The organism is Kitasatospora sp. NPDC088346 (assembly GCF_044740765.1).
Lineage (GTDB): Bacteria > Actinomycetota > Actinomycetes > Streptomycetales > Streptomycetaceae > Kitasatospora.
Window position 1 is genome coordinate 1 of sequence record NZ_JBIURH010000044.1, and the last position, 57,671, is coordinate 57,671.

The window sequence follows — 57,671 nt, forward strand, 5'->3', positions numbered from 1 at the left end:
CACCGACCCACCCGAACGTGGCGCCGGTCACCCCGAAACCCCTGTGAGCCCCCGCACACCGTCGACCCAGCGTCACCACCACCCGACCGTCCGCCGAACGACCGGACCACCCGCCCGGCCCGGGCTGTGGCCGCCGCCACACGGGCGTTCGGATCGCCCGGTCGGGCGCTTCCACCGTGCGGACCCGGCTGCCATGGTGGTGGCTTCCGGACCGGGCGAGGGCAGGAGACCGAAGGTGACCACCACGACCACCACGATCACCGCCGTACCGACGGTCGACCAGGCGGTGTCCCGGATGGCGGAGCTGCGGGCCGCGCTGCCCGCGGCGGACGGCGTCGCGGTCTTCAACGCGATGTACCTGACGGTCACCCGGCTGGTCCGGGACCGGTTGGGGGACGGCTGGTTCGAGGACCCGGCGGCGATGGCGGTGCTGGACGGTGTCTTCGCCGCGCGCTACCTGGCGGCCGTGGACGCGGCCGCCGCAGGGGTCCGGCCGGCCGCGTGCTGGCGGCCGCTGTTCGAGTTGCGCGGGCACCCGGGCATCCATCCGCTCCAGTTCGCGCTGGCGGGGATGAACGCGCACATCGAGCACGACCTGCCGCTGGCCGTCCTGGACACCTGTCGGCTGCTCGGCCGGGAACCGGCGCAGCTGTCCGCCGACTACGAGCGGATCAACACCCTGCTGGCCCAGGTGGAGACGCAGGTGCGGGAGGGGCTGCTGCCCCCGTCCGCGGAGCTGCCGGCGGCCGGTCCGCTGCTGCACGTGGTGGGGGTGTGGAGCATCGACCGGGCCCGGGACGCGGCCTGGGCGAGCGTGCTGGGGCTGTGGGAGCTGCGGGAGGCCCCGGCCGTCCTGCGGGCCGTGTCGTCGGCGCTGTCGGGGTCGGTCGGGATGGTCGGCCGGGCCCTGCTGACCCCGCTGGACCGGGGCCGTACGACGGATCCCGGCTGTCCGGCCTCGCCGAACTGAGGTCTCACCGGGTCGAGGTCTCACCGAACCGAGGCCAGGCCGACGTCTCGCCGGGCGAGACCGTGGCCACGACGCGGGCCGGCCCTCCGCCGTGGCGGAGGGCCGGCCCGTGGTGCGGCGACGGTGGGGCGGTTACGCCCAGCTGGAGTGCAGCGGCTTGCCCTCGGCGTAGCCGGCCGCGCTCTGCACGCCGACGACGGCCTTCTCGTGGAACTCCTCCAGGCTGTTGGCGCCCGCGTAGGTGCAGGAGCTGCGGACGCCCGCGACGATCGAGTCGATCAGGTCCTCGACGCCCGGGCGGGCCGGGTCGAGGAACATCCGGGAGGTGGAGATGCCCTCCTCGAAGAGGCTCTTGCGGGCCCGGTCGTACGCCGACTCCTCGGAGGTCCGGTTGCGCACCGCGCGGGCGGAGGCCATGCCGAAGCTCTCCTTGTACTGGCGGCCGTCGGCGGTGGTCTGGAGGTCCCCGGGCGACTCGTAGGTACCGGCGAACCAGGACCCGATCATCACGTTGGAGGCGCCGGCGGCGAGCGCCATCGCGACGTCGCGCGGGTGGCGGACGCCGCCGTCGGCCCAGACGTGCTTGCCGAGCCGGCGGGCCTCGGCGGCGCACTCCAGGACGGCGGAGAACTGCGGGCGGCCGACGCCGGTCATCATCCGGGTGGTGCACATGGCGCCGGGGCCGACGCCGACCTTGAGGATGTCCGCGCCGGCCTCGACCAGGTCGCGCACGCCGACGGCGGAGACCACGTTGCCGGCCACGATCGGGATCTGCGGGTCCAGGCCGCGGACGGCGCGCAGCGCGCTGATCATCGACTCCTGGTGGCCGTGCGCGGTGTCCACCACGAGCACGTCGGCGCCGGCCTCGATCAGGGCCTTGGCCTTGCTGGCCACGTCGCCGTTGATGCCGACGGTGGCGGCGATCCGCAGCTTGCCGTCCGCGTCGGTGGCGGGGGTGTAGAGGGTGGCGCGCAGGGCGTTCTTGCGGGTCAGGATGCCGACCAGGCGGCCGCCGGCGTCGACGACGGGGGCGAGCTTGAGGTGTGCGCCGTTGAGCTTCTCGAACGCCGCGCGGGGCTCGATGCCCTCCTGGAGCAGCAGCGGGTCGCGGGACATCACCTCGGAGAGGCTGGTGAAGCGGTCGACGCCCTGGCAGTCGGAGTCGGTGACCACGCCGACGGGCCGGCCGTCCTCGACCACCACGAGCGCGTTGTGTGCGCGCTTGGGCAGCAGCGACAGGGCGTCCGCGACGGTGTCGCCGGGGCTGAGGGTGAGCGCGGTGTCGTGGACGAGGTGGCGCTGCTTCACCCAGCCGATGACGTCGGCGATGACGTCGGTCGGGATGTCCTGCGGGATGGCGACCAGGCCGCCGCGGCGGGCCACGGTCTCGGCCATCCGGCGGCCGGCGATGGCGGTCATGTTGGCCACCACCAGCGGGACGGTGGTGCCGGTGCCGTCGTTGGAGGACAGGTCCACGGCCTGCCGGGAGCCCACGGCGGAGCGGCTGGGGACCATGAAGACGTCGTCGTACGTGAGGTCGTACGCGGGCTTGAGGTCGTTCAGGAAGCGCATGAATGGGGGCTCTCTGGCTGGGGAAACGTACACCTCGGGCGCGGTTGCGGCTCGGCCGCTGGGCGCTCTCGGGCGCCCCGCACCCAACGTTCAATACTCACTGATACCCGGGCCCAAAGCCAGTTCACGCACAATCCTTGAAGATCGACACAACCCGTGCCGCCTCCCCGGACATGATCTTCGGAGGATCCTCCAAACGGAGCTCAGTCGGCGGTCACCCGGAGGTTGGCCAGCACGGTCCGGCCGTCGTCGGAGGTGGCGACGATCCGGCCGGTGCGGTGCCACAGGGTGAGGCCGCCGCCGTGCTGCCGGACGCCGGCCCCCGCCGGGTCGGCCGCCGGGACGAGCACCGAGCACCGGGGGGTCGGGTCGGCGCCCACCCCGGCGTCCAGCCGGACCGAACCGGCCGCCCCCGGGACGGCCAGGACGTGGCAGTCGCCGTCGGTCAGCACCGTCGGATCCGGCACCTCGCCGAGCGCCCGCCGGGCGGTCGGCTGCTCGCCGGACCACTCGATCGAGGTGCCGGCCTCCACCGTCGCGGGGAGGACCGTGATCACCGGCCCGGAGCCGAGCAGCCCGGCGGGCGGGCGGTCCGCGTCCAGTTGGTGCCGGGACCGCAGGTCCCAGCCGGGCAGGTCCCAGCGCCAGCGCTCCAACCGGGTGCCGGCCGCCACCAGGACGGTGCAGCCGGACGCCGTCCGGGCGATCCGGCCGACCGGCCGCTCGTCCGGGCCGAGTTCGCGGTGGACCACGGTCGGCCGGTCGGCCAGGGTGTCCAGGACGGCGATCCCGTCCTCGTCCTCGACGATCAGCAGCCGGCCGTCGAAGGACCCGGCGACCTGCCGGACCCGCAGCGCCGTCCAGCGCCGCACAGCCCGGGTGGCCAGGTCGAGCCGGGAGATCTCGCAGACCTCGCCGTAGCGGGCCACCAGCAGGACGACCCCGCCGTGGTCGGCCGGCACCAGCCGGTCCGCGGGGACGTCCCAGCGGGCCCTGGTCCGGCCGTCCGGCGCGAGCAGGCGAACGCCGGCCTGGCCGCAGGCGACCAGGACCGACCCGGAGCCGAGCAGCACCGCGTCCCGGACCGGCAGCGTGCCGGGCCGGTCGGCCGCGGTGACCTCCAACGGTCCGGCCGCGGTCGGCCGGGGCGCCCGCGGGGCCGGCAGGTCGGCGGCGGCCGACGGGTCGGCGCGCCGGAGCAGGCCCGCGTGCAGGCCGCGCCCGGTGCGCTCGTCGACCGACGGGCCGAGGCCGCCGTCCCGGACGGCGGCGCGGGCCGCGGCGGTGGCCAGCCGGCGGTCGGTGGCGGGGTCCGCACACGGGAGGGCCGCGAGGGCGGCGGTCAGCTGCTGCCGCTCGGCCCGGTGCCGGGCGTCGGCGCCGGCCAGCACGGTCAGCGCCAGGTCGGTGGTGGCCGGCCCGGCCCCGAGGGCCAGCAGGCGGGCCAGCGCCCGGGCGCGGGTCGGCCCGGCGAGGGCCACCGCGGACCGCAGGTCCCGCGCGACGGCGCCGCGCAGTGATTCCTCGGGCCAGGCGGCCTCGGCAGCTCCGAGCGGGTCGCCGGCCTCCCGGCAGGACTGCGCCCAGGCCTCGCGCAGTTCGCGGGCGGCCGCCCGGTCCTGCTGGGCCAGCCGGTCGACCGCGTCCGCGAAGACGCCCCGGGCGCGGGCGATCCGCAGCGCCCGGGACCGGTCGCCCGCCAGCCACCAGAGCCTCACCTGGAGGCCCGCCTCCAGGTCGCGGCCCTCGGCGAGTTCCGCCGCCTGCGCGGTGCGGCCGTGCCGTTCGAGCAGCGCCACGGCCTCCGCGGCGGCGTGCAGCAGATCGGCCAGGACGAAGGCGGCCTCCTCGGCCCGCCCCTCGCGTTCGAGCGCCTCCGCGGCCCGCCGGTAGAGCGCGCTCAGGTGCTGGTGCACGCCGGGGGCGGAGAGCGGCGAGGCCGCCGCCCCGCCCGGCCGGGCCGACGGGGTCGGGCGCAGGGCCCCGGTGCGGCGCTCCGGCAGGCCGAGGCCGAGCCGGACGCCCTCGGCGGCGGAGCCCCGCGTCAGTTGGACGGCGTCGCGCAGCGCGTCCTCCCAGCGGCGCTGCTCGAAGGCCCGGGTCAGTTCGTCCAGGTACCGGGCGTGGCGGCCGCGGACCAGCGCGGCGAGCGGGCTGCTCATCGTCAACCGGGCGAGCAGCCCGCCCAGTCGGGGGCGCCGGCTACGGGCGGGCCGGGGCCGGGCGGGGGCGGGCCGGGCGGGGGCGCCGGCGGTTCCCGGCGGGGGGCCGGAGGGCGCGGCGGCACCGTCCGTGGTGCGGGGGCCCGAGACGGCGGCCAGGACGCACGCGAGCACCACGAGCAGGACGGCGGGCAGGCCGATCGTCCCGACCGCCCCAGGGCGCAGCACCGTCAGGACGGACAGCACGGCCAGCAGGGCCGCGATCGCGAGCAGGCAGCCCGTGGTGGCGGCGCCACCACGGCGGCCCCGGCGGGCTTCGGCGCGCGTACGGGGTCCGTCGGTGGCGGCGGGCTCGATCTGCCGGCGGGCCCGTTCGGAGGGCGGGCCGATCCCGGCCGCCGCGCGCAGGTCGGGTGCCGCCGCGGCGGGCCGGCCGTCGGCCACCGGTTCGGGCCGGACGGGCGCGGTCAGCGGGGCCAGCCGGCGCACCGTCAGGCCGGTGAGGTCCAGCCAGTCGGCCGGGGTCAGGGCGGGCAGGGCGGCGATCCGGTGGCGGTGCAGCGTCCCGCCGCGCGGCAGGACGAGTTCGCCGTCCCCGGCCCGGGCGTCCTCGGCGCCGACCGCGACCAGCGCGCCGCCGACCGCGCGCACCGGGAGGCCCGGTGCCCGTTCGGGGCGCGTCTCCACGGCGTCCGGCAGGTGCAACAGCCAGCATCCGTCGGGGAGTTCGGCGATGCGGGCGCCGTCCTGCCAGAGTTCGAGGACCCGCTCGACGGCCTGGTCCCGGCCGATCACCGGGAGGTCCAGGACGAAGCCGGCGGCGGTGACGCCGGTACGGAAGACCCCGGCGGTGGTGGGGCTCATCGCTCGCTCCTGAGCACACGGTGGATCCGCCCGGTGAAGGCGTCGCCCACGAGGATCCGGCCCGGCTGCGGCTCGGCGGCGATCAGCGGCAGGGTGGGATGGACGGCGGGGGCCGGGCCCTCGCCGGAGAAGCGGTTGAGGGTCCGGACGCCGTTCACCGTCAGGCTGCGCACCAGCGCGTCGGAGCGGGTGCGGGTGATCAGCGCCGTCGTGGCGCCGTCGTCCACCATGCCGAGCAGCTCGGCCTCGGCCCGGAAGCCGATCCGGACCCGGGGGCGGTGGAGCGGCTGGACCTCCCACTGCCGGCCGTCCTGCGACCAGGCGACGGCGCCGTTGCCGTGCAACCGGTGCGCGGCGGCGGCCGCCTCGGGCGGCAACCGGCCGCCGAACAGGCGCAGTTCGCGGGCCCAGACGAAGGCCGGGCCGCCGGGTGCGGTGGCGCCGGGAGGGGCGACCGGGCCGTCGTCGACGGCCGTACCGTCCCGGGCGATCCGCCACCAGCGGCCGGCCAGCGGGGCGAGCAGGGCGTCGCCGTCGAGCAGCAGCGGCAGGACGGGCGATCGGCGGAGCTCGGCGAGCAGCGCGTCGTCGAGGCCGATCAGGCCGCGGTCGGCCGGTGTGCGCTCCCCGCCCGGCAGCGGGCGGCCGATCACGCAGGTGGCCAGCCGGTCGCCCCGGACGACCAGGGTGACCAGCCGGCGCCCGATCCGGGCCGCCGCGACGACCGCGCCCGGCAGGTCGTGGCGTCGCTCGCGGGCGGTCTCCCGCCCGGAGCTGCCGGAGACGTCGACGGCGTACAGGCGACGCTCCCCGGCGCCCCGGACCAGCAGCGTCCGGCCGGGGCCGGTGAAGGCGGGCAGGCCGAGCCCGTCGGCGACCGGCGGCGGCTCGGCGCCGGGCACCGCCCGGTGGAACTCCGCGCCGCGCAGCGCACGGACGGCGATCGCCGGTGCGGGCAGCGGGAGTTCGGCGGTGCCGCCACCGAGCGAGAGGGTGACGTGGGTGGCGCCGTGGGCGTCCCACCGGGTGGTCTCGCTGGTCAGCACCCGGCGGCGGGCGGTCAGTTCGCCGGCCAGCGCGGGCGAGGCGAGCAGCCAGGCCCGGTCGGCCGCGTCCAGCTCGGCCTCCGCCGTCCGCACGGTGTCCGGGCCGGGGTCGGTGGCGCTGCGGGCGGCCAGCCAGCGCGGCAGCAGGTCCGGGAGGTCGCCGGTGAGCCACTGTCCGGCCGGTGAGCCGAGGATCCGGACGGCCAGCTCCGCGCCCCGGGCGGCGGCCCGGCGGTGCAGGACGATCAGGGCGGCGAGCTGCACCAGACGCCCGGCGCCCGCCTGGGCGGGGCCGGTGTCGGCCAGGACGACCACCCGTCCGCGCGCCGCCGGCGTGCGGAACTCGGGTGCAGTGTAGAGGAGTTCACCGTCCGCCAGGCGGCGGAGGAACTCCTCGGGGAACTCCTCGGCAAGCAGCCACTCGGAGGGCGTCAGTTGGTCGGGCCGTCCGGTGCGGGCGAGGCCGCCGTAGCCGTCCAGGTCGCCTTCGGCGGCGGTGAACGGCTCGCGTTCGCCGATCAGGGCGTCGATCCGGCGGACCATCGGACCGAGCGCGGCGGCGAGGACCGGGGTGAGCGCGGACAGACTGTCGGACCAGGGCGCGAGGGCGGCGGGGAGCAGGGGCGCGGCGGGCAGGCGGTCGGCGGTGGACGGGCCTGCGCTGGACGAGCCGGCGGTGGACGGGCCTGCGCTGGACGGGCCGGCGGGTGCGTCCTGTCCGTACGGCGTCGGAGAGTTCACGACGGCTCGCCGCCGTTCGCGAGCCGGGCGAGCGCGGCCGGATCGGGCGGGCCCGCGGGCAGGTCCGCCACCAGGGCGAGGCCGGGCACCAGGACCAGCAGCAGGCCGTCCCCGGGGGCGAGCGCCTGCCGCCACAGGGCCGGCGACGGCGAGGGGCGGAAGGTGGTCGGGACCAGCACGCCGCCGTCCCGGCCGAGGTAGCGGACGCCGTCGGTCCACGGCAGGTCGGCACCGGCGCCGAGCACCACCAGTGACCGGTCGTCGGCGACGGCACGCAACGCGGCGCCGCCGGCCAGCCGTTCGGCGGTGGCGCGGGCGAGGTCCGGCACCGCGGGGCCGACGGCGAGCACGGCGTCGGCGGGCAGCGGGGGTTCCCGGCGGTGCCACCGCAGCGCGGCGGCCGGCGGCGCGGTCATGCGGGCCGGACCGCGGCGACGAGTCCCGCGCGCATGGCGGCCAGCGGCGCGGGCAGGTCGGCGGGGTCGAAGCCGGCGTCGATCTCGCGCAGCGTGGCCTCCAACCGGAGGCGGTCGTCGCGGGCCCCGGGCGTGGTGCCGAGTTCGGCGAGCAGGGCGGCGGCGGTCCGGGCGAGCCGCTCGGCGCGGGCCTGCGCGCCCCGGGACAGCTCCTCCGCGGCGTGCACCAGGCTGGTGTTGGCCGACTTCCCGACCAGGTCGGCCAGGGTGTCGCGGGCCAGTGCCTGGGTGTCGGCGGTGGGGGCGATCAGCGGCAGGACCCACAGGTCGCGGGCGCTCGCCGCGGTACGGCCGTCGAGCACGGCGGCCGCGGCGACCAGGCGCTGGGAACGGACGGCTCGGCGGTCGCTGACCGGCACGCCGGCGCCGCGCAGCCGGCGCAGGGCGGCGGCCAGCAGCGGCGTGACGTCCGCGAGGTCGCAGGCACGGGCGGCGGCGGCCAGCCGGTCGAGGGCGCCCAGCAGGTCCGCGGGGGCCGGCGGGGCGGACGCGGGGCGGCGGCCGGCCTCCAGCAGTTCCTCCAGGCGGGCGTCCGGGACGGGTTCGACGAACAGGCGGGCGAGGAAGCGGTCGGCGAAGGCGGCCAGCGCGGGGTCCTCGGGGAGGTGGTTGGCGGCGCCGACGCAGACCCGCAGCGGGCTGGGCAGCCGTCCCGCCGCGCCGGAAGACCCGCTCGTTCAGCAGGCCCAGCAGGGTGTTGAGGACGGCGGTCGAGCCGAGGAACACCTCGTCCAGGAAGGCGATCTCGGCCTCGGGCAGCATGCCTCCGGTCCGGTACTCGACCCGGCCGTCGCGCAGCCGGTGCAGGTCGACCGGGCCGAAGAGCTCGTTGGGCTCGGTGAACCGGCCCAGCAGGTACTCGAAGTAGCGTCCGCCCAGCCGGCCGGCGACCGAGCGGACCGCCGCCGACTTGGCCGTCCCGGGCGGGCCGACCACCAGCAGGTGTTCACCGGCGACCGCGCACAGGGTGACGACCTCGGCCAGCACCTCGCGGTCCACCATGCCTTCACCGGCGGCGGCCGCGGCCGCGCCGATGGTCTTCGCGTCGGCCGCCAGGGCCGTGCTGAGCTCCGTCACGGCACCGGAGTCTAGATCGCGGTTCACGGCCGCGACCAGCGAGTTTGGGCCGGGCCCGGACGCCCGCGACCGGGAACGCCCGCGGGCCGCGCGACGGGAGGTCGCGCGGCCCGGGAGGGGACGACGGGGGATCCCGGGTGTGGCTCCCGGGATCGTACGGGGTCTAGTAACCGCGCCAGCACGAGCCGTAGCAGCGCGCCTGGGCGACCTGGTCCATGCTGCCGTACACGTGGTTGCAGTAGCGGGCGCTGGCGATCAGGTTGTCGACCGGGTTGGTGATCTCGGTGTGGCCGGCCAGCGCGTACGCCTTGAAGGTCGGCTTGATCATCTGGGTCAGGCCGATCGACGGGATGCCGGCCTTGGCGTTGGAGTCCCAGCCGTTGACGGCCTTCGGGTTGCCCGAGGACTCGGACATCGCGGTGGCCCGCATCGCCTTGGCGGACGGGACGCGGTCACCGTGCGCGGCCAGCACGTCACGGGCCTCCTGGATCCAGCCGTCCAGGTTGTTGGCGTAGCCCGGCTGGGCCGGGGCGGGGGCCGGCGCAGGGGCCGGGGCGGGGGCCGGGGCCGGCGCGGGGGCCGGGGCCGGGGCCGGGGCGGGGGCGGGCGCCTCGGCGGGGGCCGGGGCGGGGGCCGCCTCGGCGGGAGCGACAGGGGCCGCGGCGGGAGCCTCGGCAGCGGGGGCCGCGGCGGCCGGCGCGGCAGCGGCGGCGGGCCGGGCGGCGGGCTCGTCGGCGAACGCCTGGCTCGCCGGAACAGCAAGGCCGACGACCACGGCACCGGTCAGGCCGGCCGCGATGAAGCAGTCCGGCAGGCGGGGGTGGTCCATACGGATCTTCGAGATTCGGAGTCGGCCCTGGCTGATCGCACGCACGCTGAAGCACCTCTTGGATAGCGGGGGTCGCACCACGTCCCGGGACAGCCGGGAGCCCGTGACGAGCACGGCGGCACCGCCCACCTGGCGGCCGAGGTACGGCGGCGGGAACGGACCCGCCGACTGCGCAGCGGGGCCTCGTACGGCCCTGCCACCGACCCGCTCTACGCCAAGGTCGACTGCGCTGGTCGCGCCCTGCGGACCTGTCCGGCCCGGGGCGCTCCCTCGATGTTGCGCGACCCCCACCCCCGGGGCAACCGCCCCGAGGGGGGTCCGGAGCGGCCGGACGCGGCGGGTCCGGCCGGGTCAACCAGGCTGCGCCGTCGGCGCGGTGACGACCCGTCGGGCCACGTGCGGGCCACCGGGGGCGGCTCCCCCGTGGGGAAGCTCACAGATTGAGCAGAAAGTGCCCCACAATGACTGAAATGTCCGAATCGAGAGGCACCCTCCGTCCGACCCAACACCCCACGGGGAGTACCGGGTTGACGCCCGCAAGGCCGCCCCCGGCAGCCCGCCGTCCGAAACCCCGTCACATCCCCCGGACGTGACCCCCGTCTCGCCCCGGGGCGCCCGCCCGTGACCCCGGTCACCGCCGGCCGCGGCCACCGACCCGCCGCGACCACCGCCCCGCCGCGGCCCGGGCTCAGCGGATGGCGGCCACCAGCGAGTCCCCCACCGAGCGCCAGATCACACCCGCCTCCCGGAAGCCCGCCTCCACCAGGCGCGCGCAGTGCCAGCCGGCGGGCCGTGACTGCGGATCCTCGTGCGAGCCGTGCACGAGGGCGCGCGCGGCCACCTGCTCGGCCAGCGCGGGGTCGGCTGCGGCCGCGGCCCACCACCGGGCCCAGTCCAGGACGCCCTGCGCCCGCTCGCGCTGCTGCCGGAGGCGTTGGAAGGCCTCGTCGGCGGTGTTGAGCAGGGGGGTGCCGGGCTCGGGGGTGTGGTCGGCATTGAGGAAGACACCGCCGGGGCGCAGCAGCCCGGCCACGTCCCGGTAGATCCGGGTGAGGTCGTCGGCGGGCAGCCAGTGCAGTGCGGTCGCGGTGAGCACGGCGTCGTACGGGCCGGGCGGGAGCCGGTCGGGCCAGTCCCGGTCGCGGAGGTCGGCGGCCACCAGGGTGAGGCGGGGTTCGGCAGCGAAGTGGCCGCGGGCGATGGTGAGGAGCACCGGGTCGATGTCGACGCCGACGCTGACGGCCCCGGGCAGGCGGGCCAGCAGGCGTTCGCTGATGCTGCCGGTGCCGCAGGCGAGGTCGAGCACCCGGGGGCCACGGCCGGCGTGCGCCTCGACCGTGTCGAGCATCACCCGGAAGCGCTCCTCGCGGTCGGGCAGGTACCACTCCTGTTGCCGGTCCCAGCTGCGCTGCCAGTCGTCCCAGTGCTTGCCGTCCATGGGGACACCCCTCCGAGGCAATAGCTGCATGGCCACTGCGGCCATTACCGATCATAGGAGCGCCCAGGTAATCCCCGCAAGGCCATTCCAACCATTACCGACGAGCGGTTTTTCGCCCCCTCCGCGGCCGCTCCCGTAGAGTTCGCCCGGAGCATCGGCGAAGCGGACAGGAACAACAGCGGTCATGACGGCGGGCGCGGACACCCAGAACGCAGAAGAGATCGAGTACGGCCCGGGCATCGCGCCGGAGCGGCTGGAGCTCTGCCTCAGCGTGCTCGCCGAGCTCGACGAGCTGGACGTCGACCACCCGGACGCGATCACCGTCCGCAAGGCCGTCGGCGGCGTCTTCCGGACGCTCAAGCAGCGCCGCCGCCAGGAGATGCGGGCCCGCAAGACCGCCAACGACCGCGAGGTCACCTCCCGCACCGCCACCGGCGCCCCCGGCCGGATCGACGACGAGACGGCGGGCGTCTTCGGCCTCAGCACCGAGACCACCACCGAGATCGCCGGGATACTCGAACGCCCGCGCTCCTGCTACACCTGCAAGCAGCGGTACGTCGAGGTGGACGCCTTCTACCACCAGCTCTGCCGCAACTGCGCCGCACTCAACCACGGCCGCCGCAACGCCCGGGCCGACCTGACCGGCAAGCGCGCGCTGCTCACCGGCGGCCGGGCCAAGATCGGCATGTACATCGCGCTGCTGCTGCTGCGCGACGGCGCGCACACCACCATCACCACGCGGTTCCCCAACGACGCGATCCGCCGCTTCATGGCGATGCCGGACAGCCCGGAGTGGATCCACCGCCTCAAGATCATCGGCATCGACCTGCGCGACCCGGCGCAGGTCATGGCGCTCGCCGACGAGGTCGCCGCCGACGGCCCGCTGGACATCCTGATCAACAACGCCGCGCAGACCGTCCGGCGCTCCCCCGAGGCCTACCGCGAGCTGCTGGCCGCCGAGTCCGCGCCGCTGCCGGCCGGCGAGCTGCCCCCGGCCACCGTGATCGGCCGGTTCGGCAGCGGCGGCGTCGACCTGCCCGCGCTGCCCGGCCAGGCCACCACCGGCAGCGAGCGGATCGCGGCCGAGGAGGTCACCGCCCTCGCCCTGGTCACCGGCTCCGCGACGCCCGAGCGGATCGCGGCCGGCACCGCCATCGACGCCGGCGGGCTCGTCCCCGACCTCGCGCCGACCAACAGCTGGGTCCAGACCGTCAGCGAGGTCGGCCCGGTCGAGCTGCTCGAAGTCCAACTCTGCAACTCCACCGCGCCGTTCATCCTGATCAGCCGGCTCCGCCCGGCCATGGCCGCCTCCACCGCCCGCCGCAAGTACGTGGTGAACGTGTCCGCGATGGAGGGCGTCTTCAACCGCGGCTACAAGGGCGCCGGCCACCCCCACACCAACATGGCCAAGGCCGCGCTGAACATGCTCACCCGCACCAGCGCCGAGGAGATGCTGCAGAGCGACGGCATCCTGATGACCAGTGTGGACACCGGCTGGATCACCGACGAGCGCCCGCACCCCGACAAGATGCGGCTCGCCGAGGAGGGCTTCCACGCCCCGCTCGACCTGGTCGACGGCGCCGCCCGGGTCTACGACCCCATCGTCCGCGGCGAGTTGGGCGAGGACCTGTACGGCTGCTTCCTCAAGGACTACTCCAAGGCCCCCTGGTAGGAGACGGCTTCCGATGGCGGCAGCACCGATGCTCGGGGCCGGCGTGATCGTCCCCACCACCGACGGCCGGGTCCTGCTCGGCCGTCGGACCACCGCCGGCGAGGCACCGACCTGGAGCCTGCCCGGCGGCAAGGTCGACCAGCCCGGCGAGTCCTTCGAGCAGGCCGCCGCACGGGAGTTGGCGGAGGAGACCGGCATCCTGCTGCCCGCCTCGTCGATGCGGGTGCTGGCCGTCCTGCTGGACCACCGGGACGGCCGGGCCCGGCTCACCGCCGCCGTCCTCGCCCCGCCCAGCGACGCGCCGGCCCTGGTCACCGAACCGCACGCGTGCGCCGGCTGGGAACGCTTCCCGGTGGACGCGCTGCCCGCGCCGATGTTCTACCCCTCCGCCCTGGTCCTGGCCAGCTGGCTGCCCGCGCTCGCCGACCCCGCCGGCACGGCCTTCCGCTACCCCCTGGGGCCCACCCCCGGGTGAGCGCCGGGCCCGCCCGAACGACCGGCCGCGCCGGGGAGATCCGAGCCGGGCCGCACCGGGCCGATCCGGGCGACAGCGGGCGGCGGAACCGGCAGGATGGCCCGGTGACCACGGTGACCATCAGTGACGAAGACCGCCGGATCCTCGGGCTGTGGGCCGCCGCCCGCGCCGAGCGAGTGCTGCCGCTGTTCGAGACGGAGGCCCCCGACGACCCCCGCCCCCGCGAGGCGCTGGCGGCCCTGCGGCTCTTCACCACGACCGGACGGCGGACCGCGCAGCTGCGCTCCGCGGCCTGGGCCGCCCACCGGGCCGCCCGCGAGGTCGGGGATCCCGCCGCCGCGGCCGCCGCCCGCGCCGCCTGCTACGCGGCGGCGGCGCCCTTCATCCACGCACTGGCCTCGCCCCACCAGGCGAAGCACATCCACGACCCGGCCGTCCACGCGGCGTTGGCCCGGGAGCTCTCGGCGGGCGACGACCACGGCGTCGGCGACGAGGAGCTCGGCCGGGCGATCGCCGACGCGCCCCCGGCGGTCCGCGCCCTGCTCCGGCAACTACCGGAGCGCCGGCCCGGTCGCAGCCGCTCGGACGTGCTCCGCCACCGGCTGGACACGGCTCTGCGCGGCTGACCGTACGGCGCGGCCCGGCGGACACCACCCCCGGCCGTCAGCCGTGCCGTTCGGCGATCGCCTGCCACACCCTGTCGCGCAGCAGCGGAACCTCGGTGAAGCGCACCCCGGTGGCGTCCCGCAGGGCGTTGGCGAAGGCGGGGGCGACCGGGTTGAAGGGGCTCTCGCTCATCGACTTGGCGCCGAGCGGGCCGATGGCGTCGGAGGTCTCCATGAAGTGCACCTCGGTGCGCGGCACGTCGGCGTAGGCGGGCAGCCGGTAGCGGCGGAAGGCCGCCGTGGTGACCTGACCGGCGTCGTCGACCAGGACCTGTTCGAACAGGGTCGCGCCGAGCGCCTGGGCGACCCCGCCCTCGACCTGGCCGCGGCACTGCAGCGGGTTCATCACCCGGCCGGCGTCGGCCGCGTGGACGCTGCGCAGGATCCGCATCTCCCCGGTGTCCGGGTCGACGGCGATCCGGAACCACTGGGCGTTGAAGGCCACCGAGCGCGGCGAGCCGCCCCAGTGCCCGTCACCGGACAGGACGACACCCCGGCCGCGGGCCGCCTCGAAGAGCTCCTTGAGGGCGACCACCCGGCCGGCGCACTCCACCGCGTCCGCCGCCAGCCGGCACCGGCCGGGCGGCGTACGGGCGTACTCGGCGGCGAAGGACAGGAGTTGTTCGGCGAGGGCCTCGGCGGCCCTCAACACGGCCTTGCCCGCGACGACCGTGCCGGCCGAGCCGAAGGCACCCGTGTCGTGCCGGACGACGTCGGTGTCGGACTGCCGGACGGCGATCCGGTCGACGGTGGTGCCCAGGGCCCCGGCCGCGATCTGCCGGTGCACGGTGGTGGTGCCGTTGCCGAACTCGGCGGTGCCGACGGCGATGTCGTAGCCGCCGTCCTCCAGCAGCTTGACGGTGGCGTCGGCGAAATGCCCGCCGGGCGGGCCGGTGGCGATCATCGACATGGCGGTGCCCTGCCCGACCAGCCAGCCCGGCGGGGCGTCCTCGGCGCTGCGGTCCCCGGCGAGTGCCTCGCGGACCACCTGGAGGCACTGGTCGAGGCCGTAGCTGGCGATGTGCAGGTCCTCCTCCTCGCCGCCGGGGCTGATCATGGGCTCGCCGGGGCCGATGATGTTGCGCTCGCGCAGCACCAGCGGGTCGATGCCGAGCCGGCGGGCCAGCTCGTCCATCGCCGACTCCACCGCGAAGGTCACCTGTCCGAGCCCGTAGCCGCGGAACGCCCCGGCCGGCACGCAGTTGGTGTAGACGGAGTAGGCGTCGACCTTCTTGTGCGGCGCCCGGTACACCGCCATCGACTCGCCGACGCTGTGGAACATCACCGCGGGGCCGTGGTTGCCGTACGCGCCGGTGTTGGCGACGACCCGCAGCTGGAGCGCGGTGAGGGTGCCGTCACGGCGCGCCCCCGCCTTGATCCGGATGGTGAACGGGTGCCGGGTGGTGGCGCCGTAGAACTGCTCGGGCCGGGTGAACTCCAGCTTCACCGGGCGCTTCAGCCGCAGCGCGGCGAGCACCACGACGTCCTCGACGAGCATCTCCTGCTTGCCGCCGAACCGGCCGCCGACCCGGCCCGCCACCACCCGGACGTACTCGGGCGGCAGGTCGTACAGCGCGCACAGCGCACGGCGGGTCAGGAACGGGACCTGGGTGCTGGAGCGGACCACGATCCGCTCCCGGGCCACACCGTCCTCACCGGGCCGGTCCTCGAACCAGGCCACCGCGCCGTGCGTCTCCAGGCTCGCGTGCTGCACCCGCTGGGTGCGGAAGGTCTCCTCGTAGACGACGTCGGCCCCGGCGAAACCCTCCTCGACGCTGCCGATCTCGCCGTGCACCTCGCCGCAGACGTTGTGCTCCGGGCGCGCGATCCGCGACTCGGGGCCCTTGCGGTGGATCACCGGCGCACCGGGCGCCATCGCGAGCTCCGGGTCGACGACGAACGGCAGCACCTCGTACTCGACCACGATCCGGCGGCAGCCCTCCTCCGCCGCCCCCTCGCTGTCCGCGACCACGGCCGCGACCCGCTGACCGGCGAACCGGACGACGACGTCCAGCACCCGGGTGTCGTCCGGGTCCTCGGTGGGATGTTCGTGCCGGGCCGAGGAGAACAGCCGCTCCGGGGCGTCGTGGTGGGTCAGGACCAGGTGCACTCCGGGCACCCGCAGCGCGGCCGAGGTGTCGATGGAGACGATCCTGGCGTGCGGGTGCGGGGATCGCAGCAGCTTCATGTGCAGCAGCCCCGGCACCTCGACGTCGAAGGTGTAGCGGGCGGTCCCGGTGACCACCTGCGGCCCGGCCGGCGCACCCGGGCTGCGGCCGACCGCCTGCCCGGCGCAGGGCTCCTCGACGTGCTTGACGCCGCGGACGGCGTCCTCGATCGCCCGGTAGCCGGTGCAGCGGCACAGGTTGCCCTTCAGCGACCGCGGCAGGTCGGTCAGCTGTCGGCGTCCAGGGCCGAGGCGGTCATCAGGAGGCCGGCCGTGCAGAACCCGCACTGGAAGCCCTGGGCGTCGAGGAACCGCTGCTGGACGGGGTGGAGTTCGCCGCCGCGCCCGGCCAGCCCCTCGACGGTGGTCACCGAGCGGCCCTCGGCCCGCACCGCCGGGTAGAGGCAGCTGTGCACAGGCTCGCCGTCGACCTGGACGGTGCACGCGCCGCAGTCCCCCGCGTCGCAGCCCTTCTTGACGCCGAACCAGCCGCGCTCGCGCAGGTAGGTGCGCAGGCACTGGCCCGCGCGGGGCTCCTGGTCGAAGTCCTGGTCGTTCACCCGGATCGAGTAGCTCATCGGCCGTCCTCCTCGGTCAGTTCCCGGCGGATCTCCTCGGCGTAGCGGAACGTCATGTGCCGTCGCCAGGCCGGCAGTCCGTGGATGTCGTCGACGTACTCGCCGGGCTCGATCCCGTACTCGACCGCCTCGCGCACCGCCGCCGCGTTCGGCGGCACCGGGAAGGCCAGCCGGATCGGCCGCACGGTGGAGGCCGAAACGGTGATCACCACGGTCCCGTCGACCGGGTCGAGGGTGCCGATCACGAGCACGCCCGAACGCCCCAGTCCGTACAGCGACGCCTGCCGGAAGGCCGTCCTGGCCCGCAGGGAGCGGGCGGGCAGGGTCACCGAGCGCAGCAGCTCACCGGGGTGCAGCACGTTGCGGCCGGCACCGGTGACGAACCGCTCCACGGGGACCTCGCGCAGCGCGCCGGTCTGCGCCCGCAGCAGGCAGACCCCGTCGAGCCCGGCGGCCAGCGAGATCATCGGCCCGGCCGGCAGCGAGTTGCACAGGTTGCCGCCGAAGGTGGCCATGTTCCAGATCTTCCACGAGGCCAGGAACGCCCGGCAGCACTGCTCGAAGAGCGGCGCGGCCGTCCAGTGTTGCGGCTTCGGGAAGCGCGACAGCGCGGCGACGGTGCAGGTCGCGGCGATCTCCAGGTCACCGGCGGCGGTCACCTCCAGCGGCTCCCAGCCCGTCCGGCTCAGGTCGATCAGCCGGCGCAGGTGCGGCTGCGGCTCGGAGAACAGGTAGGTCCCGCCCCCGAGCCAGGCGTCGCCCGGCCGCCAGGTGTCGCGACGGCGACCGTCGCGCACCTCCAGCACCGTGTTCAGATCCACGTCGATCCACCGTCCTCGCCCGCTCGATACGGCGATTGAAGCAACGCCCGACCTGCGGGGACGAGTGGTGCCGCGCACCGCGGGCCCGGGTGCGGACTGGACGATCGACCAGGAGGACCGGCGGCGTGCGCCGGGCCCCTCGGTTCAGGCCCGGGGCCGGCCGCTCGGCAGCCAGCGGGGTGCGGTGGCGGCCAGGACGAGCGCGAGGAGGGACGCCGTGGCCAGCCAGGCCGCGCCCACCCCGGCCAGCCCGTGGCGCGGCATCAGCACCAGGACGAGGGCCAGGAGCAGTGCGGCGAAGGCCAGTTGAAGACCGGTCAGGAAGGTCAGCGCCTGGCGGACGCGGGCGACGTGGACGGCCACACCGAACAGCACGTTGGGCACGGCGGACAGCGCCATCAGCCGCAGGACGGTGGTGCCGTGCTCGGCGTAGTCGGCACCGAACAGGCGCAGGATCCACGGCGCCGCGACGACCGTGACCGCCGCGGCGGGGGTGATGAGGGCGGCGGTGTGCCACAGCATCCGGCGGGCGTGCTCGGCGAGCCGCTCGGGTTCGGCCGCGCCCTCCACGGTGAGGGACTGCCCCATGCTGTACGCGGCCTGGTACAGGGTGTCGGTGACCAGGTACGCGAGCGAGTAGTAGGCGGTCTGCTCGGCGCCGAGCCGGGCGAGGACCAGCAGCGGCAGGGACTTGGAGACGGCGACCTGGCCGAGCTGTCCGACGTAGTCCGCGGCCGCGTACCGGGCCATCGCCCGCGGCCGCCCGCGGTCCGGGGCACCGCCGCCACTGTGGCGGGCGGCGGGCAGGGCACGGGCGAACAGCACGGCGTTCGCGAGCGCGACCGCGAGCGCCAGGCCGGCCGCCCAGGACAGCAGGATGCCGGCGGCGACCGCCAGCGCCGCGCACAGGGCCAGGCCGAGCGCCTTCGCCACGGCGAACACGAGGTTCTCGGCCAGCACCCAGCCCGGCCGGCGCAGCCCCGTCAGCGCACCGTCCTGGAGGACGAAGACCGCGTACCCCGCCGTCGCGACGACGAACAGCACCGCCGACAACGGCTCGCGCAGGTCGGTGAGCCCGGGCGAGATCCGGTCGGCGAGCAGCACGAACCCGACCGCCACGGCGGCGCTGGTCCCGGCCGCGACGCCGTAGCAGCGCATCACCAGCCACCGGCCGCGCACACCCGCGGTCGGCAGGAACCGCACCAGGACGTCACCCAGGTTCAGCGATCCGAGGGTGGCCAGCAGCATCGCCGCGGACAGCAACGCGTAGCTGCGGCCGACCGCGGCGGCGGTGAACCACCTGGCCGCCAGCAGCCAGAACAGGGCGCCCAGCCCGGCGGCCAGCACCGCGCTCGCCGCCAGGATCCGCCCGTTGCGCAGCAGCACGGACCCGCCCGGCACCCGGCCGGCGGCCTGCAGCCGCTCCCGCAACTGGACGAGCGGCCCGCCGCCGCCCGTCACGCGGAGCCCCGGTTCCCGGCCGACGGCCGGACCGGGCACACGGTGCGGCACTGGAGGCCGGAGGCAGCGGGGCACGGGAGCGCAGGCATGCAATGAACCGTGCCAGACCCACCGCCCGGCATCCCGGAGCACACGCGGACACGGCGGTGGGACGCTCTACGGCCCCGGACCGGGCAGGCCTAGCCGTCCAGGAACGGCAGGGTGGCGCGGCCGGTCCCCAACGCGGCGTCGAGGGCGAGGAGTACCCCGGCCGAGCCGGTGCCGAGGTCGTTGGAGCGGCGCAGCGAGTACTCGCCGAGGAACTCGGTGTGGGGCCCGGTGCGGACGGCGTGCCAGTCGAAGGCCGCCACGTGCCGGTGCAGGGCTTCGGTGTCGTCCGCGGTGCCGCGGTGCAGCTGCCGCAGGGCCAGGACGACGCCGGCCCGGCCGGTGAACAGCCCGGCTCGCGGGTGGAACTCCGTGGTCAGGGCGGTGCGGCTGCGTTCCAGGGCGCGGGTGAGGCGGGGGTCGGGGGTGGCCAGCCGAGGCAGCAGCCGGGCGGCGACCAGGGCCGGGCCCGCGCTGCCGATCCCCAGGTACGGCACCGGGCGCCGTGCTCCGGACGGCTCGCCGACACCGGCACCGACACCGGCTTCGGTGAGGCCGAGGTCGGCGAAGTCCTGGCGCAGGGCGTCGGCGGCGGCCGGCAGCAGGGTGCGGTCGCCGGTCTCCTCGGCGAGGCGCAGCAGGAAGAGCGCCGTGCCCGAGCGTCCGTGCAGCAGTCCGGGCCGTGGTGCTCCGGTGGGGCCGCCGGCCCGCTGGTCGGCGAGGGCCCGGGCGTGGGCGAGCAGGTCCTGGTCGCCGGTGCACCGGGCGAGGTGCAGCAGGGTCAGCCCGATGCCGGCGCGTCCGGCGTACAGGCTGTGGTCGAGCCGTTCCGGCTCGGCGGTGACCACGCGTTCGAGGATGTCGCGGGCCCGGTCGGTGCGGCCGAGCCGGTGCAGGGCGAAGGCGATGCCGGTGAGGCCGTCGTAGAAGCCGGGGCGTGGGTCCACCAGGGCGTCCACGGCGTCGTCCAGCCAGCGGATGTGCTCGTCGGGGACGTCGGCTCCGGTTTCGGCCAGGGCCCACAGCACCCCGGCCGCACCGTGGGCGAAGGTCGCTCCGCCGCCCGGGGCGGTGAACTGCTCGACGTCCCCGGGGAACAGGCGGTCGGTGCGGTCGGGGGTGGCGCTGGCCAGGATGCCGCCGGCGACGGCCGCCCGCAGGGCGGGCCAGGTCGCCGCCGAGGGGGTCGGCGGCTGCAGGCGGGCCGGGCGGCTGCGGCCGGGCGCCACCGGTCGGTTCTCCGGCTCGGTGGCGAGGTCACGGCGCACCTGCCGCTCGAAGTCGGCGGGGACGGGGAAGCGGGCCGCGACGAGGGTGAGCAGCTGGTCCAGCTTCTGCGGTGCGTGGTCGAGCACGGCGGTGATCGGGGCGAACAGGGCCATCCGCAGGCAGCCCAGGGCGTAGCGGTCCAGCGCCGTGCCGCGGTAGTGGTTGGGGGCGCGGAAGCCGGGGACGCCGATGACCTGGGGTGCGGCGGCCGTGACCGGGGTGGCGGTCTCCAGGTCGATGAAGGCGACGGTGCCGTCGGGCCGGACGAGGACGTTCCCGGGGTGCAGGTCGCCGAAGACGACGCCGCGCTCGTGCATGGCGTCGATGGTCCGCTCGGTCTGCCGGAGGATGTCGAGCGCCCAGTCGGTGTACCGGCGTGCGCTCCGGTCGTCGAGGGTGCCGGTCACCCAGGGGTTGGCGGTGCCGCCGCCGCGGCTCAGTGCCGTCCCGTCGACGAGTTCCCGCGTGAGGTAGTAGTGCTCGTGGCCCTTGCGGTAGTCGATGAGCTCCGGGACGGCCGGGATGCCGGCCAGCATCCGCAGGGCCCAGCGCTCCTGTTCCAGGCGGGCGACCGCGTCCCTGCCCCGGCCGTCCAGGCCGGCCAGCGGCCGGGCCTCCTTGACCAGGACGGTGCGGCCGGTCGCCCGTTCCGTCGCCTCGTAGACGCCGCCGCCGTTGGAGAAGTGCAGGGCTCTGCGGACGATGAAGGGCAGGGCGCGGCCGGTGCCGGCGCTGCGGGCGGCGACGGCCTCGTCGAGGCATTCCGGGAGGGTCACCCAGGCGGGCGGGTGGAAGCCGGGGCCGCGCCGGTCGGGCACGGGGCGGCCGTCCGGGTCCTCGATGCAGGGGATCCGGCGGCCGTGCGCGTCGGTGACGGTGCGCAGGACGAAACCGCCGTAGCGCACGTACAGCGGGCCGTTGCGCCAGCGCAGGTCGCTGAGGATGTAAGGCCCCGGCTCGCCGTCGAGCAGGTCGCCGAGTTCGGTGAGGACGGTGCCGAACTGCCGTTCGTCGAGCGGGTAGACGGTGACGAACTTGCCGCTGCTGCCACGGTCGCCGTACTTGCTGTTGCGGTCGGTGAGGACGTGCGGGCTGCGGATGAACTTGTACGGGATCCGCCGGGCCTCGCAGTAGGCGCGGACGGTCGCCAGGAGCGGCTCGGCCCGGTCCGGCACCGTCGAGACGTGGATCTTCCACCCCTGGGACGGGAGCCGGCAGTCGCGGGGGGCGTGGAAGGACCAGTGCGGGTTGAGTTGCCGGGTCCAGCCGTCGGGAAGCGGCTCGCGGGCGGCCGGGTAGTCGGCCGCCGTCCGGTCCTGCGACGGGAGGTCGTAGTACGGGCTGTCCGGTTGGCAGTGCTGGACGTAGGGCAGGAACACCGTGTGCTTCCAGGGTCGGGCCGGGTGGCCGGGGCGGGGGGCGGCTCAGCGAAGGCAGGGAGCCAGGTAGGTGTCGTACAGCCAGCGGGCCAGCGGGCGTCGTCCGAGCGTGAGCCGGGCGTTGCCGGTCCGCTCGGCCGGCGGCCGGGTGGTGGTGAGCGGGTAGCCGGCGGCGGGCAGCGTCAGGCTGGTGCCGGTCATGGGGACGAACGCGGAGAGCGGCGCCGTGGTGGCGGTGGCGCGGCCGGATCCGATGACGGCCTCGCCCGTCGTGGTGCGTCCCACCAGCCCGGCCCGGTAGAGCTGGACGGCCGTTCCCGGGTGGACGGCGGACGGGTCGACCGAGGACGGCAGGAGCAGTTCCACCCGGCCGCCGTCGCGCACGGTGTAGCCGCCGGCGACGGTGCACGGGACACGGACGAACAGCAGGGCGCAGACCGCGGCGGCGGTGAGCGCGGTGGCCGACAGGGCGATCCGCCACCGGGGGGCGCCGGCCGTACGGGCCTCGGCGGCCGTACGCACCGCACCGCGGAGCAGGAGCCAGGTCAGGTAGCCCGCCGCGCACACCATCAGGACCGCCCCGGGCGTGCCGGTCCGCTGGAGCAACGCGGTGAAGTTGCCCAGCGCGGGGACCACGATGAACAACGGGGCGGCCATGCAGGCGAGGCCGAACGGGACGGCCCAGCGCAGCCGTGGCAGCTCCGGGCGGTAGCGGCCGCCGTAGAGCAGCCGGGCGATCCGGTGGCGGGCGTCGGCCATCGCCAGGTCGCGCAGGTGCGGGACGTCCAGGTGGCTCATCAGCGCCAGGTAGCCGTCCAGCCGGACCACCGGCAGCAGGTTGAGCGTCCCGGCGAAGTAGCCCGCGGCGGCGAACAGCAGCAGCCCGTCCTGCCAGCGGCCCGGCGGCGGTGCGAGCGCGGCCAGCGCCGCGGAGCCGGCGATCACCCACTGGGTGGCGATGCCGGCCAGGGCGACCCGCACGCGCTGCTCGTTGCGGGACAGCCGCCAGCCGTCGGAGACGTCGCAGAAGAAGGCCGGCGAGAGGTAGAACAGCATCACGCCCATCCGGCTCGGCCGGCCGCCGTAGTAGGCGAGGACGGCCGCGTGGGCGAGCTCGTGCAGTGCGCTGGCGAGGAGCATGGCGCCCAGCACGCCGGCGTACACGCTCGGCGGCAGCGGCCGTCCGAGCACCCCGGCCAGTTCGGGGCCGAGCGCCGCCAGCGCCGCGAGACCCCCGGCGGCGAGGAGCGCGCCGACGGCGCCCCAGCGCTTCAGCCCGAGCAGGGCCATCGCGGGAAGGACGCCCGACAGCAGCCGCCGCGGGTGGACAACGGTCAGCTGGACGGTCAGCGGCGGTACGACCTTGAGCCGGGGAGCACGCCGGGGCGCGCCGCGGCCGGTGTCGGCACCGCCGTGGAACACCTTGGCCACGACCAGTCTGCGCACGGCGGTGTCCACCGCCGCGGCGGACCAGCGGGGGCCGAGGAGGGCCGCCAGTTCGCGGTGCCCCCGGGTGCCGTCGGCGGCCCCCGCCAGCTTCGCCAGGTCGGCCCCCACCCGCAGGTACTGCTCGCCGCGTCGGATGATCCAGGGTGCGTCCGCACTGATCGGCGGATGGACGACGACGTCGTCGGCGAGGCGGGGACGGCTGATGTGCTCGCCGTCCGTTCCGCTCCCCTCCTGCGGGGCAGGGGCCGTGTGGCTGGTCAAGGTCTCTCCCTCACGTCGCTCCGGCCCGGGTCGCGACCGGGGACGGGCCGTGACCGGGAAGGAGAGCGGGTGCCGGGCCGCGGGGACGGGTCCACCGCGTCCCGGCACCGCCGGGTGTCATGCCGTCAGGTCGCGACGATGACGCTGCCGATGCTGACGGTGGCAACGCTCCAGACGGCGTTGCTCCAGTTGAACGGGGCGTCCATGCCCTCCAGCTCCTGCATGTCGAGCTCCAGGTCCTGCATGCCCAACTCCAGCTCCAGCGAGCCGTTGATGTTCTCCTGCACTGTGTTCACCTCCTCTCCCACGGTCGGGACGGTCGGGGTCGTCCGGTCCACGTCCGCACGCGGCGGTGGACCGGAAGTTCGTGGTGGAGCGGCCGCGACGGCCGCTCAGTGCGCCCCGGGCCCGGGTGCACGGACGGCGTCCCCCAGCACGGCGCGGACGTCACCGAGTGTCAGACCGCCCAGGGCGGGCAGTCCCGCCCCCCAGGCGCGGACCGTGCGCCGCGCGACGGCGTCCAGCTCCGCCGGGTCCGCCACCGGACGGTGCTCGACGCCCCAGTGCTCCAGCAGGGCGGCGATGCCGGCCGGCGGATCGGCGGGCAGCGGCCGGGGGGCGGCCGAACGCAGCCCCTCCCACAGCCGGGCGAGCCGTTCGGCCGAGCCGAGTCGCCGGTCACCGGCGGCCGTTCGCCGGAACAGCGGCGGGAGCAGCGCCGCGACGGCCGTCATCTTGCGGACGCCGAGGGCGGTGGACAGCTCGTTGGCGAGGTACCAGCCGCGCAGGGCGAACGGATCGCGGTCCAGTTGCAGCCAGTCGCTGTGGGTGAGGGCGCTGAGCCGGGCGAGCGCGCCGCGGACCTGGTCGTCCGGGCCGTCGGCGGCGGCCCGGTAGCCCAGGACGAGCAGTTGGGCGGCGACCGTCAGGGCGAGGGCGTCCTCGACCGGGGAGTCCCGGAGGTCGCCCGCGTAGACGCCGGCCACCCGGAACAGTGCCTCCAGGGCGCCTTCGACGACCAGTTCGGCGGGCAGCCCGGCGGTGGCCAGGGGGTCCAGCAGGGCGAGTTCCGGTGACAGCGAGCGGCCCGCCACCAGCCGCTTGCCCTGCGCGGTGTGCAGGCAGGCGACCCGGCTGACCTCCGCACCGGTGCCGATGGTGGTGGGGACGGCGAGCAGCGGCAGGGCCCGGGCGGCCTCCCCGGGCAGCAGGACCAGCCCGCTGCGCTGCGGGGCGGTCAGCCGGGGCAGCACTCCCGGGTCACCGGCCAGTGCGGTCGCCAGCTTCGCCTGGTCCAGCACGCTCCCCCCGCCGACGGCGGCGACCAGCCGGGCGGGGCCCTGCCGGAGGCGGTCGGCGAGTTCGACCACGCGGTCCAGGGCTCCCGGCCCGTCCAGGGGGATCACCTCGTGGACGGGCAGGGCCCCGGCGACCACCGAGGCGATCGCGCTCCCGGCGAGCCGGGCGTCCACGAGCAGCACGGTGGGAGTCCCGGACGCCTGCCGGGCCGCCCAGCCGGTGAACTCCGCCGTGCCGTGCAGCACGCGGGTGGGCTGCTGCCATCCGCCGGTCACCGGCCACCTCCCGCCGGTGTCCCGGAGGCGGCGAAGAACGCCCCGGCGCCGCGGACGACGCAGTCCAGCAGTTCGTCCAGGTCCTCGTCGGTGTAGGTGAGCGCGGGGATGAGCTGGATGCCCTGGGGGCCGGGGTGGACGATCGCGCCGGCCTCCCGGACGGCCGCGACCAGGCCGGCGACGTCCTCCGCCGACAGCGGTCCGCCGTCGGGGGCGCGGAAGCCGAGGTAGCGGAAGCAGCCGACGCCCTCGGTCACGTCCAGCCGGGGCAGCCGGTCGCGGAGGGACGCCAACTCCGTGTCCAGGCGGGCGGACAGGCGGTGGCTGAGGGCCTCCGCGTCCAGTCGCCGCATCTCCTCCAGCGTGGCCAGGATCGCCGCGCAGGTCGTCGGCGTGCCGGCCTGGGTCTCGGCGTGCACGAACACCGCGTCGGCGTCGCCGAAGGTCGCGTCGACCCCGTGGGCGACCAGGACCGCGGCGGCGGCGCAGGTGCCGTTGGTCAGCGCCTTGGAGAGGATCAGCAGGTCCGGTCGCCGGGGCCACCGGGTGGAGGCGAAGTAGGGGCCGGTGCGGGCGAAGCCGGTGGCGACCTCGTCGGCGACCAGCAGGAAGCCGTGCTGCTCGCGCAGGCGCAGCAGCGCCGCGAGGAACTCCTCGTCGAGGGGCACCGCTCCGTTGCCCAGCACCGGTTCGACGACCACGGCGGCGATCTGGGCGCCCTGGCGGGCGAACAGCGCGTCCAGCTCGTCGACCGCGTTGGGGGTGACGTGGCGGACCAGCCGCTGGTCCACCCCGTACATCTGCTGCCCCATGTCCCCGCCGGAGAGCGCGAAGCCGCCGAAGGTGAGGCCGTGGTAGCTCGTCCGGAGCCCGACGACCAGGGTGCGCCGCGGTTCGCCGCGCAGGGCGTGCAGCTGGCGGGCGAGCTTCATCGCCAGGTCGTTGGCCGCGCCGCCGGAGGTGGAGAACAGCACCCGGCCGTAGTGGTCGCGGCCGCACAGGTCGACCAGTGCCTCGGCGGCCCGGCGGGCGTAGCCGTTCTCGTAGCGGAACACGCCCAGGTAGGACGCGTCGCGGGCGGCCCGGGCGACGGCATCGGCAACGGCCTCGTTGCCGTACCCGAGGGCGGTGTTCCACAGGCCGCTGGATCCGCAGAGCAGTTCGCGGCCGTCCGCGAGGCGCACGCGCACCCCGCGGGCGGAGACCGCGCACAGGTCGTCACGGCCGTGCCGGCTCGGGGCGACCAGGGCGGGCCACAGGGCGCTCATGCGGCGACCTCCGCGACGAGCAGGACGTCGTGGTGGCGGCCGCCGGTCGGCGGAAGGGGCCGACGGTCCGTCAGGATCATTCCGGCATGGGCCAGTTCGGTCTCCAGCTGCGCCACCGGGAGGACCCCGATCCGGGTGGTGCACACCGTGATCGCCGGTGCCGCCGCCTCCAGGGGCTGCGGGAAGACCGTGACCGTGCGCACGTCGGCGCCCTCCGTCCAGTGTTCGTACAGGCGGTAGCGGGTGCCGTCGGAACCGTCGACGTCCATCACCTGCTCGGTGGTGGAGCTGCCGAAGTCCGCGACGTCCACCGCGGTGAGCAGGAACCTCCCGCCGGGGGCGAGGTGGCGGCGGACGCAGCGGTAGAGGCCGGCCCGGCCGGGCGCGTCCAGCAGCGAGACGGAGGTGGCGCCGAGCACGACCGCGCCGAACGTGCGGTCCAGGTCGAAGTCGCTCATGTCACCGGGAACGACCGTGCAGCGGTCGCGCCGTGCGGCGGGTACCGCCCGCAGGCGCTCCGTCAGGATCCGGATCATGCCCGGTGCCAGTTCGAGGGCGGTCAGCTCGCGCCCCAGGGTGAGCAGCGGCATCGTCAACCGGCCTGATCCGGCGGCCAGTTCGAGGATCGGGCCGACGGTGGGACGCAGCGCACCGACCAGCTCGCGCACTTCGAGCGGCGAGCTGCCGGCGATCGCGTGGTAGACCGGCGCGCCCTCCTCGTCGTACAGGTCGTGGAGGACGGCGCGGTCGCCGAGTTCGGCCAGCAGCGCGCCGGCCCGGCCGGGAACGGTGACCCGCTGGTCCGTGCTCACAGGACGACCCCCGCCCGCTCGAAGAACTGCCGCACCTTCAGGAGCCCGGCCGGCGGGGCGTGCTCGGCGGCCGCCTCGACGGATCCGCGGCAGAGCAGCAGTTCGGCGAGTTCGCCCGCGGCGTGGTTGAGTTCGAACAGCCGGGATCCCTCGGCGGTGTAGAGGTAGGCGGACTCGTCGGTCCACAGCACCAGGTGCCGGCCCGGCGTCCGGAGCGGTTCGGTGCGCTGGTTCTCCGGCCGCAGGCGTCCGCCGAAGCCGGAGACGCGCGCCCTCGGGATGCCGCGGGACCGCAGTTCGCGCAGCGCGTCCACGGCCGTCAGGTACTCGGCCAGCCACGGCCGGCCCGCCAGCTCCGCGGTGCGCCGCGCCTCGGGGACGGCGGTGGCGAGCGCGACGGCACAGGGGTGCCCGCCGGCGGCGTTGGCCCGCTGCCAGGCGGCCTCCAGGTCCTCCGGGCGGTCGCCCAGCCTCCCGAGCGCCGAACCGTACGGCGAGACCGACACCTCTCCGTCGGCCCGGACGTGCAGCCGGTGCCGCGGACCGGCTCCGTCCAGCGGCCCGCCGAGCCCCGGGAGATCCGCGACCAGCAGGGCGGGATTCGCCAGGAAATCGACGAATTCGCCCTTCTCACGAGCGGTGTCGGCGTCCCGGAGCCACACCTCGAAATCGGTTTCGTCGGCCAGGCGGACCAGCGTCGGCCCGATCACCGAAACGTACTCGCTGATGCTGTAATTCTGCACCTGGAGATAGAAGTCGTCCCCGAGGGAAGCCTCGGCGTCGCACGTGTGGAAGGACCCGCCGTAGCCGACGACATGGTCACCGGCGTCCATTCGGTCGCCCGGGGCGAAGATCCGGTGGTCGTGCTCTCCGGACTCCGTGCCGAGCATTTCCCGCACGTCCCCGACGTGCCGGGAATCCTCCAGGACAATGACCTGGCGCGGGCCCCGGACACCGGTGGCCCAGGCCATCAGATCGCGCATCTCACCGCTCATCGCGTCTCCTCCGTGCCACTCAGCGCAGTGACGATCGTCTTGATCTGGCGCATGGCCGCCTGCGGCCCTCCGATATTCGCGACACCGGTCACGTTGATGACCACTTCGTCCACGCCGGAATTCCAGAAGTCCCTGATCTGCTCCACGAGCCGGTCGGCGTCACCGGCCAGGAAGGCTCCGCCCGCGATCAGCGAGCGCGCGTTCTCCCGGGGGTCGTCGCCGCCGACGTCGATCCCGGCGCGCCGCAGCATGTCGGCGTAGTGCGGCGCCCGCATGTGCGGACCGCTGCCGGCCACCGCGACGGCCTCGGCGGTGTGATCGGGCAGCGGCAGCGCCATCGGCACCATCGCGACCACCCGGGGCACGGGGCGTCCCTCCGCCCCGGCGCCTTCGCGCAGGGCGGGGATCACCGTCTCCCGCAGGTAGGACGCGGGCGTCAGCCAGGTGATGGCGGCGTCCGCCACCCGGCCCGCCAGGCGTGCCATGCCCGGCCGCAGCACCCCCAGCCCGACCTGCACCTCCGGCGCGGGCGAGGGCGGAAGAGCGCCTTCGCAGTGGTAGTACGCGCCGTGGAAGTCGAACGTCCGGCCCCGCAGCAGTCCGCGGACGAGCGTGACGTACTCCTCGGCCGCCGTGAGCGGGCTGGCGTACGGCTCGCCGCGCATGGCGCGCTGCAGTGCGGGCCGGCCGGGACCGAAGCCCGCCAGCACCGGGTGCCCGGTGGCGAGCGCCAGCGAGCGGGCCTGCAGGGCCGCCTCGTAGGGGTGGCGCAGCGGCATGAGGCTGACCCCCAGCCCGGTCGGCACGCCGAATCCCGTACCCGCCGCGTGGGCGAACCCCTGGTGGGACTCGACCGCCAGCGACTGCCCCTGCCACAGGCGTGCGGCCCTGGTCCAGTGCACCAGCGCCGCGTACGGGGTCAGCTGTTCGGGCCGTCGCGGCACAAAGGGAACGAGGATCGAGAAGGATGGCACTGAATCACTCCGGGCATGACTGAATTACTCCGGGCAGGAAGAAACCGTCGGGCCGGTTCCGGGGGAACCGGTGATGACGGACGGCAGGGCGGCAATGCGAGGAATCCGTGCGGAATCGACCGACGGGCTTTTCAGCCGGTGTCGGTTCCGGGATTCGTCGGAGAAAGGATGCGCCGGGGCGGGAAGGACGGCCCACTGCCCTGCTGAATGAACGGCGAGGTATTCGTCATCCGCCTCGGCGGACGACCACCGGCCCGAAGTGTGCGGCAGTGCCGAATTCTGGTACGAGCTGCATCGGATAACCCCCGTGAACAGATGCATGCAAAACGATGATCACGACGTTAGCACACGCCTGCGATCATGATGGAACGTCGCCCGCCGACCTTGGCCCCATCTCTGGGATTCCTCCCCGAATCCGCCACATCGAGGCGGCGCCGACGGCTGCCGGCCGGGCACCCGGAGCGGAGGGCGAACGACAGTGGCAAGGAGAGAGCTCTCCTTGCCACTCTCAACGTATAGCGCCACGGGGGCCTTGCCGCAAGGCCCCCGTGACGGCGCAGAATCGTCGGCCTGCGCCACCCTCTGCGCGCCGCCCGACACCGTCGGGGGGCGGCGACCACAGTTGGGAGGCGCCGGTGGTCGGATCGGCCACCGCGGCGCGACGGGCAGGGCTGCCCCGGAGGTATCGCAGTGATCGAGCAGTACGTGTGGGATCTTCACGAGGTCGACGAGACGCAGGTCGCGGTCGTCGGCGGCAAGGGCGCGCAGCTGGGCGGGCTGAGGCGGATCGAGGGCGTCCGCGTGCCCGACGGCTTCTGCGTGACGACGCACGCGTTCCGGCGGATCGTGGCGCTGGCGCCGTCGCTCGACGCCCTGATCGACCGGCTGTCGCGCGTGGACCCGGACGACCGGGCGGCGACCGGCACGATCAGCGGCGAGATCCGCCGGACCATCGAAGCGGTCGCCGTCCCGGACGATCTCGCGGCGGCGATCACCGGCGCGCTCGCCCGGCTCGGCGAGCGGGCCGCCTGCGCCGTCCGGTCCAGCGCGACGGCGGAGGACCTGCCGACGGCCTCCTTCGCCGGCCAGCAGGACAGCTACCTGAACGTCGTCGGACCGGCGGCGGTCCTGCGGCACGTCAGCCGGTGCTGGGCCTCCCTGTTCACCGAGCGGGCCGTGACCTACCGCCGGCGCAACGGCATCGACCACCGCACGGTCCGGATGGCCGTGGTGGTGCAGCGGATGGTCCTCCCGGACGCGTCCGGCGTGCTGTTCACGGCCGACCCCGTCACGGGGGACCGGACGGTCGCCACCGTGGACGCCGGCCTCGGCCTCGGCGAGGCCCTGGTCTCCGGCCTGGTGAACCCGGACGTCCACACCGTGCGCCACGGCGAGGTCGTGGCCCGGACGATCGCCGCCAAGCAGCGGGCCGTGCGGGCCCGGCCGGGTGGCGGTGTGCACGAGGTGGACGTCGAACCGTGGCGGCAGGGGCAGCCGGCGCTGACGGAGGAGCAGGTCCTGCGGCTGGTAAGGATCGGGCGGCGGATCGAGGCGCACTTCGGCCGCCCGCAGGACATCGAATGGTGCCTGGTCGACGACGACTTCCGGATCGTCCAGAGCCGGCCGATCACGGCGCTGTTCCCCGTCCCCGAGGCCGGCGACGGGGAGAACCACGTCTACGTCTCGGTCGGCCACGGGCAGATGATGACCGACCCGATGCGGCCGCTCGGGCTGTCCATGTGGCAACTGACGGCCATGGTGCCGATGCACGAGGCCGGCGGGCGGCTGTTCGTCGACGTCACCCGGCGCCTGGCCTCGCCCGCGGGCCGGGCCGGCCTCCTGGACGTGATGGGGAGGAACGACCCGCTGATCAGGGACGCCCTGGAGACCGTCCTCGACCGCGACGGCTTCGTCCCGGCGCTCCCGGACGCGGGCCCCGCCGGGGCCGGGGACACCTCCGGCCCGGACGACACCGATCCGGCCGTCGTCGCCGAACTGGTCGAGCGCAGCCGGGCGTCGGTCGCCGCCCTGGAGCGTGACATCCGGACGAAGGCCGGCCCGGCGCTGTTCGACTTCCTGCTGGAGGCCTTCGAGGAGCACCGGCGGGTCCTCGGCGACCCGCTGAACCTCCGGGCGATCATGGCGGGGATGGAGGCCACCTGGTGGCTGAACGACCGGCTGGAGGAGTGGCTGGGCGAGAGGAACGCGGCCGACACGCTGACGCTGTCCGCCCCCGGCAACATCACGTCGGAGATGGGACTGGCGCTGCTCGACGTCGCGGACGTGATCCGCCCGCGGCCGGAGGTGGTGGCGTTCCTCCAGGGTGTCGAGGACGAGGGGTTCCTGGACGAGCTGGCGGAGCTCCCGGGCGGGACCGAGGCCCGCGACGCCCTGGAGGCCTACCTCGACCGGTACGGCATGCGCTGCGTCGGCGAGATCGACATCACCAGGCCGCGGTGGCGCGAGCGCCCCGACACGCTGGTGCCCGTGATCCTCGACAACGTCAGGAACTTCGGGCCGGGCGCCGCCGAACGGCGCTTCGAGCAGGGGCGGGAGAGGGCGTGGCAGAAGGAACAGGACGTGCTGTCGCGCCTGCGGGCCCTGCCGGACGGCGAGCGCAAGGCCGGCGAGACCAAGCGGATGATCGACCGGGTCAGGGCCTTCATCGGGTACCGGGAGTACCCGAAGTACGGCATCGTCAGCCGCTACTTCGTCTACCGGCGCGCCCTGCTGGAGGAGGCCGGGCGCCTGGTGCGGGCCGGTGTGATCCCCGAGCGGGAGGACGTCTTCTACCTCACCTTCCAGGAACTCCACGACGTGGTGCGCACGCACCGGGTGGACGAGGGGCTCGTCCGGCGGCGCAAGGACGCGTTCCGCTCGTACCACGCGCTCACCCCGCCGCGGGTGCTCACCTCGGACGGCGAGGCGGTCACCGGGTCGTACCGGCGCACGGACGTGCCGGCCGGCGCCCTGGCCGGTCTGCCGGTCTCCGCGGGGACCGTCGAGGGACGGGCCCGGGTCGTGCTCGACCTGGCGGAGGCCGATCTCGAAGCCGGCGACATCCTGGTCACGCGGTTCACGGACCCCAGCTGGTCGCCGCTGTTCGTCGCGGTCGCGGGCCTGGTGACGGAGGTGGGCGGCCTGATGACCCACGGAGCGGTGATCGCCCGGGAGTACGGCCTGCCGGCCGTCGTCGGCGTGGAACAGGCCACCCGGCTGATCCGGGACGGACAGCGGATCCGCGTGCACGGAACGGACGGGTACGTCGAGATCCTGGACTGACCGGCCGCACCGGGCGGCCCCGCCCAGGGCCGTCGCCCGCGGCCACCGCCGACATCGCGCCCGATGGTGTGCGACCGAATCCGTGCCCCACGACGTGAGGAGAGGTGATGGCACGTCAGGTGGACGCACGGAGCGAGGCTGATGGTGAGGACTGCGAGGCGCACGGCCGCCCTGCTGGCGGGTGGACTGTTCCTGTCGGGGGCGGTCGCCCCCGAGGCCGGTAGCACCGGGAACCGACCGGACGCCGCGGGGGCGACCGCCGCGCCCCCGGCGGCGCTCCCGTTCCCGGTTGCGCTCCCCGGGCCCACCGAGCCGCCGTGGGACGGCAAGGTGACCGTGCTGGGCGACGGCTCGACCTCCTACACCGGACCGCAACCGGGACCGAAGCCCGCCGAGCGGCTGAAGCCCGGCGAGAAGCCGCCGCAGTTCGTGGTGTTCTCCTGGGACGGCGCGCTGGAGAACGACGACCACCTGTTCTCCCGCTTCCGGAAGGCCGCCGAGCAGAACAACGCCCGGATGACCTTCTTCCTCAGCGGGATCTACCTGGTCCCGGCCGCCAAGCGCGGGCTCTACCGGCCGCCGCAGCACGCACCCGGCGCCGCCGCGATCGACTTCCCCACCGGACCCCACGTCCGGGAGACCCTGGAACAGCTGCGCCTGGCCTGGCTGGCCGGCAACGAGATCGGCACCCACTTCAACGGCCACTTCTGCGGGGACAAGGGCGGCGACCACTGGTCGACCGAGGAGTGGCGCAGCGAGATCGACCAGGCCTACTCGTTCGTGGAGAACTGGCGGACCAACACCGGCTTCAAGGACGTCGCCCCGCTGCCGTTCGACTACCGCAAGGAGCTGGTCGGCGGCCGGGCGCCGTGCCTGGAGGGGCAGAAGACCCTCCTACCGGCCGAGCAGGCGCTCGGCTGGCGCTACGACGCCAGCTCGCCCGGCGAATTCCAGGTCTGGCCGACCAAGCTGAACGGGGTGTGGAACTTCCCGCTCCAGATGATGCCGTACCCGCAGAGCGACAAGCAGGTCATGTCGATGGACTACAACTTCCTGCAACGGCAGTCCGGCGACAGCACCAACGGCAACTCCGCCAAGTACGAGACCTGGAGGAAGCAGACCAGGGAGGCGTACCTGAACGGTTTCGAGCGGGTCTACAACGGCAGCCGGGCACCGCTGTTCGTCGGGAACCACTTCGAGACCTGGAACGGAGGCATCTACATGCAGGCCGTCGAGGACGTGATGAAGGACGTCTGCCGGCGGGACGGCGTGCGCTGCGTCTCCTTCCGCGAGGTGGCGGACTGGATGGACGCCCAGGATCCGCAGGTGCTCGCCCGGCTGCGCCAGCTGGACCCGGCGCAGGTCCCGGACTGGCCCGCCCTCGTCCGGTAGCCGGTCGCCGGCCGGCCGGCCGCCGGTCAGCCGGTCGGCGCCGCCCGCTGGTAGCCGCTCCACACCGCGAGCGGCAGGCCGGTGGCGGACATCGCCGGCGCCCCGCCGCCGAGCCCGTCCAGGGGTTGCAGCACGAGCGTCTTCGGGTCCATCCGGAACACCACGACCGCCGTCGAGGTGGTGCCGTTGGTGCCGACGAACCAGCCGGCCGTGTTGCCCTGGGCCGCGCCCGCCGTGCCGGCGGCGGCCGGCGCGACGGCCTTCGCGCCGACCGCGCTGCCGCCCCGGACGGAGTCCGTCAGCGCGTCGGTGACCTCCGCGGCGACCTGCGGGCTGACCGCGGTCACGGCCGCCGGCAGCCGCAGGGGCAGCGCCGCGCCGCCCCGGGTGACCTTCAGCACCGAGTACGGGTCGGTGTGCCGGCCGCCGGCCGCGAAGGTGCTGTAGGCGCCGGCCAGTCGGATCGTGCTCGGCGTGGAGTTGCCGAGCGAGAAGGCCGGGACCAGCGGACCGGTGCTGACCGGCAGCAGCCCGAGGTCGAGCGCGGTCTGCCGGACCCTGTCCAGGCCGACATCCATGCCGAGCTGCATGATCGGGGAGTTCACCGCCTGGGCCACCGCGGTGCGCAGGGTGATCTTCCCCCATGACCTGCCGTCCGTGTTGCGGGCCTTGACGATCTTCCCGTCGCGTCCCCAGTACGGCCCCTCCGGCGTCATCACGTTCAGACCGTCGTCGCCGTCGTACAGGGTGCCGGGCCGCACCGGTGTCCGGTCCCCGTCGCGCCGGCGCTGGACGCCCTGCCCGAGCCCGGCGGCGTAGACCAGCGGGCCGAACACCGAACCGGCGGGCACGTTGGAGGTGTTGGCGTTGTTGAAGCCCGCCTTGAGGTAGTCGGGTCCGCCGTACAGGGCGAGGATCCGCCCGTCCGCGGCGACCGAGGAGGCGCCCACCCGGACGTCGCGGTCCTCGGCCCGGGCGGCGGGGTCCAGACCCGCGCTCGCCTGGACGACCGCCCGGGCCAGGGCGTCCGTCCGCGGCTTCTCGAAGGTGGTGTAGATCTGGTGGCCGCCCAGGTCGAACTGGGCCGGTGAGATGTCGGTGTGGCTCTCCACGTAGGAGCGGGCCACCTCGACCAGGTACCCCACCTGCCCGGCCAGCCCGGCCTGCGGCTCGGGGGTCTTCGGCTCGGGGAAGACGGTGTAGCCGGCCCGCTGCGCCGCGGTCAGCGCCCCGGTCTCCACCATCCGGTCCAGGATCCAGGACCAGCGCTCCACGGCCCGGTCGCGGGCGGCCGGACCGCCCGCCGGGTCGTACAGGCCGGCGCCCTTGAGCAGGGCCGCGAGCAGCGCGCCCTCGCTGGGGTCGAGCTCGGAGACGTCCTTGCCGTAGTAGGCGTGCGCGGCGCGCTGGATGCCGTAACTGCCACGGCCGAACCAGCTGGTGTTGAGGTAGCCGGCCAGGATCTCGTCCTTGCCGAGGTGCCGGTCGAGCTTGACGGCCAGCAGGATCTCGGTGAACTTCCGTGACAGCGTGCGGTCCTGGTTGAGATAGGCGTTCTTGACGTACTGCTGGGTGATGGTCGAGCCGCCCTGGGTGTCACCGCCGGAGACCGTCCGGTAGGCCGCCCGGGCGATGCCGCTGGGCGACACCCCGTGGTCGGTGTAGAAGGTGGCGTTCTCGGCGGCCAGCACGGCGGCCCGGACCTGCTCGGGCACCCTCTCCAGCGGGACGTCCTGGCGGTTGGTCAGGCCGGTGCGGGCCATCTCGGTGCCGTCCGCCCAGTAGTAGACGTTGTTCTGCTGGGTCGCGAAGGCGTTCAGGTCCTCGGGTATCCGGGTGCGCGCGTACGCGATGCCGATCACGGCCACCAGCCCGAGTGCCCCCGCCGCGGCCAGGACGAGCCACTGCCGCCAGGACGGCAGCCAGCGCCGGACGCCCCGCCGGCCGGAGCGCGGGTAGTCCCACGACAGCCGGACGGCCGGGCGGCGGCGACCCGGTCCTGCGGAGGCGGCCAGGGCGCGCGGGCGTGACGTCATCGCGGAGGACTCCATTCGTGGGCTGACTACCCGTCACGGAGGGGACGCTCCGGACCCGGCGGGAGGTCGCGGGACTACTGGTATCCACACAGACCGTTCGCCGGTCGTTCACCACTCCCACCCGTGGCGCGGCCCTCCCGCGCTCCCCCGGGCCCACCCGGGTCGGGCCATCCGACCAGGTCGGGCATACCGTAGGGCGGTATGCCGTTGTGTCGACGTCCTCGTCGTCGCCCACCGTCGACCCCATCGGCCACACTGGACCCCAGGACCCGCAGGAAGCGGGCCCGGGCACGTACGGGAGCAGGGAAGAGATGGCGGACGGCAGGGATCCCAGGCGTCCCCACGGCGAACTCGTCGCGGACGTGCTGGCCGTGCTCTGGGCGGCCCGGGAGCCCCTCACCCCCGGACAGGTCAACGACGCCCTCGGCGGCGCCCTGGCCAGGACCACCGTGACGACCATCCTCACCCGGCTCCACGAGAAGGGGACCCTGGACCGCCGCCGCGTCGGCCGCGGGTTCGCCTACTCCCCCGTGCACGACGCCGCCGGCCTCGCCGCCAACCGGATGCACCGCGAGCTGCACAGCGACCCGCGCCGCGAACTCGTCCTGGAACGCTTCGTCTCCTCGCTCTCCGAGGACGACGAGGACGTGCTGCGCCGCCTGCTGCGGACGGCGGAGGGCGAGGACACCCGATGAGCCTCCCGCTGACCCCGCTGGTGATGGTGCTGGTCGCGCTCGCCCTGCTCTGCCCCTGGGCCGCCGTCCCCGCGGCCCGGCGGCTCGCCGAGCTGCTGCCGCCGCGGGCCGCCGCGCTCACCCTCGCCGGTGCGGCCGGGGCGCTGGCCGGCGGCACCGTGCTCGCCCTGGGCGTCCTGGTCGGCGGCGGGCTGCTGCACCACCCGGCGCTGGCCGCCGACGGCCGGATGTCGCTGCCCTGGGTGGTGTCGACCTCCCCGGCCGCCGTGCCCGTCGCCGCGGGCGCCGGCCTCGCACTGCTGGTGGTCGCCGGCTGCGCGGCGCGCCTGTGGCACCGGCAGCGGGCGCTGCTCGCCCGCACCTGGCGGAGCGTCGAGCCGCACCCCGTCGGCGGGGACCTGACCGTCCTCCCGGAGGGGCCCGCCGACGCGTTCGCACTCCCCGGCCACGCCGGGCGGGCCGGCCGGGTCGTGGTGACCGCGGCCATGCTCCGGGCCCTCGACCGGGGCGAGCGGGACGTCCTGCTCGCCCACGAACGCGCCCACCTGGCCGGCCGCCACCACCTGCTCGCCCGGACCGCCCAGCTCGCCGCCGCCACCCACCCCGCCCTGCGCGGGCTGCGCCCGGCGCTCTCCTTCCACCTGGAGCGCTGGGCGGACGAGGACGCCGCCGCCACGGTCGGCAGCCGCCGGCTGGCCGCGACCGCCGTCGCCCGGGCGGCCCTGGCCGCCGCCGGCCCGGGCCGGCCGCCGAGCCTGCTGCTGGCGGTGGACACCGGCCCGGTGCCGCGCCGGGTCGACGCGCTGCTCGGCCCGGTCCCCCGGGCGCCGCGCCGCCGCACCGGGTGGCTGCTGGCCGGCGGTCTGCTGGCGGTCGTCGTCCTCTCGCTGACGCTCAGCCTCGGGTCCGCGTACGGGCTCCACGAGTACGTCGAGCAGGCCCAGGAGGTCAGCCGGATCCGCTGACCGGACCGGCCCCGGCCGCCTCGGTGCGCCGGGCCGGGCGGAGCGGACCGGGCGGCCCGGGCGGGCCGGCGACACGGGCCAGCAGCGGCAGGCACAGACCGAGCCAGGCCGCCGCGAGGAGCCACCCGCCGACCACGTCGAGCGGCCAGTGCACCCCCAGGTAGACCCGGGTGAGCCCGACGCCCACCGCTGCCGCGCCGAGCACCGCGAGGACCGGCACCGCCCGGGGCCGCCGCACGGCACGCAGCACCGCCCAGCCGAGCAGCCCCGCGGCGACCGCCGCCGTGAAGGCGTGGCCGGACGGGTAGGCGTGGCCGCTCGGGGAGGCCGCGACCCAGTCCGCCACCGGCGGGCGGGGCCGGCCGAACGCCCTCATCAGCCCGTTGCGGAGCGCCTGCCCGAGCGCCAGCGCGAGCACCGGGCCGAGCGCCGTGAGCAGGCGGTTGCGCGCCGCCGGGGAGTGCCGCAGGGCCAGCGGGCCGGCGGCGGCGGCCGCCAGGTAGGGCGGGACCCCGGTGCCCAGGTCGGTCAACAGGCCGGCCGCGGTGACCGCGGCCGACGGGCGGTGACCGACCGACCAGGAGTGCAGCCACCGCTCGGCGGCCGTCGGCGTCCAGCCGTGCACGGCCAGCAGCACCGTCAGCGCGGCGAACAGCAGCAGTGGGATCCCGGCCGCCAGGACGACGGTGCGGGCGGTGTTCCTGGGCTCGTCCGGGGCCGGCCCCGGCTGCCCGGTCACCCGCCGACCAGCGGGCGCAGCCGGCCGGCCCGCAGGTGCTCGACGGCGGGCCCGGCGAGCCGGGCCAGCCGGGCCGGCGCCAGGCCGAGCAGGGTGCCGACCAGCGCTCCGGCGAGGACGTCGTGCGGGTAGTGGACGCCGACGAAGACCCGGGAGACGCCCATCGCCGCCGCGGCCACGCCGGCGACGGCCGCGAGGCCCCGGTCGACCTGCCACAGCGCGGCCGCGGCGGCGAAGGCGATCACGGTGTGGTTGCTCGGCATCGACCAGTCGCCGGCCCCCGGACAGGCCTCCAGGGTGGCCCCGGCCGGCAGCACCCGGCAGGGCCGGGGTTCGCGCAGGACGGACTTCAGGGCCGTGTCGGCGGCGAAGACCGCCACCACCACGACGGGCGCGGCGAGCGCGGCGGCCATCACCGCGGACGGTCCCCGGCGGGCCCGCCACCAGGCGGCGGCCATCAGCAGGGCGAACAGCGCGAGCCCGTACGCGGACCAGTCGGCGACCAGCCGGCCGACGGGCGCGGGGGTGCGGTGGGCGAGGTCGGTGACGTCCAGGTAGAGCGAGCCGTCGATGCCCGACCCGTCGAGGGCGAGCCCGGTGCGGCTCACCGGTGGTCCGCCCGCGCGGCGCGGCGCGAGCGCAGCACCTCCAGCGCGAGCGGGAGCAGGGAGAGCGCGACGACGGCGGCGACCATCGGCAGCAGGTAGCGGTCGACGTTCGGGACGGAGGAGCCGAGGGCGTACCCGGCCATCACCAGGCCGACCGTCCACACCAGGCCGCCGACGGTCTGCCAGACGGTGAAGGTCCGGGTCGGCACGCCGAGGGCGCCGGCCAGCGGGTTCAGCACGGTGCGCACGACGGGGATGAACCGGGCCAGCACCACGGCCTTGGCGTGGCCGTAGCGGTTCAGCAGTTCCTCGCCACGGCGGGCGCCGTCGTGGAGCCGCCTGTTGCGCGAGCGCTCCAGCAGGGCTCGGCCGCCGCGACGGCCGATCAGGAATCCGGTCTGGGCGCCCAGCAGGGCGCCCGCCACCGAGGCGAGCAGCACCTGCGGGAGCGAGAGGTGGACGGTGCCGTCGACGCCGGGCACGCACAGCAGGCCGGCGGTGAAGAGCAGGGAGTCGCCCGGGAGGAAGAAGCCGATCAGCAGACCGGTCTCGGCGAAGAGCACGACCGCGATGCCGAGCGCCCCGAACGCTCCGAGCAGGGAGCTCGCGTCGAGAAGGTTCACGGCCAGCAGACCTGGTGGCTGGGGCATCGGTGGAAGCCTCTCTCCGGGGGCACGGTCGCGGGTCGCGCGGGTCGCACCCGACGTCCGTCTACAAAACTGTAGACAGTCTATGTCGCCATGGACGCCACCAGGGTCCGGTGGTTCCCCGCACGGCCGCCGGCGCCGGCTCTCAGCCCGGGCCGGCGGCCCGGGTCAGCCCCAGGTCGTAGGCGAAGATCACGGCCTGCACCCGGTCCCGGGCGCCGATCTTGGCCAGCACCCGCCCGACATGGGTCTTCACGGTGGACTCGGCGAGCACCAGCCGCTGCGCGATCTCGCCGTTGGTCCAGCCCTGGGCGATGGCGACGAGGATCTCGCGCTCCCGCTCGGTCAGCGCCCGCAGCCGCGGGTCGTCGGCCGGCTGCTGCCCCGGCGCGAGGACCGGCAGGTGGTGCGCGTACGCGTCCAGCAGCCTGCGGGTCAGGCCGGGGGCGATCACGGCGTCGCCGGAGGCGACCGCCCGGATGCCGGCCAGCAGCTCCTCCGGGAGCGCGTCCTTCAACAGGAAACCGCTGGCACCGGCCCGCAGGGCGGCGTGCGCGTACTCGTCCATGTCGAAGGTCGTCAGCACCAGGATACGGCAGCGACCGCCCGCGGCGACGATCCGCCGGGTCGCCTCGATGCCGTCCATACCGGGCATCCGGACGTCCATCAGGACGACGTCGGGGCGCAGTTCGGCGGCCCGGCGCACCGCGTCGGCGCCGTGCGCGGCCTCGCCGACCACGTCGGTCTCGGGCGAGCTCTCCAGCAGCATCCGGAAGCCGAACCGCTGGAGCGGCTGGTCGTCGACGATGAGCACCGTGGTCACGGGGTGGGGCCTCCGAGGTCGGCGGGCGGGGTGAGGGTGAGCAGCGCCTCGACGGTCCAGCCGCCGCCCGGCGCGGGGCCCGCGGTGACGGTACCGCCGTACAGCGCGGCGCGCTCCCGCATCCCGGCCAGGCCGTTGCCGGCGGGGTCGGCCGCGCGGACGGCCCCGGGGGCGCCGTCGGGCGGGCCGGTGTCCTGGACCAGGATGCCGACCCGCTCCCCGTCCATCGTGATCCGCAGCCGGGCCCTGGTCCGGCTGCCCGCGTGCTTGAGGGCGTTGGTCAGCCCCTCCTGGGCGATCCGGTAGACCGCGAGTTGGGCGCCGAGGTCGAGACTGTCGAGGTCGCCGGCGGTGCGGTAGGTGACCTGCGGCCCGGCGGCCCGGATCCGCTCGCACAGGTCGGCCAGGTCGGCGACGCCCGGCTGCGGCCGCAGCTCGGGCCCGGCGTGGTCCTCGCGCAGGACGCCGAGCATCCGGCGCATCTCACCGAGCGCCTCCCGGCCGGTGCCCGCGATCAGCCGCAGCGCCTCCCGGCCGCGGCCGGGATTGGTCTGGGCCGCGTACGCGCCGCCGTCGGCGAGGCCGATGATGACGGACAGGTTGTGCCCGATGATGTCGTGCATCTCGCGGGCCACCCGGGCCCGTTCGGCCGCGGCGGCCAGGGCGGTGCGCTGGTCCCGTTCGATCTCCAGGCGCACCGCCCGTTCCTGAAGGGCCGCGACGTGGGCCCGGCGGATCCGCAGCACCAGGCCGAGCGCCACCGACGCGGTCGCGGTGCTGCCCAGGAAGAACAGCGCGTCCCCGAAGGCCACCACGGTCGAGACCCGCAGCGCGACCAGGCCGAACGCGAGGGCCGTCACCGCGCAGGCCCAGGGCAGGTGCCGCAGCCGGCCGTGCAGCGCCAGGCTGTAGAGCGCGATCAGCAGCGCGACGTCGGCGCGCAGCCAGACCAGCGTGATCCACTGGGCCACGAAGACCGCCGCGATCACCCCGAAGGCCCGGGACGGCGCCCGGCGGCGCCACCACAGCGGCACCACCAGCGCGGCCTGGAAGGCCAGCATGCCGGCCTCCGGCAGCCGGGTGGTCCTGGGCCGCAGGCCGCGCGGGCCGCCACCGTGCACCAGGTCCGGCAGGCAGAACATCACGAAGACCGCGAGCACCACGGCGGTGTCCATCAGCCACGGGCGCTCCCGGTCGAGCCGGCGCAGGCGCTGTCCGGACGCCACCAGCCGGGCGACCAGCGGATGCCCCCAGAGCACCTCCATCCCCAGGGGTGGCGGCTGGGCTTGGGCCGCCGCGGTCGCGGTGTGCTGGGTCGTCACGGTCGTCACCCGTCCATGGTGGACGAGGACCGGCGGCCGACCGGCCGACCCGCCCGGTCCGAGGGCCGCCGGTCCCCGCGGGAGGCCGGAGGTCGGGCACCGCTCACGCGTCGGTGCGCAGCAGCCGCCAGGCCGCCCCGGCCAGGGCCAGCGCCGTCCAGGCGAGGAAGACCAGCATCCCGCCCAGCGGCGACAGGGTGCTCGCGGTGTGGTGCAGGGCGAACATCGACTCGCCCGCGGTGCCGGGCAGGTACGGGCCGATGTGGTCCTGCCACGAGGACGGCAGCAGGCTGACCAGGCCGGGGATCAGCATCAGCGAGGCGACCAGCACCGAGATGCCGCCCGCCACCGAGCGCAGCAGGGCGCCCAGGGCCGCGCCGATCACGCCGACCAGGGCCAGGTAGAACCCGGCACCGAGCAGGCTGCGCAGCACGCCCGGGTCGGTCAGGGTGAGCGCGGCGGGGGTGTCCGCGACGATGCGGCTGCCGACCAGGAACGCGGTGAACACGCCGGCCGTCCCGACCAGCAGGGCCACCAGCCCGTAGACCGCGGCCTTGGACCACAGCACCGGCAGGCGCCGGGGCACGGCCGCCAGCGTCGAGCGGATCATCCCGGTCGAGTACTCGCCGGCGGTGACCAGCACGCCGAGGACGCCCAGCGCCAACTGGCCGAAGTTCGTCCCGAAGAGGGACAGCTGGACGGCCGTGGCGCTGGCGAAGTCCCGGTCCATGTGGCCGCCCGAGGTCAGCCGGGACTTGTACTGCGCGGAGGCGATCAGGCCGAACGCCACCACGAACAGCAGCGCCAGGCCGAGCGTGATCCAGGTGGAGCGCAGCGACCAGAGCTTGGCCCACTCCGCGCGCAGGACGCGGCGCCCGGTCACCCGGTAGACCGGGCGCGCGGGCGGGACGGCGGACGGCTCGGCGGTGTGGATCGGGGCGATGGTGCTCATGCCGCCCTCCCGGGGGTCTCGGTGCCGGTGGTGCCGTGGTACTCGACGGCGTCCCTGGTCAGGTCCATGAACGCCTCCTCCAGGGACACGGCCCTGGCGGTCAGTTCGAACAGCGCGATGCCGTGCTCGGCGGCGGTCAGCCCGATCGTCCGGGCCGGCACGCCGGTCACCTGGAGCTCCTCGGAGCCGGCCCGACCGGTGATCTCCACCCCCGGGCCGGCGAGGAGCTCGCGCAGCCGGGCCGGGTCCGCACTGGCCACCCGGACGGTGTCGCCGCCGGCCCGGCGGACCAGTTCCTCGACCGTGGTGTCGGCCAGCAGCCGGCCGCGGCCGACGACGATCAGGTGGTCCGCGACCAGCGCCATCTCGCTCATCAGGTGCGAGGAGACGAAGACCGTACGGCCCTCGGCGGCGAGGCCGGTGAGCAGGTTGCGGATCCACCGCACGCCCTCGGGGTCGAGACCGTTCACCGGCTCGTCGAGCATGATCGTGGCCGGGTCGCCGAGCAGCGCGGCCGCGATCCCGAGCCGCTGGCCCATGCCGAGCGAGAACGCCCCGGCCCGCTTCTTCGCCACGCTCTGCAGCCCGGTCAGCCCGATCACCTCCTCGACCCGGCGGCGCGGGATGCCGTGGGTGAGCGCCTGGGCGTTCAGGTGGTCGAAGGCGGACCGTCCCGGATGGATCGACCGGGCCTCCAGCAGGGCGCCCACCTCCTGGAGCGGGGCGGAGTGCTCGGCGTAGCGGCGGCCGTTGACCGTGACGGATCCGCCGGTCGGGGCGTCCAGGCCGACGATCATCCGCATGGTGGTGGACTTCCCGGCACCGTTGGGGCCCAGGAAGCCGGTCACCGAGCCCGGGCGGACGGTGAAGTCCAGCCGGTCCACCGCCGTCTTCTCCCCGTACCGTTTCGTCAGCTGCTGCGCCTCGATCATCGACTCGTCCCTCGTCCCTCGTGCCCGGGCTCCGGCCGATCCGGCCGCCTCACCAGCAACGCTAAGCACCGAACCGCCACGGACCGTGGTACTCAGGGCGCGATGCTCCGCCGACCGGTGGTACCCGGGTACTACGCCGTCCGGCGACGACGGGACGCGGAGGGGGGCGGGGACGGCGACGGCCCCGGGTGAGCCGCCCTGGCCCGGAACCACCTCGTCTACACTGCCGTAGACGGCTGAGGGCGGTCGCCGCCCGCCCGGCGGGCCCGAGGAGCGGATGGAAGCCAGATGTACGACGGCCGGAAGGGATCATCGAGTCCCCTTCAGCAGACGGTCCATCTGCTGTCGACGGCCGGCCGGGCCGCCGAACGCGGGCTCACCGAACGGCTCGCCCGGCGCGGGATGTCGCGGGCGCACCTGTCGGTGCTGTCGGCCCTCGCCGAGCACGGCCCGCACGCCAGGCCCGACCTCGCCGCCACCCTCGGCCCCGACGCGGCGCAGGCGTCCGGGGTGGTCGACGACCTGCTGTCCGCGCGCCTGGTGGAGTCCTTCCACGTCCAGATCGGCGGCCGCCACGAGGTGGTGACCCTCACCCCCGCCGGGCGGGAGGCGCTGGATCGGCTGCACGCCGACGCCGCCGCCGTCCAGGACGGCCTGCTGGCGCCGCTGACCCGGGGTGAACGGGCCCAGCTGAACGCCCTGCTGCACCGGGTGTGCGCGCTGGCCGCCCGCACCGGGCCGGCCCCGTCCGTCCCGGCGCAGGGCCCCGGCCCGGGCCGGGGGCCGGACGGCCGTCCAGGCGAGCTCGACGAGGCTGTCCGCGTGCGCGCCGACCAGCGCGATGACCGGACCCCGGTCGGCCCGCAGGGCCATGACGCCGGCGGCGGTGTCGACGTCGAGGGCTGAGGTGACCTCGTCGCAGAGCAGCACGTCGGGCTCGGCAGCCAGGGCACGGGCCACCGAGACGCGCTGGCGCCGCCCGTCGCCACCATCCCCGGCGCAGTCCTCATGCTCCTCGCCGGCCGGGCCGCCACCCTCCTCGCCCTGTACGCCTCCGCCCGCCGCGGCCCGCAGCTCGCACCACTGCGCCGCCTGGGCACCCCGATCGCCGCCGCCCTCGCCGCCCACACCGCCGCCAACCGGCTCGTCCACGTCGTCTTCCAGGTGGCCGTCGGCCTGGCGCACCTGGCGGTGCCCCGGCTCGTCCTGCGGCCCTGCTTCGCCCCGGACGGCGTCGGCCTTCCGCGCGGCCTCGACGACACCGGGGGCGAATTCCGGATCACCCTCGTCGGGCACTGGCTCGTCGGCCTGCCCACCTGCCGGCCACCACCGCCGTCCTGCGGGATCCGGTGTCCCTACCGGCCCGGCGCCGCGCCGCGCGGCTCGATCCGGAAGTCGAAGGCGGCCGTCCCGGGGTCGACCGCCGACACCCCGCCGTCGACGGTGAGGGTCGCCCCGTTGACGAAGCTCGCCGCGGGCGAGAGCAGCCAGCCCACCACCTCGGCCACCTCCTCCGGGTCGCCGGCACGCCCGGCGGGGACGAGCCGGGTCGCCTCCCGGTACGCCGCGTCGCTGCCGTCCAGCCCTGCCTCGTCCGCGAACCGGGCCATCCGCCGGTCGGCCATCTCGGTCCGCACCCAGCCCGGGCACACCACGTTGGCCCGCAGCCCACGGTGGCCGTAGTCGACCGCCAGGGAGCGGCAGAGCTGCAACAGGCCGGCCTTGGAGGTCGCGTACGCGGCGTTGCCGGCGCCGTTGCGCAGCGCGGACACCGAGGCGACCGCGACCACCGAGCCGCCGGTCTCCAACAGGTGCGGCAGCGCCGCCCGTTGGAGCAGGAAGGGGCCGGTGAGGTTGGTCCGGATCACGGCGTCCCAGTCCTCGACGGACAGGTCCCCGACGGCGCCGCTGCGCCCGGTGCCGGCGTTCAGGACCAGCCCGTCGAGCCGTCCGTACGCCGACACCGCCGCGTCCACCAGGCCGCGGACGGCCTCCGGATCCGCGGTGTCCGAGGGGTGGGCCAGGGCGCCGGTCTCCGCCGCGACGCGGTGCAGCGGCTCGGGCCGCCGGCCGGAGACGACCACCCGGTGCCCTGCGGCGCACAGCAGCCGGGCGGTGGCCGCCCCGATGCCCGTCCCGCCGCCGGTGACGATGACAACTCGCTGATCAGCCATGGGGCTTTGGTCTCCAGAGCAGTCGTACACGGACCGTTCGATCATAACCACCGCCCTGACGGCCCGTCGCCGGACCCCGCCGGGCCGGCGACGGGCGCACGGGCACGGTTCCCGGGGCCCCCGTCCCCGGTTCACGTCCGCCGCGGCGGTGCCGATAGGTTCTGACCGGTCATCCGACGGGCGAGGGAGAGGGACTTTCCATGGCGGGGCAGCTGATCGGCGGACGCTACGAGCTGGTGGAGCGTCTGGGCTCCGGCGGGACGGGAACCGCCTGGGCGGCCCACGACCGGCGGGCCGACCGCGCCGTGACGCTCACGGTCGTCGCCGAGTCCGCGCTCGCCGCTGCGGATGCCGAGCGGTTCGAGGCCGAGGCCGGTGCCGCGGCCGCGCTGGCGGACCATCCCCGGCTCGCCGCCGTCCACGGGTTCGGCCGCGACGGCGGCGAGCTGTACGTGGTGACGGAGCCGGTGGCCGGGCGCACCCTGGACGAGGTCCTGGCCGCCGAGGGGGTGCCGGGAGCCGCCCGGGCCGTGGACTGGGCCCGGCAGATCTGCACCGGTCTGGCGGCGGCGCACGAGGGCGGCGTGGTCCACCACCACCTCACCCCGGCCGATGTGGTCCTCACCGAGGACGGGACGGTGCGGATCCTCGGTCTCGGTACCGCCAGCCTCCGGCCCGCCGGCGGGTCCGAGCCGACCGGCGGCGCCGACACCGGGCTGGGCCGCGTCCCCTGGATGTCGCCCGAGCAGGTGCGCGGCGACCAGGAGGCCGACCACCGCGGCGACCTGTACGCGGTCGGCTGCATCCTCTACCAACTGCTCACCGGCGCAACGCCGTTCGGGCACCGCGAGGTGACCGTGCAGTTCGGCGCGCACCTGCGGGAGGAGCCGGCCGCACCGAGCCTGCGCCGGGCGGGCGTCCCCGCCGGGCTGGACGACCTCGTACTGCACCTGCTGGCGAAGGCACCGCAGGAGCGGCCGGAGAGCGCCGCCGAGGTCGCGGCCCTGCTGGACGGGGTGGCGCGGCAGATCGCCGCGGGGCCCACCGCCCCGGCCGCCGCCGTGCCGCGCCCGGACGGCTTCCCCGCGGCGGCGTCCGCCGTTCCCGCACCGGCCCCCGTCGCCGCGGCAGTCACCGCCGCGCCCCTCGCGCCGCTGTCCGCCCGCACACCGTCGGGCGAGCCCATGGACACCCCGTTCGGCAACTTCGAGCCGGAGCCCTGGTGGCGCCGGCCCTCGGGCCGCCGGGCCGGCCTGGCCGCCGCCGGCAGCGCGCTCGCCCTGGCCCTGATCTCGGGGCTGGTCTGGGCGGTCGGCAGTCAGGGTGCCGGGGCCGACGGCGGCCGGCCGGCCGGCAGGGTGGACGCCGGCGGCCGGGTCATCGGCCCGGACGAGGCCGGCGCCATCCCGTTCGGCGCGGCCTCCGAGCAGGCGGCCGCCTCCGCCGCCGCCTCCGCCACGGCGTCCGCCACGGACCCGGCCGCCTCCGGGACGCCGACCGCCGCCACCTCGGCCGCCGGCACGCCCGGTACGCCCGGTGCGCCCGGTTCCGCCGCGACCGGCAAGGCCGGGACCGCGCCGGGCACCACTCCCGGCGCCACCCCGGGCGCCACCTCACCCGCCCCCGGCGGCCCGACGAGCGCCCCGGCCCCCAACCCGCCCGCCTCCCCCGCGACGGGCGCGGCGGCGTACGGCTGCAGCGGCGGGCTGATCGACAGCTACCCGGTCAGGACCGGCACCGGGGTCGTGTTCGGCTACTACTACCTCTACTTCGACGGCTCCACCGGCAACAACTGCGCGGCCACCATCAAGACCGCCAACAGCGGCTACGGCACGGCCTCCGCGGTCAAGGCCAGCATCAGCCGCTGCGCCAACACCGCGGCCTCCGACAGCTGTTCGCCGGTGGCGGGCACCACCGCCAACGACGAGGGCAGCTTCGCCAAGTTCGCCGGGCCGGTGAAGGTGAACGCGGCGGCGAAGTGCATCACCGGGTTCGGCAGCATCACCTGGAACGGCGTCACGGCCACCACCGCCGGCTCCCTCGGCAACCGGGCCGTGCACTGCGGCTGACCCGCCGAAGACCTGACCGCCGGAGACCTGACCCGCCGAACACCCGACCGACCGTCACCCGGGGTGCCCCGTAAAACCGGTACCCCGGACGGGGCGCCGTCCCTAGACTCGTCGTCGATCGCGCGCCGCGACCGTCAGGGTCGGCGCGCTCCGTGACGAGCGAGGGGAGAACGGCCGTGCGCAACCGCACCGCTGTCGTCGTCCCCCCGTCGCGCTACGAGGTGATCCTGGTGTCTTCGGACGCCCGGTGCGGGCTGCGCGGCCCGCACCGGACGTCCGCGACGACGACGTCCTGACTCCCTCCGGCCGGTGGCGACCCACCCGGCCGGAGGGCTCACCACGGCCCGCCCACGGGCCCGTTCGTCCGGACCATCGCGCCGTTCCCTTCCCGGATCACTCCGAAAGGCCCCCGGCCGTGCGTACCGACCGCCACCCGCAGTCCACCAGTCCTCTCACCGCCGTCCGCAACCTGGGCATCCTCGCCCACGTCGACGCCGGCAAGACCACCGTCACCGAACGGATCCTCTACCTGACCGGCAGCACCCACCGGCGCGGTGAGGTCCACGAGGGCACCACCGTCACCGACTTCGACCCCCAGGAGCGCGACCGCGGGATCACCATCTTCGCCGCGGCCGTCAGCTGCGACTGGGCCGGTCACCGGGTCAACCTGATCGACACCCCGGGCCATGTCGACTTCTCCGACGAGGTGGAGCGCTCGCTGCGGGTGCTCGACGGCGCGATCGCCGTGTTCGACGCCGTCGCCGGGGTCGAGCCGCAGAGCGAGTCGGTGTGGCGGCAGGCCGACCGGCACGGCGTCCCGCGGATCGCCTTCGTCAACAAGCTGGACCGGGCCGGCGCCGACCTCGACGCGGCCGTCGCCTCCATCCGGGAACGGCTGCACACCGTCCCGCTGGTGGTGCAGCTGCCGATCGGCGCCGAGGACGGCTTCACCGGTGTGGTGGACCTGCTGCGGATGCGGTCGCTGGTGTGGGCCGACGGGCACGAGGCCGGCGTGGAGGGCGAGGTGCCGGACGACCTGCGCGAGGAGGCGCGGCGGCGCCGGCGCCTGCTGGAGGAAGCCGTGGCCGAGCTCCACCCGGCCGCCCTGGAGGAGTTCTGCCGGCGGTCCGAGCTCTCCACGCCGACCCTGGCCGCCGCCCTGCGCGAGCTCACACTGACCGGTGAGGCGGTGGTGGTGCTCTGCGGTTCGGCGTACCGCAACCGCGGCATCGAGCCGCTGCTGGACGCCGCCGTGGCGTACCTGCCGGCGCCGCCGGACGTCCCGGCGGTCCGCGGCACACCGGTCGGCCCCGGCGGTGGCCACGGCGGCGTCGCTACCGGTGCCGGTGCCGGTGCCGTGCAGGAGCGGGCCGCCGACCCGGCGGCGCCCCTCGCGGCGCTGGTGTTCAAGGTCAGCTCGACCACCACCGGCCGGCTCAGCTACCTGCGGCTCTACTCGGGAACGATGCGCAAGGGAGACACCGTCATGGACGCGGGTGCACGGCGCACCGAGCGGATCGCCCGGATCCTGCGGGTGCAGGCCGACCGGCACGCGGAGGTGGAGCAGGCGGTGGCCGGCGACATCGTCGCGGTGGTCGGGCCGAAGGCCGCCCGGGCCGGGGCGACCCTGTGCGCGCCCTCGGCGCCACTGGTCCTCGAACCGCCCGCCGCGGCCGAGCCGGTGGTCTCGGTGGCGGTCGAGGCCCGGCGGAGCACCGACACCGAACGGCTGGTGTCGGCGCTGGCCCGCCTGGTCGAGGAGGACCCGTCGCTGACCGTGCGCACCGACCGGGAGACCGGTCAGACGCTCCTGTCGGGCATGGGCGAACTGCACCTGGAGGTCGCGGTGGAGAAGATCCGGCGCGCCCTCGGGCTGGAGGTCACCGTCGGCCGGCCGCAGGTGGCCTACCGCGAGACGGTCGCCCGCGGGGTGTCCGGTCTGGTCTACCGGCACGTCAAACAGGACGGCGGCGCGGGCCAGTTCGCCCATGTCGTGCTGGACACGGAACCGCTGGACGCCACCGGCGACCGGGCCGGCCGGCCGGACTTCGAGTTCCGGTCGACCGTGGTCGGCGGGCGGGTGCCGCAGGAGTACGTCCGTGCGGTCGAGGCCGGCTGCCGGGACGCGCTCGCCGAGGGCCCGCTCGGCGGCCACCCGGTGACGGGTGTCCGGGTCACCCTGACCGACGGGGCGACGCACGCCAAGGACTCCTCGGACCTGGCCTTCCGCACGGCGGGCCGGCTCGCCCTGCGGGCCGCGCTGCGGGCCGGCGCGATGCAGCTGCTCGAACCGGTGGTCGAGGTCACCGCGACCGTGCCCGAGGACGCCGTCGGCGGGGTCCTCGGCGACCTCGCCGCCCGTCGCGGCCGGGTGAGCGGCTCCACCGCGCGGGCCGGCTCCGCGGTGGTCACCGCGACCGTGCCGCTGGCCGAGCTGTTCGGCTACGCGACGCGGCTGCGCAGCCGGACCCAGGGCCGGGGCACCTTCACCGCCCGGCCCACCGGCTACGCGCCGGCACCGGCTCCGGCGCCCGCCCGCTGACCGGCCGACCCGGCCGGGCCGCCGCGGGTGGTCCCGGTCCGCACGCCCCCCGCCCGACCGGTTGGTCCGGGCGGGGGGACTCGCCGCCCGTCGCCGCCCGGCCCGCCCGGTCCGGGCCGGTCCGGCCTGCACGATGTGCCGACGGTCCGACAGTCGTGGGAGGCGCGGTGCAGCGGTTCAGGTCCATGTCGTACGCGCTCGCCGGGGGCGCCGCCGCGGCCGTGCTGGCGGGGCTGCTGCCCGCCCCCGCGGGGGCGGCGGCGGCCCCGGCGCGGGTCACCGTCCACGACCCGGCCGGGTACGTCAACGCCTACGTCGGGACGCGGCAGGGCGCCCCGGACTTCGGTCACGGCGGCGGCGCCGGCAACACCTTCCCCGGTGCCACCGCGCCGTTCGGCATGGTGCAGTGGAGCCCGGACACCGTGACGTACCAGCACGGCGGCTACCAGTACGACGACCACCGGATCGCCGGGTTCAGCCTCACCCACATCTCCGGCGCGGGCTGCGGCGACTACGGCACCACGCCGTTCCTGCCGGTGCTGGACGGCACCCCGGTGGACCACGCGGAGTTCCGGCACGAGGACGAGTCGATCGCCCCGGGCTCGTACGCCGTCACCTTCGGCAACGGGCTGCGGACGGAGCTGGCCGCGACCCCTCGCTCCGGCATCGCCCGCTTCACCTACCCCGAGGGCCACACCGCCTCGCTCACCGTCGACGCCGGCCGGGCGTTCAACCGGGCCTCCGGGGCGCTGGCCATCGGCACCGACACCATCTCGGGCTACACCGACAGCGGCGGCTTCTGCGGCACCGGGAACCACTACCGGGTCTACTTCCACGCCGAGTTCGACCGGCCGTTCAGCAGCGCGGGCGTCGTGCGCGCCGGCGGCGTCGACACCGGCCGGCGCAGTGCCGCCGGCGGGAGCGAGGGCGTCGCCCCGCAGCCCGCCCGCCCGGACGGGACCCGACTGCTGAGCCCCTCGGCCGGTGCGGCGGACCGGGCGGAGTCCGGCGCGAAGGCGCTGGTCTCCTTCGACACCACGGCGGGCCGGACGGTCACCGCCCGGGTCGGCGTCTCGTTCACCAGTGCCGCCGGCGCCCTCGCCAACCTCCGTGCGGAGCAGCGTGGTTCGGGTTTCGACCGGGTCAGGTCGGCGGCCCGCGGCAGCTGGAACGACCTGCTCGGCCGGATCGCGGTCGCCGGCGGGACCACCGCGCAGCGCCGGGTGTTCTACACGGCGCTGTACCACGCGATGCTGCACCCGAGCCTGCTCAGCGACACCGACGGCAGCTACCCCGACTTCGACGGAACGGTCCGCACCACGCGGCCCGGCCACGCCCAGTACGCCGACTACTCCGGCTGGGACGTCTACCGCTCGCAGGTCCAGCTGATCGCGCTGCTCGACCCCGCACGCGCCGCCGACATCGCCCAGTCGATCGTCGACCAGGGCGCCACCGCCGGCTACTTCGACCGCTGGACGCTGGCCAACGGCGGCACCGGGGTGATGGTCGGCGACCCGCTGCCGGTCATCGCCGCCACCGTCCACGCCTTCGGCGGGACCGACTTCGACGCCGCCGGGCTGCTCCGCCTCGCCCTGGCCGGCCGCCGGGACGCCCGCGAACGCCCCGGGCACGAGCGCTACGACGCGATCGGCTACGTCCCCACCGACGGTGGCGGGACGTGGGGCTCCGCGTCCACCACCCTGGAGTACACCGGCGCCGACTTCGCCCTCGCCCAACTGGCCGCCCGGATCGGCGAACGCGACACCCACGACCTCCTGATGCACCGCTCCGCGAACTGGCGCAACCTGCTCAACGCCGGCAGCCGCCACCTCCAGCCGCGCCGCAACGACGGGACGTGGCCCGGCTTCCGGCCCGTCCAGCAGAGCGGTTTCGTGGAGGGCAGCGCCGCGCAGTACGCCTTCATGGTCCCGTACAACCACCGCGGTCTCTTCGACGCGATGGGCGGCGACGCGGCCGCCGCCGACCGGCTGGACCAGTTCTTCACCGAGTTCAACGCCGGACCGGACTCCACCCACGCCTACCTCGGCAACGAGCCCTCCTCCAACGTCCCGTGGGCGTACGTCTACGCGGGCCGCCCGTACCGCTCCCAGGACGTCGTCCGGCGGGCGCTGACCACGCTGTTCGCGGACGCCCCCGACGGCGAACCGGGCAACGACGACCTCGGGCAGATGTCCGCGTGGGCGGTCTGGGCCGCCCTCGGCATGTACCCGCAGGCGCCCGGCCGCGCCGAACTGGTGCTGGCCAGCCCGCTGTTCCCCGCCGTCACCGTCCGCCGGGGCAACGGCGCCGTGCTCGACGTCTCGGCGCCGGGCGCCTCCGGGACGGCCCGGTACGTCCGGGCGCTGGAGGTCGACTCCCGGCCGACCCGGCGTCCCTGGCTCGGCGAGCACCTGCTGCGCCGCGGCGGGACGGTCGCCTTCACCCTCGACGAGCAGCCCGACCCCGCCTGGGGCAGCGCACCCGAGGACGCGCCGCCCTCCTTCGACGTCGGCCCCGCCCGCCCGGCCACCGGCCCGATCGGCGCCCCGGGCGGCCGCTGCCTCGGCGCGACGGCACCGGCCGCCGACCATTCCCCCGACCCGATGCCCGTCGGCGTCGGACCGTGCGAACCCGGTGCGGCCGCCCAGCGCTGGACCACCGCCTCCGACGGCACCCTGCGCGCGCTCGGCGGCTGTCTGGAGGCCGGCGGCCCCGCCCTCCGGCTGCGCACCTGCGACGGCACCGGCGCCCAGCAGTGGTGGCCCCACCCGGACGGCTCGCTGCTCCACCAGCCCACCGGCCGCTGCCTCGACGCCGCCGACGGGACGGACGGCGACCCCGGGCCCCGGCTGCGCACCTGCGACGGCACCGACGCGCAACGCTGGACCGTGCCCCGCGCGGCGCACCACCGCTGACCCCCGCCCCCCCGGGGCTGTGACACGGACGCACTTCCATCGCGTTGGAAGAGCATGAGGCAGACGACGGAGCATGACCCGGCACCCGACCGGCCCGTGGACTTCCCGGAGTTCGCGGCCGGGGCGGGGCCACATCTGGTGAGGACGGCGTTCCTGCTCACCGGCGGTGACGCCCATCTGGCCGAGGACCTGGCCCAGGAGACGCTGGGGCGGATGTTCGCCAAGTGGCGGACCGTCTCGCGGTTGGCGAACCCGACCGGATACGCGCGGACCACGCTGGTCAACACCTTCCTGACGCACAAGCGCCGCCGCAGCAGCGGCGAGCACGTCACCGACACCTTCACCGAGACACCGGTCAGCGACACCGACCCGGCGCTGCGGCTGACGCTGCTGCGCGGGCTCGCCCGGCTCTCGCCCCAGGACCGTGCGGTGCTGGTGCTGCGGTACTGGGAGGACCGCAGCGTGGAGGAGACCGCGGTGGTCCTCAAGGTACGGGCGGGCGCGATCCGTACCCGCAGCGGACGGGCGCTGGAGCGCCTGCGGGCCGTACTCGGTACCGAACTCGCAGAACTGGGCGCGAAGTGACGCCGCACCCGTCCGGATCCCAGCCCGAGGAGGGCCCCGCCATGCCGTACGAGGACGATCTCACCGATGCCCTGCGCGGGGCGGCCGACCTGGCCCCGCAGCCGCACCTGCCCGCGTTCGTCGCCGGCGCCGCCGCCCGCGGCCGGGCGATCCGCCGGCGCCGGCGCGTCGCCGTGTCGGCCGCGTCCACGGCGGTGGCGCTGTTCGCGCTGACCGCCGTCGCCGTGTTCCCCCGGGGCGGCACCGCGCCCGCCGCCGACCAGCGCGTGTCCCGTGCCTTCATGGAGCGGACCGTTCGCGCGCTGCTGCCGTCCGGCACGGTGTCCGACGTCCACGCCGCCGGTCTGGGAGAGGCGGGGCGGCCGGGGGTGGGCCCCGGGGTCGCCCTCGTGTTCGACGACGGACACGGCCCCACCCGGCTCACCCTGAGCACCGAACGGATGGCCCTGCCGATCGACGCGGACACCCCGGGCGCCGAATGCGTGACGGGGGACCAGCCCGGTGAGTGCGAGCGCACGGTCCGCCCGGACGGGACGATCGTCCTGGTGAAGCAGGCCACCGAGCGCCAGGAGCAGCCCGGCCGCACCTGGACGGCGTTCGCCACCGGACCGGACGGACGCCGGATCCGCCTGGACGCGACCGTCCGCGGTCCGGTGCCGGAGGCCGGCGGCACGGGCGTGTCGATCACCGTGCCCCAGATGGTCGACGTCGTCACCAGCAGCGCCTGGGGGCCGGTGTTCGAGGCCCTGGTCACCCCGCAGTACCCCAAGACCGCCTTCTCCGGGCTCCCGGCGGACCGGATCGCCGGGACCGCCGTGACCCTGCTGCCTGCGGGTGTGACCGCCGCGGTCCCCGAGGGCCGGTTCGGCAACGGCCAGTCGCAGCTGACCCTGACCGGCGCCGGCCGTACGGCCCTGCTCACCCTCACCGCCCAGCGCGACGGCGTGATCACCCGTGAGGCCTTCGAGTCGGGCGTCGACCCCGGCTCCCTCGTCCGCACCGCCGACGGGACCTCGGTCGTCACGCGTGAGGTCCGGGGGGACTCCGACGAGAGCCTCCCGGTGCTCTCGTGGGCCGTCGAGGCGCTGCACCCGGACGGCACCCGGGTGAGCGTCGTCCAGACCGCGCCCGGTGTCTGGCCGGACGTCCCGCCGCTGCCCGGACGGGAGGTACTGACCAAGGAGCAGCTGGTGACCCTCGCGGCATCGCCGAGTTGGCGGGGGTGACGCCCGCCGGGCGGGCCGGGCGGACGAGCACGGTGAGCCCGGATGCGGCCGGGGGATGCGGACCGGGCGCGGGGGCGTGATCATGGACAGACGCCGGCGGTGAGCGTCACGAGGGAGAGCGGCACGGTGCACAGCCAGGCACCCGGGGGCGACGACCGGGCGCAGGCCCCGGCCCCAGCGGCCGACAGCGCCACGGAACTGCTGCTCGGCGCCCTGGACCACGTCCCGGCGGCCGTCGCCGTCGCCGATCACCGGCTGCGCTGGCAGTACGCCAACCCCGCGTTCGAGCGGGCCACCGGGCTGCGCTCCCGCGACCTGCTGGGCCACCCGGTGGAGGAGACCGCGCTGGCGGGAGCGGCGCCCGTCCTCGCCCAGGTCCTGGCGGGGCTCCCCGACCCGTCCGCCGAGGGCACCACCGGCCTCCTGCGGCCGGGCGGCGCGGCGGCGGCCCTCCGCCTGCGGTGCCGGCGGGTCACCGTACCCGGCGGAACGGCCGGTGTGGTCGCCGTCGTCGTCCCGGCGGACGGAACCGGCACCGACCCGGAGGAGGGCGCCGCCGCGCGCCTCGCCCTGATCGAGGCCGCCTCCGACGAGATCGGAACCACCCTCGACACCGACCGGACGGGTTCGGAACTGGCCCGGTTCGTCCTCGCCCGGAATCTCGCCGACCTCGCCGCGGTCGACCTGCTCCCGACGGACCACACCGCGCACATCGGCGACCGGGTCCGCCTGCACCGCGCCGCCCTGGCCGCCCGTCCCGACGGGGACGGCGACCTCTCGGCGCTCGCCCAGCCCGGCCGGGGCGTCCGGTACGCCCGCGACTCCGCCGTCGTCGCGGCCCTCGGCACCGGCCGGGCCACCGACCTCGACCTGTCCGGCGACGCCGGCGCGTCCGCGGGCCCGGAGGGCTTCCGGGCGGCCGGCGCCGGCGTCCTGTTGGTGGTCCCGCTGGTCGCGCGCGGCCGCACCATCGGTGTCCTGCTCCTCGCCCGCCGGCCCGGCCCGCACGCCCGCTTCACCGGGGACGACCGCGCACTCGTCGGCGACCTCGCCCGCCACGCGGCACTCGCCCTCGACAACGCGCAGCACTACACCCGCTCCCAGCACGTCGCCCTCGACCTGCAACGCGCCCTGCTCTCCGAGCCGGCCAGGCCGCACCCCAACCTGGAACTCGCCACCCGCTACCTGCCGTCGGGCAGCACCTCGGTGGTCGGCGGCGACTGGTACGAGACCGTGCGACTGCCGTTCGGCCGCACCCTGCTGGTCATCGGCGACGTCATGGGGCACGGGGTGGAGGCCGCGGTCGACATGAGCACCTACCGCTCGATGCTGCGCTACACCGCCGGAATGGACCTGCCACCGCACCGCATCCTGCGCCAGCTCGACACCGTCATCACCGAGGACGAGTCCGCCCGCCCCGCCACCTGCCTGCTCGCCCTCGCCGACCCGGCCCGCGGCCGCTGGACCCTCGCGAGCGCCGGCCACCTCCCGCCCGCCCTCATCACCCCGGGCCGGCCCACCGAACTCGTCCGCGTCCCCACCGGCCCGCCGCTGGGCACCGGACTCGCCGACTACGAACAGGCCGCTCTCCCCCTCACCCCCGGCCAGACCCTGCTGCTCTACACCGATGGCCTGGTCGAACGCCGCGGCGAGGACATCGACGTCTCGCTCGCCCGGCTCGCCGGCCTCCCGCTGCCCGCCTCCGGCGGTCTGGAGGACCTCCTCGACACCGTCCTCGAACGCCTCGCCGACCAGCCCGCCGACGACGACACCGCCCTGCTCGCCGCCCGGCCCCGCACCCGCTGAACTCCCGTGCGCACCAAAGGCGACAGAACGCACTCGGGGCGGCGCGGGCCGGGGTAGCGTCGGACCGTCGAGGTCGCCGGACGGGCGGCCGGAGAACCTCTGTCGCCCGAGGACCCGGCCCCGCTTCCCGGCCACCGCCGCGCACACCGATCACGCCCTCAACTGCGAAGCGCCACCTCAGGAGCCGACGTATGGATGACGACCTCCACCTGGTCAGCGACGGCGACGGCCTGGCGGTCATCGGGAGCCCGACGGCCGTCGACCGCTTCCTCGTCTCCGAAGGACTGCCGTCGAAGGACCTCGGGCTGCCCCGGCTCGGGTCCGCCCTCGGTGCCGTGTCCGGAGCCGCGCAGGCGGCCTCCGCAATCGCGGCCGACTCGGGTCGCTGGGTGAAGCTGACCGGGGAGTCGGCGCAGGCCCTCAAGAAGTACGGGCTGATGAAGGGTTCGAGCGAGGGCGTCAGCCGCGCCGTGCTGACGGAGAACGGCAGGATCAAGGGACTCCTCGAACTGGCGAGGTCACCCGGATCGTTCCTCAGCAACCCGGCCCATCTGGCCGGTGCCGCCGGGCTCATGGCGCAGCTCGCGATGCAGCAGACCATGGACGAGATCACCGACTACCTCGCCGCGATCGACGAGAAGGTCGACGACGTGCTGCGCGCCCAGACGGACGCGGTACTGGCCGACATGATCGGCGCGGGCGTCGTCATCGAGGAGGCCATGGCCGTCCGGGAGCAGGTGGGTCGGGTCTCCGAGATCACCTGGTCGAAGGTGCAGGCCCTGTCGATGACGGTCGTGCGGACCCAGGTCTACGCCCTTCGCCGACTCGACGCGCTCGCGGAGAAGATGGAGGGCAGGACCAAGGTCGGTGATCTCGCGA

At 75.6% G+C, this 57,671-nt stretch carries 42 protein-coding genes and 3 pseudogenes (1 of these 45 running past the window's edge); 16 read left to right on the forward strand and 29 right to left on the reverse strand.

Translation table 11 applies throughout. The annotated features are described in order from the left end of the window. Positions 1-235 precede the first annotated feature (235 nt). Positions 236-970 (forward strand): DUF5995 family protein, encoded by a 735-nt coding sequence (locus tag ACIOFR_RS33780; protein WP_401003234.1) that lies wholly within the window; start codon positions 236-238, stop codon positions 968-970. A 132-nt stretch (positions 971-1,102) separates the two neighbouring features. Here the strand turns inward: ACIOFR_RS33780 and ACIOFR_RS33785 are convergent, their stop codons facing one another. The 9 genes and pseudogenes from ACIOFR_RS33785 to ACIOFR_RS33825 form a co-directional block, all read right to left on the reverse strand. Next, positions 1,103-2,542 (reverse strand): GuaB1 family IMP dehydrogenase-related protein, encoded by a 1,440-nt coding sequence (locus ACIOFR_RS33785; protein WP_401003236.1) that lies wholly within the window; start codon positions 2,540-2,542, stop codon positions 1,103-1,105. A gap of 203 nt (positions 2,543-2,745) precedes the next feature. Continuing rightward, entirely contained in the window at positions 2,746-5,568 is a 2,823-nt protein-coding gene (locus ACIOFR_RS33790; protein ID WP_401003238.1) for a bpX6 domain-containing protein, read from the reverse strand. Continuing rightward, on the reverse strand, positions 5,565-7,355 hold the full coding sequence (locus tag ACIOFR_RS33795; RefSeq protein WP_401003240.1) for a hypothetical protein: 1,791 nt from the start codon (positions 7,353-7,355) through the stop codon (positions 5,565-5,567). The genes ACIOFR_RS33790 and ACIOFR_RS33795 overlap by 4 nt, the downstream gene beginning before the upstream one ends. Then, entirely contained in the window at positions 7,352-7,771 is a 420-nt protein-coding gene (locus ACIOFR_RS33800; RefSeq protein ID WP_401003313.1) for a hypothetical protein, read from the reverse strand. Before ACIOFR_RS33800 ends, ACIOFR_RS33795 begins: the two co-directional genes overlap by 4 nt. Beyond that, entirely contained in the window at positions 7,768-8,190 is a 423-nt protein-coding gene (locus tag ACIOFR_RS33805) for a hypothetical protein (RefSeq protein ID WP_401003242.1), read from the reverse strand. The genes ACIOFR_RS33800 and ACIOFR_RS33805 overlap by 4 nt, the downstream gene beginning before the upstream one ends. A gap of 186 nt (positions 8,191-8,376) precedes the next feature. Continuing rightward, positions 8,377-8,478: pseudogene (locus tag ACIOFR_RS33810) on the reverse strand (hypothetical protein); the annotation flags it as partial. A 49-nt stretch (positions 8,479-8,527) separates the two neighbouring features. Then, a pseudogene (locus ACIOFR_RS33815) lies at positions 8,528-8,833 on the reverse strand (AAA family ATPase); the annotation flags it as partial. A 238-nt stretch (positions 8,834-9,071) separates the two neighbouring features. Next, positions 9,072-9,737: a transglycosylase SLT domain-containing protein gene (locus tag ACIOFR_RS33820; RefSeq protein ID WP_401003244.1), complete on the reverse strand. Its 666-nt coding sequence runs from the start codon at positions 9,735-9,737 to the stop codon at positions 9,072-9,074. Positions 9,738-10,425: 688 nt separating this feature from the next. Then, positions 10,426-11,175 (reverse strand): class I SAM-dependent methyltransferase, encoded by a 750-nt coding sequence (locus ACIOFR_RS33825; RefSeq protein ID WP_401003246.1) that lies wholly within the window; start codon positions 11,173-11,175, stop codon positions 10,426-10,428. A gap of 184 nt (positions 11,176-11,359) precedes the next feature. Between ACIOFR_RS33825 and ACIOFR_RS33830 the strand changes: the two genes are divergently transcribed. The 3 genes from ACIOFR_RS33830 (at position 11,360) to ACIOFR_RS33840 (ending at position 13,948) form a co-directional block, all read left to right on the forward strand. Beyond that, a complete protein-coding gene (locus ACIOFR_RS33830; RefSeq protein ID WP_401003248.1) occupies positions 11,360-12,847 on the forward strand; it encodes an SDR family NAD(P)-dependent oxidoreductase in 1,488 nt (495 codons plus the stop codon). 13 nt (positions 12,848-12,860) lie between these two features. Next, on the forward strand, positions 12,861-13,322 hold the full coding sequence (locus ACIOFR_RS33835; protein ID WP_401003250.1) for an NUDIX hydrolase: 462 nt from the start codon (positions 12,861-12,863) through the stop codon (positions 13,320-13,322). 104 nt (positions 13,323-13,426) lie between these two features. After that, the gene (locus tag ACIOFR_RS33840) at positions 13,427-13,948 is read left to right on the forward strand and encodes a putative immunity protein (RefSeq protein WP_401003251.1); all 522 of its coding nucleotides are present in this window, start codon (positions 13,427-13,429) and stop codon (positions 13,946-13,948) included. 37 nt (positions 13,949-13,985) lie between these two features. Here the strand turns inward: ACIOFR_RS33840 and ACIOFR_RS33845 are convergent. From ACIOFR_RS33845 to ACIOFR_RS33895, 11 genes and pseudogenes are all read right to left on the reverse strand, one after another. Then, a pseudogene (locus ACIOFR_RS33845) lies at positions 13,986-16,732 on the reverse strand (molybdopterin-dependent oxidoreductase). Further along, complete coding sequence (locus ACIOFR_RS33850; protein WP_401003253.1) at positions 16,729-17,553, reverse strand: FAD binding domain-containing protein; 825 nt, start codon at positions 17,551-17,553, stop codon at positions 16,729-16,731. The pseudogene ACIOFR_RS33845 and the gene ACIOFR_RS33850 overlap by 4 nt, the downstream one beginning before the upstream one ends. A 144-nt stretch (positions 17,554-17,697) precedes the next feature. Then, on the reverse strand, positions 17,698-19,014 hold the full coding sequence (locus tag ACIOFR_RS33855; RefSeq protein WP_401003255.1) for a lipopolysaccharide biosynthesis protein: 1,317 nt from the start codon (positions 19,012-19,014) through the stop codon (positions 17,698-17,700). A 179-nt stretch (positions 19,015-19,193) separates the two neighbouring features. Further along, the gene (gene lanKC / locus ACIOFR_RS33860) at positions 19,194-21,749 is read right to left on the reverse strand and encodes a class III lanthionine synthetase LanKC (protein ID WP_401003257.1); all 2,556 of its coding nucleotides are present in this window, start codon (positions 21,747-21,749) and stop codon (positions 19,194-19,196) included. 45 nt (positions 21,750-21,794) lie between these two features. Beyond that, entirely contained in the window at positions 21,795-23,459 is a 1,665-nt protein-coding gene (gene mpaP / locus ACIOFR_RS33865) for a daptide biosynthesis intramembrane metalloprotease (RefSeq protein ID WP_401003259.1), read from the reverse strand. Between the two features lie 125 nt (positions 23,460-23,584). Next, complete coding sequence (locus ACIOFR_RS33870; protein ID WP_401003261.1) at positions 23,585-23,755, reverse strand: daptide-type RiPP; 171 nt, start codon at positions 23,753-23,755, stop codon at positions 23,585-23,587. 96 nt (positions 23,756-23,851) lie between these two features. After that, positions 23,852-25,033 (reverse strand): daptide-type RiPP biosynthesis dehydogenase, encoded by a 1,182-nt coding sequence (gene mpaC, locus ACIOFR_RS33875; protein ID WP_401003263.1) that lies wholly within the window; start codon positions 25,031-25,033, stop codon positions 23,852-23,854. Next, positions 25,030-26,301, reverse strand: coding sequence for a daptide-type RiPP biosynthesis aminotransferase (gene mpaD / locus ACIOFR_RS33880; RefSeq protein ID WP_401003265.1), 1,272 nt, complete (start codon positions 26,299-26,301; stop codon positions 25,030-25,032). The genes mpaC and mpaD overlap by 4 nt, the downstream gene beginning before the upstream one ends. Next, the gene (gene mpaM, locus ACIOFR_RS33885) at positions 26,298-27,113 is read right to left on the reverse strand and encodes a daptide-type RiPP biosynthesis methyltransferase (RefSeq protein ID WP_401003266.1); all 816 of its coding nucleotides are present in this window, start codon (positions 27,111-27,113) and stop codon (positions 26,298-26,300) included. The genes mpaD and mpaM overlap by 4 nt, the downstream gene beginning before the upstream one ends. Further along, positions 27,110-28,108: a daptide biosynthesis RiPP recognition protein gene (mpaB, locus tag ACIOFR_RS33890; RefSeq protein WP_401003268.1), complete on the reverse strand. Its 999-nt coding sequence runs from the start codon at positions 28,106-28,108 to the stop codon at positions 27,110-27,112. Before mpaB ends, mpaM begins: the two co-directional genes overlap by 4 nt. Continuing rightward, positions 28,105-29,052: an LLM class flavin-dependent oxidoreductase gene (locus tag ACIOFR_RS33895; protein WP_401003270.1), complete on the reverse strand. Its 948-nt coding sequence runs from the start codon at positions 29,050-29,052 to the stop codon at positions 28,105-28,107. The genes mpaB and ACIOFR_RS33895 overlap by 4 nt, the downstream gene beginning before the upstream one ends. Before the next feature lie 720 nt (positions 29,053-29,772). On the opposite strand from ACIOFR_RS33895, the gene rph reads away from it, so the two are divergent. Continuing rightward, positions 29,773-32,364, forward strand: coding sequence for a rifamycin-inactivating phosphotransferase (gene rph, locus ACIOFR_RS33900; RefSeq protein ID WP_401003272.1), 2,592 nt, complete (start codon positions 29,773-29,775; stop codon positions 32,362-32,364). 141 nt (positions 32,365-32,505) lie between these two features. Next, positions 32,506-33,756: a hypothetical protein gene (locus ACIOFR_RS33905; protein WP_401003274.1), complete on the forward strand. Its 1,251-nt coding sequence runs from the start codon at positions 32,506-32,508 to the stop codon at positions 33,754-33,756. Between the two features lie 26 nt (positions 33,757-33,782). On the opposite strand, the gene ACIOFR_RS33910 is transcribed toward ACIOFR_RS33905, so the two are convergent. Further along, positions 33,783-35,792 (reverse strand): transglycosylase domain-containing protein, encoded by a 2,010-nt coding sequence (locus ACIOFR_RS33910; RefSeq protein ID WP_401003276.1) that lies wholly within the window; start codon positions 35,790-35,792, stop codon positions 33,783-33,785. A gap of 311 nt (positions 35,793-36,103) precedes the next feature. Between ACIOFR_RS33910 and ACIOFR_RS33915 the strand changes: the two genes are divergently transcribed. Both ACIOFR_RS33915 and ACIOFR_RS33920 read left to right on the forward strand, forming a co-directional pair. Then, positions 36,104-36,487: a BlaI/MecI/CopY family transcriptional regulator gene (locus ACIOFR_RS33915; RefSeq protein WP_401003278.1), complete on the forward strand. Its 384-nt coding sequence runs from the start codon at positions 36,104-36,106 to the stop codon at positions 36,485-36,487. Continuing rightward, positions 36,484-37,452, forward strand: coding sequence for a M56 family metallopeptidase (locus tag ACIOFR_RS33920; protein WP_401003280.1), 969 nt, complete (start codon positions 36,484-36,486; stop codon positions 37,450-37,452). The genes ACIOFR_RS33915 and ACIOFR_RS33920 overlap by 4 nt, the downstream gene beginning before the upstream one ends. Here ACIOFR_RS33920 and ACIOFR_RS33925 read toward each other — a convergent pair. The 7 genes from ACIOFR_RS33925 to ACIOFR_RS33955 all read right to left on the reverse strand — a co-directional run bounded on the left by ACIOFR_RS33925 (position 37,436) and on the right by ACIOFR_RS33955 (position 43,475). Next, complete coding sequence (locus tag ACIOFR_RS33925) at positions 37,436-38,191, reverse strand: phosphatase PAP2 family protein (RefSeq protein ID WP_401003282.1); 756 nt, start codon at positions 38,189-38,191, stop codon at positions 37,436-37,438. The genes ACIOFR_RS33920 and ACIOFR_RS33925 overlap by 17 nt on opposite strands. Further along, positions 38,188-38,799, reverse strand: a complete 612-nt coding sequence (locus ACIOFR_RS33930; RefSeq protein WP_401003284.1) for a phosphatase PAP2 family protein — start codon at positions 38,797-38,799, stop codon at positions 38,188-38,190. The genes ACIOFR_RS33925 and ACIOFR_RS33930 overlap by 4 nt, the downstream gene beginning before the upstream one ends. Continuing rightward, entirely contained in the window at positions 38,796-39,449 is a 654-nt protein-coding gene (locus tag ACIOFR_RS33935) for a DedA family protein (RefSeq protein WP_401003286.1), read from the reverse strand. The genes ACIOFR_RS33930 and ACIOFR_RS33935 overlap by 4 nt, the downstream gene beginning before the upstream one ends. Before the next feature lie 142 nt (positions 39,450-39,591). Further along, complete coding sequence (locus ACIOFR_RS33940; RefSeq protein WP_401003288.1) at positions 39,592-40,269, reverse strand: response regulator; 678 nt, start codon at positions 40,267-40,269, stop codon at positions 39,592-39,594. Then, positions 40,266-41,534 carry a sensor histidine kinase gene (locus tag ACIOFR_RS33945; protein ID WP_401003315.1) on the reverse strand — a complete coding sequence of 423 codons (1,269 nt, stop codon included), beginning with the start codon at positions 41,532-41,534 and terminating at the stop codon, positions 40,266-40,268. The genes ACIOFR_RS33940 and ACIOFR_RS33945 overlap by 4 nt, the downstream gene beginning before the upstream one ends. A gap of 160 nt (positions 41,535-41,694) precedes the next feature. Next, positions 41,695-42,543 (reverse strand): ABC transporter permease, encoded by an 849-nt coding sequence (locus tag ACIOFR_RS33950; RefSeq protein ID WP_401003290.1) that lies wholly within the window; start codon positions 42,541-42,543, stop codon positions 41,695-41,697. Beyond that, the gene (locus ACIOFR_RS33955; protein ID WP_401003292.1) at positions 42,540-43,475 is read right to left on the reverse strand and encodes an ABC transporter ATP-binding protein; all 936 of its coding nucleotides are present in this window, start codon (positions 43,473-43,475) and stop codon (positions 42,540-42,542) included. Before ACIOFR_RS33955 ends, ACIOFR_RS33950 begins: the two co-directional genes overlap by 4 nt. Positions 43,476-43,763: 288 nt before the next feature. Between ACIOFR_RS33955 and ACIOFR_RS33960 the strand changes: the two genes are divergently transcribed. Beyond that, positions 43,764-44,381 (forward strand): MarR family winged helix-turn-helix transcriptional regulator, encoded by a 618-nt coding sequence (locus ACIOFR_RS33960; RefSeq protein WP_401003293.1) that lies wholly within the window; start codon positions 43,764-43,766, stop codon positions 44,379-44,381. A gap of 449 nt (positions 44,382-44,830) precedes the next feature. Here ACIOFR_RS33960 and ACIOFR_RS33965 read toward each other — a convergent pair whose 3' ends face one another. Further along, the gene (locus tag ACIOFR_RS33965; RefSeq protein WP_401003295.1) at positions 44,831-45,649 is read right to left on the reverse strand and encodes an SDR family NAD(P)-dependent oxidoreductase; all 819 of its coding nucleotides are present in this window, start codon (positions 45,647-45,649) and stop codon (positions 44,831-44,833) included. A gap of 200 nt (positions 45,650-45,849) precedes the next feature. Between ACIOFR_RS33965 and ACIOFR_RS33970 the strand changes: the two genes are divergently transcribed. The 7 genes from ACIOFR_RS33970 to ACIOFR_RS34000 form a co-directional block, all read left to right on the forward strand. Continuing rightward, positions 45,850-47,718, forward strand: coding sequence for a serine/threonine protein kinase (locus ACIOFR_RS33970; RefSeq protein ID WP_401003296.1), 1,869 nt, complete (start codon positions 45,850-45,852; stop codon positions 47,716-47,718). Between the two features lie 415 nt (positions 47,719-48,133). Continuing rightward, positions 48,134-50,260: an elongation factor G gene (fusA, locus tag ACIOFR_RS33975; protein ID WP_401003298.1), complete on the forward strand. Its 2,127-nt coding sequence runs from the start codon at positions 48,134-48,136 to the stop codon at positions 50,258-50,260. Positions 50,261-50,427: 167 nt separating this feature from the next. Then, the gene (locus tag ACIOFR_RS33980) at positions 50,428-53,175 is read left to right on the forward strand and encodes a GH92 family glycosyl hydrolase (RefSeq protein WP_401003300.1); all 2,748 of its coding nucleotides are present in this window, start codon (positions 50,428-50,430) and stop codon (positions 53,173-53,175) included. A gap of 54 nt (positions 53,176-53,229) precedes the next feature. Next, a complete protein-coding gene (locus ACIOFR_RS33985; RefSeq protein WP_401003302.1) occupies positions 53,230-53,760 on the forward strand; it encodes a SigE family RNA polymerase sigma factor in 531 nt (176 codons plus the stop codon). Between the two features lie 41 nt (positions 53,761-53,801). Beyond that, positions 53,802-54,986, forward strand: a complete 1,185-nt coding sequence (locus ACIOFR_RS33990; protein ID WP_401003303.1) for a hypothetical protein — start codon at positions 53,802-53,804, stop codon at positions 54,984-54,986. Between the two features lie 99 nt (positions 54,987-55,085). Beyond that, complete coding sequence (locus ACIOFR_RS33995) at positions 55,086-56,792, forward strand: SpoIIE family protein phosphatase (protein WP_401003305.1); 1,707 nt, start codon at positions 55,086-55,088, stop codon at positions 56,790-56,792. Positions 56,793-56,983: 191 nt separating this feature from the next. Then, positions 56,984-57,671, forward strand: partial view of a hypothetical protein gene (locus tag ACIOFR_RS34000; RefSeq protein ID WP_401003307.1) — the 5' portion only. The gene runs 563 nt beyond the window's last position; the window shows 688 of its 1,251 coding nt (coding positions 1-688); the start codon lies at positions 56,984-56,986; its stop codon lies off the right edge, out of view.

What these genes read in the sequence shown, in the direction of transcription:
- ACIOFR_RS33785 (WP_401003236.1), bottom strand. Translation starts at nt 2,542, where the DNA reads ATGCGCTTCCTGAACGACCTCAAGCCCGCGTACGACCTCACGTACGAC.
- ACIOFR_RS33790 (WP_401003238.1), bottom strand. Translation starts at nt 5,568, where the DNA reads ATGAGCCCCACCACCGCCGGGGTCTTCCGTACCGGCGTCACCGCCGCC.
- ACIOFR_RS33800 (WP_401003313.1), bottom strand. Translation starts at nt 7,771, where the DNA reads ATGACCGCGCCGCCGGCCGCCGCGCTGCGGTGGCACCGCCGGGAACCC.
- ACIOFR_RS33820 (WP_401003244.1), bottom strand. Translation starts at nt 9,737, where the DNA reads ATGGACCACCCCCGCCTGCCGGACTGCTTCATCGCGGCCGGCCTGACC.
- ACIOFR_RS33825 (WP_401003246.1), bottom strand. Translation starts at nt 11,175, where the DNA reads ATGGACGGCAAGCACTGGGACGACTGGCAGCGCAGCTGGGACCGGCAA.
- ACIOFR_RS33830 (WP_401003248.1), top strand. Translation starts at nt 11,360, where the DNA reads ATGACGGCGGGCGCGGACACCCAGAACGCAGAAGAGATCGAGTACGGC.
- ACIOFR_RS33835 (WP_401003250.1), top strand. Translation starts at nt 12,861, where the DNA reads ATGGCGGCAGCACCGATGCTCGGGGCCGGCGTGATCGTCCCCACCACC.
- mpaD (WP_401003265.1), bottom strand. Translation starts at nt 26,301, where the DNA reads ATGAGCGCCCTGTGGCCCGCCCTGGTCGCCCCGAGCCGGCACGGCCGT.
- mpaB (WP_401003268.1), bottom strand. Translation starts at nt 28,108, where the DNA reads ATGAGCGGTGAGATGCGCGATCTGATGGCCTGGGCCACCGGTGTCCGG.
- ACIOFR_RS33905 (WP_401003274.1), top strand. Translation starts at nt 32,506, where the DNA reads ATGGTGAGGACTGCGAGGCGCACGGCCGCCCTGCTGGCGGGTGGACTG.
- ACIOFR_RS33910 (WP_401003276.1), bottom strand. Translation starts at nt 35,792, where the DNA reads ATGACGTCACGCCCGCGCGCCCTGGCCGCCTCCGCAGGACCGGGTCGC.
- ACIOFR_RS33915 (WP_401003278.1), top strand. Translation starts at nt 36,104, where the DNA reads ATGGCGGACGGCAGGGATCCCAGGCGTCCCCACGGCGAACTCGTCGCG.
- ACIOFR_RS33920 (WP_401003280.1), top strand. Translation starts at nt 36,484, where the DNA reads ATGAGCCTCCCGCTGACCCCGCTGGTGATGGTGCTGGTCGCGCTCGCC.
- ACIOFR_RS33935 (WP_401003286.1), bottom strand. Translation starts at nt 39,449, where the DNA reads ATGCCCCAGCCACCAGGTCTGCTGGCCGTGAACCTTCTCGACGCGAGC.
- ACIOFR_RS33945 (WP_401003315.1), bottom strand. Translation starts at nt 41,534, where the DNA reads ATGGAGGTGCTCTGGGGGCATCCGCTGGTCGCCCGGCTGGTGGCGTCC.
- ACIOFR_RS33950 (WP_401003290.1), bottom strand. Translation starts at nt 42,543, where the DNA reads ATGAGCACCATCGCCCCGATCCACACCGCCGAGCCGTCCGCCGTCCCG.
- ACIOFR_RS33955 (WP_401003292.1), bottom strand. Translation starts at nt 43,475, where the DNA reads ATGATCGAGGCGCAGCAGCTGACGAAACGGTACGGGGAGAAGACGGCG.
- ACIOFR_RS33960 (WP_401003293.1), top strand. Translation starts at nt 43,764, where the DNA reads ATGTACGACGGCCGGAAGGGATCATCGAGTCCCCTTCAGCAGACGGTC.
- ACIOFR_RS33965 (WP_401003295.1), bottom strand. Translation starts at nt 45,649, where the DNA reads ATGGCTGATCAGCGAGTTGTCATCGTCACCGGCGGCGGGACGGGCATC.
- ACIOFR_RS33970 (WP_401003296.1), top strand. Translation starts at nt 45,850, where the DNA reads ATGGCGGGGCAGCTGATCGGCGGACGCTACGAGCTGGTGGAGCGTCTG.
- ACIOFR_RS33985 (WP_401003302.1), top strand. Translation starts at nt 53,230, where the DNA reads ATGAGGCAGACGACGGAGCATGACCCGGCACCCGACCGGCCCGTGGAC.
- ACIOFR_RS33990 (WP_401003303.1), top strand. Translation starts at nt 53,802, where the DNA reads ATGCCGTACGAGGACGATCTCACCGATGCCCTGCGCGGGGCGGCCGAC.